The organism is Pseudomonas sp. R3.Fl (assembly GCF_023516765.1).
Taxonomy (GTDB): Bacteria; Pseudomonadota; Gammaproteobacteria; order Pseudomonadales; family Pseudomonadaceae; genus Pseudomonas; species Pseudomonas citronellolis.
This window is the reverse complement of sequence record NZ_JAMGSO010000001.1, coordinates 5,230,542-5,285,616: the sequence shown is the minus strand read 5'-3', so window position 1 is coordinate 5,285,616 and position 55,075 is coordinate 5,230,542. Positions and strand designations below refer to the sequence as shown.

50 protein-coding genes, 1 tRNA gene and 1 riboswitch are annotated in these 55,075 nt (G+C 68.6%); of the genes, 18 read left to right on the top strand and 33 right to left on the bottom strand.

The genetic code is table 11. From position 1 onward, the window contains the following. Positions 1-92: 92 nt before the first annotated feature. A complete protein-coding gene (locus tag M8R19_RS23340) occupies positions 93-1,757 on the top strand; it encodes an MFS transporter (RefSeq protein WP_074976429.1) in 1,665 nt (554 codons plus the stop codon). A gap of 157 nt (positions 1,758-1,914) precedes the next feature. Here M8R19_RS23340 and M8R19_RS23335 read toward each other — a convergent pair whose 3' ends face one another. From M8R19_RS23335 to M8R19_RS23285, 11 genes are all read right to left on the bottom strand, one after another. Further along, complete coding sequence (locus M8R19_RS23335) at positions 1,915-2,649, bottom strand: adenosylcobinamide-GDP ribazoletransferase (RefSeq protein WP_249919048.1); 735 nt, start codon at positions 2,647-2,649, stop codon at positions 1,915-1,917. Beyond that, entirely contained in the window at positions 2,646-3,251 is a 606-nt protein-coding gene (cobC, locus tag M8R19_RS23330) for an alpha-ribazole phosphatase family protein (protein ID WP_116422394.1), read from the bottom strand. The genes M8R19_RS23335 and cobC overlap by 4 nt, the downstream gene beginning before the upstream one ends. Beyond that, positions 3,248-4,303: a nicotinate-nucleotide--dimethylbenzimidazole phosphoribosyltransferase gene (cobT, locus tag M8R19_RS23325; protein ID WP_074976436.1), complete on the bottom strand. Its 1,056-nt coding sequence runs from the start codon at positions 4,301-4,303 to the stop codon at positions 3,248-3,250. Before cobT ends, cobC begins: the two co-directional genes overlap by 4 nt. Next, positions 4,300-4,821 (bottom strand): bifunctional adenosylcobinamide kinase/adenosylcobinamide-phosphate guanylyltransferase, encoded by a 522-nt coding sequence (gene cobU / locus M8R19_RS23320; protein WP_074976438.1) that lies wholly within the window; start codon positions 4,819-4,821, stop codon positions 4,300-4,302. The genes cobT and cobU overlap by 4 nt, the downstream gene beginning before the upstream one ends. 119 nt (positions 4,822-4,940) lie before the next feature. After that, complete coding sequence (locus M8R19_RS23315; protein WP_502943072.1) at positions 4,941-6,401, bottom strand: cobyric acid synthase; 1,461 nt, start codon at positions 6,399-6,401, stop codon at positions 4,941-4,943. Positions 6,402-6,409: 8 nt separating this feature from the next. Then, positions 6,410-7,396 carry a threonine-phosphate decarboxylase CobD gene (cobD, locus tag M8R19_RS23310; protein ID WP_249919047.1) on the bottom strand — a complete coding sequence of 329 codons (987 nt, stop codon included), beginning with the start codon at positions 7,394-7,396 and terminating at the stop codon, positions 6,410-6,412. After that, positions 7,389-8,411, bottom strand: coding sequence for an adenosylcobinamide-phosphate synthase CbiB (gene cbiB / locus M8R19_RS23305; protein WP_249919046.1), 1,023 nt, complete (start codon positions 8,409-8,411; stop codon positions 7,389-7,391). The genes cobD and cbiB overlap by 8 nt, the downstream gene beginning before the upstream one ends. Next, positions 8,408-9,058, bottom strand: a complete 651-nt coding sequence (gene bluB / locus M8R19_RS23300; protein ID WP_249919045.1) for a 5,6-dimethylbenzimidazole synthase — start codon at positions 9,056-9,058, stop codon at positions 8,408-8,410. The genes cbiB and bluB overlap by 4 nt, the downstream gene beginning before the upstream one ends. Further along, entirely contained in the window at positions 9,055-10,350 is a 1,296-nt protein-coding gene (locus tag M8R19_RS23295; RefSeq protein ID WP_116422400.1) for a cobyrinic acid a,c-diamide synthase CobB, read from the bottom strand. The genes bluB and M8R19_RS23295 overlap by 4 nt, the downstream gene beginning before the upstream one ends. After that, positions 10,350-10,961, bottom strand: coding sequence for a cob(I)yrinic acid a,c-diamide adenosyltransferase (gene cobO, locus M8R19_RS23290; protein ID WP_043267745.1), 612 nt, complete (start codon positions 10,959-10,961; stop codon positions 10,350-10,352). The genes M8R19_RS23295 and cobO overlap by 1 nt, the downstream gene beginning before the upstream one ends. Before the next feature lie 228 nt (positions 10,962-11,189). Then, positions 11,190-11,410, bottom strand: a riboswitch (cobalamin riboswitch). Positions 11,411-11,432: 22 nt separating this feature from the next. After that, on the bottom strand, positions 11,433-13,472 hold the full coding sequence (locus M8R19_RS23285) for an FUSC family protein (protein ID WP_249919044.1): 2,040 nt from the start codon (positions 13,470-13,472) through the stop codon (positions 11,433-11,435). Positions 13,473-13,603: 131 nt separating this feature from the next. Here M8R19_RS23285 and M8R19_RS23280 point away from each other — a divergent pair, with 131 nt between their 5' ends. Genes M8R19_RS23280 through M8R19_RS23265 form a run of 4 tightly spaced genes read left to right on the top strand, consistent with a single transcriptional unit; the run spans position 13,604 to position 17,093 of the window. Continuing rightward, positions 13,604-14,752: an MlaE family ABC transporter permease gene (locus tag M8R19_RS23280; RefSeq protein WP_249919043.1), complete on the top strand. Its 1,149-nt coding sequence runs from the start codon at positions 13,604-13,606 to the stop codon at positions 14,750-14,752. Continuing rightward, entirely contained in the window at positions 14,749-15,537 is a 789-nt protein-coding gene (locus M8R19_RS23275) for an ABC transporter ATP-binding protein (RefSeq protein ID WP_249919042.1), read from the top strand. Before M8R19_RS23280 ends, M8R19_RS23275 begins: the two co-directional genes overlap by 4 nt. Continuing rightward, positions 15,538-16,476 (top strand): MlaD family protein, encoded by a 939-nt coding sequence (locus M8R19_RS23270; RefSeq protein ID WP_249919041.1) that lies wholly within the window; start codon positions 15,538-15,540, stop codon positions 16,474-16,476. Then, complete coding sequence (locus tag M8R19_RS23265) at positions 16,473-17,093, top strand: ABC-type transport auxiliary lipoprotein family protein (RefSeq protein ID WP_116422403.1); 621 nt, start codon at positions 16,473-16,475, stop codon at positions 17,091-17,093. The genes M8R19_RS23270 and M8R19_RS23265 overlap by 4 nt, the downstream gene beginning before the upstream one ends. A 203-nt stretch (positions 17,094-17,296) precedes the next feature. On the opposite strand, the gene M8R19_RS23260 is transcribed toward M8R19_RS23265, so the two are convergent. The 9 genes from M8R19_RS23260 to hflK (M8R19_RS23220) all read right to left on the bottom strand — a co-directional run bounded on the left by M8R19_RS23260 (position 17,297) and on the right by hflK (M8R19_RS23220) (position 26,401). Then, complete coding sequence (locus tag M8R19_RS23260; RefSeq protein WP_058070218.1) at positions 17,297-18,322, bottom strand: Fic family protein; 1,026 nt, start codon at positions 18,320-18,322, stop codon at positions 17,297-17,299. A gap of 90 nt (positions 18,323-18,412) precedes the next feature. Next, entirely contained in the window at positions 18,413-19,180 is a 768-nt protein-coding gene (cobF, locus tag M8R19_RS23255) for a precorrin-6A synthase (deacetylating) (protein ID WP_116422812.1), read from the bottom strand. A 2-nt stretch (positions 19,181-19,182) separates the two neighbouring features. Then, the gene (locus M8R19_RS23250; protein WP_009618451.1) at positions 19,183-19,440 is read right to left on the bottom strand and encodes a hypothetical protein; all 258 of its coding nucleotides are present in this window, start codon (positions 19,438-19,440) and stop codon (positions 19,183-19,185) included. Positions 19,441-19,543: 103 nt separating this feature from the next. Next, positions 19,544-19,747 carry a hypothetical protein gene (locus tag M8R19_RS23245; protein ID WP_009618454.1) on the bottom strand — a complete coding sequence of 68 codons (204 nt, stop codon included), beginning with the start codon at positions 19,745-19,747 and terminating at the stop codon, positions 19,544-19,546. Positions 19,748-19,816: 69 nt separating this feature from the next. After that, entirely contained in the window at positions 19,817-21,787 is a 1,971-nt protein-coding gene (locus M8R19_RS23240) for a cation-translocating P-type ATPase (RefSeq protein WP_043267751.1), read from the bottom strand. Between the two features lie 12 nt (positions 21,788-21,799). Beyond that, positions 21,800-22,288, bottom strand: a complete 489-nt coding sequence (locus M8R19_RS23235; RefSeq protein ID WP_249919040.1) for a hypothetical protein — start codon at positions 22,286-22,288, stop codon at positions 21,800-21,802. 99 nt (positions 22,289-22,387) lie between these two features. Beyond that, on the bottom strand, positions 22,388-23,413 hold the full coding sequence (gene hflK, locus M8R19_RS23230) for a protease modulator HflK (RefSeq protein WP_249919039.1): 1,026 nt from the start codon (positions 23,411-23,413) through the stop codon (positions 22,388-22,390). Beyond that, complete coding sequence (hflC, locus tag M8R19_RS23225; RefSeq protein ID WP_249919038.1) at positions 23,406-24,431, bottom strand: protease modulator HflC; 1,026 nt, start codon at positions 24,429-24,431, stop codon at positions 23,406-23,408. The genes hflK (M8R19_RS23230) and hflC overlap by 8 nt, the downstream gene beginning before the upstream one ends. Beyond that, positions 24,428-26,401, bottom strand: a complete 1,974-nt coding sequence (gene hflK / locus M8R19_RS23220) for a protease modulator HflK (RefSeq protein ID WP_249919037.1) — start codon at positions 26,399-26,401, stop codon at positions 24,428-24,430. Before hflK (M8R19_RS23220) ends, hflC begins: the two co-directional genes overlap by 4 nt. A gap of 190 nt (positions 26,402-26,591) precedes the next feature. Between hflK (M8R19_RS23220) and M8R19_RS23215 the strand changes: the two genes are divergently transcribed. From M8R19_RS23215 to M8R19_RS23195, 5 genes are all read left to right on the top strand, one after another. Continuing rightward, positions 26,592-27,590 (top strand): D-cysteine desulfhydrase, encoded by a 999-nt coding sequence (locus tag M8R19_RS23215; protein ID WP_249919036.1) that lies wholly within the window; start codon positions 26,592-26,594, stop codon positions 27,588-27,590. Positions 27,591-27,702: 112 nt separating this feature from the next. After that, on the top strand, positions 27,703-28,506 hold the full coding sequence (gene tcyJ, locus M8R19_RS23210) for a cystine ABC transporter substrate-binding protein (protein ID WP_074976474.1): 804 nt from the start codon (positions 27,703-27,705) through the stop codon (positions 28,504-28,506). After that, positions 28,506-29,177, top strand: a complete 672-nt coding sequence (gene tcyL, locus M8R19_RS23205) for a cystine ABC transporter permease (protein ID WP_249920214.1) — start codon at positions 28,506-28,508, stop codon at positions 29,175-29,177. The genes tcyJ and tcyL overlap by 1 nt, the downstream gene beginning before the upstream one ends. Continuing rightward, on the top strand, positions 29,174-29,938 hold the full coding sequence (tcyN, locus tag M8R19_RS23200; protein WP_249919035.1) for an L-cystine ABC transporter ATP-binding protein TcyN: 765 nt from the start codon (positions 29,174-29,176) through the stop codon (positions 29,936-29,938). The genes tcyL and tcyN overlap by 4 nt, the downstream gene beginning before the upstream one ends. 129 nt (positions 29,939-30,067) lie before the next feature. Further along, a complete protein-coding gene (locus tag M8R19_RS23195; RefSeq protein WP_064582273.1) occupies positions 30,068-30,766 on the top strand; it encodes a pirin family protein in 699 nt (232 codons plus the stop codon). Between the two features lie 54 nt (positions 30,767-30,820). Here the strand turns inward: M8R19_RS23195 and M8R19_RS23190 are convergent. The 6 genes from M8R19_RS23190 to M8R19_RS23165 form a co-directional block, all read right to left on the bottom strand. Continuing rightward, positions 30,821-30,896 (bottom strand) — tRNA-Ala (locus M8R19_RS23190). Positions 30,897-30,955: 59 nt separating this feature from the next. After that, on the bottom strand, positions 30,956-31,618 hold the full coding sequence (locus tag M8R19_RS23185) for a class I SAM-dependent methyltransferase (protein WP_074976496.1): 663 nt from the start codon (positions 31,616-31,618) through the stop codon (positions 30,956-30,958). Between the two features lie 15 nt (positions 31,619-31,633). After that, positions 31,634-32,164: a C40 family peptidase gene (locus M8R19_RS23180; protein WP_249919034.1), complete on the bottom strand. Its 531-nt coding sequence runs from the start codon at positions 32,162-32,164 to the stop codon at positions 31,634-31,636. 82 nt (positions 32,165-32,246) lie between these two features. Next, positions 32,247-32,879, bottom strand: coding sequence for a C40 family peptidase (locus M8R19_RS23175; protein ID WP_089391873.1), 633 nt, complete (start codon positions 32,877-32,879; stop codon positions 32,247-32,249). Between the two features lie 65 nt (positions 32,880-32,944). Then, positions 32,945-33,709: an NAD-dependent deacylase gene (locus M8R19_RS23170; RefSeq protein ID WP_249919033.1), complete on the bottom strand. Its 765-nt coding sequence runs from the start codon at positions 33,707-33,709 to the stop codon at positions 32,945-32,947. 13 nt (positions 33,710-33,722) lie between these two features. After that, positions 33,723-35,117, bottom strand: a complete 1,395-nt coding sequence (locus M8R19_RS23165) for a sigma-54 interaction domain-containing protein (protein ID WP_249919032.1) — start codon at positions 35,115-35,117, stop codon at positions 33,723-33,725. A 177-nt stretch (positions 35,118-35,294) separates the two neighbouring features. Between M8R19_RS23165 and ddaH the strand changes: the two genes are divergently transcribed. After that, positions 35,295-36,059: a dimethylargininase gene (gene ddaH, locus M8R19_RS23160; protein WP_249919031.1), complete on the top strand. Its 765-nt coding sequence runs from the start codon at positions 35,295-35,297 to the stop codon at positions 36,057-36,059. 122 nt (positions 36,060-36,181) lie between these two features. After that, positions 36,182-37,597, top strand: coding sequence for a basic amino acid/polyamine antiporter (locus M8R19_RS23155; protein ID WP_249919030.1), 1,416 nt, complete (start codon positions 36,182-36,184; stop codon positions 37,595-37,597). On the opposite strand, the gene M8R19_RS23150 is transcribed toward M8R19_RS23155, so the two are convergent. Both M8R19_RS23150 and ttcA read right to left on the bottom strand, forming a co-directional pair. Continuing rightward, entirely contained in the window at positions 37,594-38,265 is a 672-nt protein-coding gene (locus M8R19_RS23150) for a DNA-3-methyladenine glycosylase I (RefSeq protein WP_043314198.1), read from the bottom strand. The two genes, M8R19_RS23155 and M8R19_RS23150, sit on opposite strands and share 4 nt — an antisense overlap. 13 nt (positions 38,266-38,278) lie before the next feature. Continuing rightward, entirely contained in the window at positions 38,279-39,106 is an 828-nt protein-coding gene (gene ttcA / locus M8R19_RS23145) for a tRNA 2-thiocytidine(32) synthetase TtcA (RefSeq protein WP_074976512.1), read from the bottom strand. Between the two features lie 89 nt (positions 39,107-39,195). Between ttcA and M8R19_RS23140 the strand changes: the two genes are divergently transcribed. From M8R19_RS23140 to M8R19_RS23130, 3 genes are all read left to right on the top strand, one after another. Continuing rightward, positions 39,196-39,792 carry a DNA-J related domain-containing protein gene (locus M8R19_RS23140; protein WP_043268005.1) on the top strand — a complete coding sequence of 199 codons (597 nt, stop codon included), beginning with the start codon at positions 39,196-39,198 and terminating at the stop codon, positions 39,790-39,792. A 161-nt stretch (positions 39,793-39,953) separates the two neighbouring features. After that, entirely contained in the window at positions 39,954-40,550 is a 597-nt protein-coding gene (locus tag M8R19_RS23135; protein WP_249919029.1) for a Yip1 family protein, read from the top strand. Positions 40,551-41,002: 452 nt separating this feature from the next. Beyond that, entirely contained in the window at positions 41,003-41,500 is a 498-nt protein-coding gene (locus tag M8R19_RS23130; protein ID WP_009618490.1) for a SprT family zinc-dependent metalloprotease, read from the top strand. A gap of 2 nt (positions 41,501-41,502) precedes the next feature. Here the strand turns inward: M8R19_RS23130 and M8R19_RS23125 are convergent, their stop codons facing one another. The 3 genes from M8R19_RS23125 to M8R19_RS23115 form a co-directional block, all read right to left on the bottom strand. Next, the gene (locus M8R19_RS23125) at positions 41,503-42,684 is read right to left on the bottom strand and encodes a CaiB/BaiF CoA transferase family protein (RefSeq protein ID WP_249919028.1); all 1,182 of its coding nucleotides are present in this window, start codon (positions 42,682-42,684) and stop codon (positions 41,503-41,505) included. Between the two features lie 116 nt (positions 42,685-42,800). Further along, entirely contained in the window at positions 42,801-43,940 is a 1,140-nt protein-coding gene (locus tag M8R19_RS23120; RefSeq protein WP_249919027.1) for an acyl-CoA dehydrogenase family protein, read from the bottom strand. Positions 43,941-44,258: 318 nt separating this feature from the next. Further along, on the bottom strand, positions 44,259-45,557 hold the full coding sequence (locus M8R19_RS23115; protein WP_074976520.1) for an OprD family porin: 1,299 nt from the start codon (positions 45,555-45,557) through the stop codon (positions 44,259-44,261). Between the two features lie 293 nt (positions 45,558-45,850). Here M8R19_RS23115 and M8R19_RS23110 point away from each other — a divergent pair, with 293 nt between their 5' ends. Together M8R19_RS23110 and M8R19_RS23105 are read left to right on the top strand one after the other, a co-directional pair. After that, positions 45,851-46,786 (top strand): DedA family protein/thiosulfate sulfurtransferase GlpE, encoded by a 936-nt coding sequence (locus tag M8R19_RS23110; protein WP_116422420.1) that lies wholly within the window; start codon positions 45,851-45,853, stop codon positions 46,784-46,786. Between the two features lie 334 nt (positions 46,787-47,120). After that, entirely contained in the window at positions 47,121-47,339 is a 219-nt protein-coding gene (locus M8R19_RS23105; protein WP_249919026.1) for a hypothetical protein, read from the top strand. A 300-nt stretch (positions 47,340-47,639) separates the two neighbouring features. On the opposite strand, the gene M8R19_RS23100 is transcribed toward M8R19_RS23105, so the two are convergent. Further along, positions 47,640-48,617 carry an IS110 family RNA-guided transposase gene (locus M8R19_RS23100; protein WP_249919025.1) on the bottom strand — a complete coding sequence of 326 codons (978 nt, stop codon included), beginning with the start codon at positions 48,615-48,617 and terminating at the stop codon, positions 47,640-47,642. Between the two features lie 363 nt (positions 48,618-48,980). Beyond that, positions 48,981-52,877 (bottom strand): phosphoribosylformylglycinamidine synthase, encoded by a 3,897-nt coding sequence (gene purL / locus M8R19_RS23095; RefSeq protein WP_249919024.1) that lies wholly within the window; start codon positions 52,875-52,877, stop codon positions 48,981-48,983. A gap of 315 nt (positions 52,878-53,192) precedes the next feature. Between purL and mltF the strand changes: the two genes are divergently transcribed. Further along, positions 53,193-54,662, top strand: coding sequence for a membrane-bound lytic murein transglycosylase MltF (gene mltF, locus M8R19_RS23090; RefSeq protein WP_249919023.1), 1,470 nt, complete (start codon positions 53,193-53,195; stop codon positions 54,660-54,662). The last annotated feature ends 413 nt before the right edge of the window (positions 54,663-55,075 follow it).

Here is a 55,075-nt window from a genome sequence, read left to right as displayed (position 1 = left end):
ATGGCGCCCGCGGGGCCAGCCACTACACTTGCCGGGCATGACCTGCCGGCATAGCGCCGTTGCCGCCGGCCACTGCAAGAAGGCGTTCCCCCATGCTGCAATCCGTTTCACCGAAGAACGACCTGCCGCTGAAGAACGAGGCCGATCCCCAGCGCAGCGGCGTGCTCGCCCCGTTCGGCATCGCCGCCTTCCGCATCATCTGGATCTGCAACCTGTTCGCCAACCTGGGCACCTGGGCGCAGTCGGTGGCCGCCGCCTGGGTGGTCACCGAGGCCCACGCCAGCCCGCTGATGGTGGCGATGATCCAGGTCGCCTCGGCGCTGCCGCTGGTGCTGCTGTCGATCCTCTCCGGGGTGCTGGCGGACAACCACGACAGGCGCAAGATCATGCTCGTCGGCCTGTCCATCGAACTGTCCGGCGCCGCCCTGGTGACGCTGCTGGCGTTCCTCGGCTACCTCGACCCGCTGCTGCTGATCGCTTCCATCCTCTGGCTGTCCCTGGGCAGCTCCATCACCATCCCGGCCTGGCAGGCGGCGGTGAACGAGCAGGTGCCGGCGCGCCTGGTGGGCGACGCGGTGCTGCTCAACAGCGTCAACTACAACGTCGCCCGCGCGGTCGGCCCGGCCATCGGCGGCCTGCTGCTGTCGGCCACCGGCGCGCCCTGGGTGTTCCTGTTCAACTGCCTGTGCTACGCCTCGCTGATCTGGGCCATCTGGCAATGGCGCCGCGAGGTGCCCAAGCGCACCCTGCCGCCGGAGCACATCGTCGAAGGGGTGGTGGCGGCGCTGCGCTTCACCCAGTACTCCAGCGTCACCCGCCTGGTGATGCTGCGCTCGGCGGTGTTCGGCCTGTCGGCCAGCGCGGTCTGGGCGCTGCTGCCGCTGCTGGCGCACCGCAACCCCGACGGCAACGCCTCGGTGTACGGCTACATGCTCGGCGCCCTGGGCCTGGGCGCCATCCTCGGCAGCACCCTGGTCGGCCGCCTGCGCAAGGTGATCGGCACCAGCCGGCTGATCAGCCTGGGCGGCGGCACCCTCGGCCTGGTGCTGCTGGTCCTCGGCACGGTGGACAACCTCTGGGTGCTGTTCCCGGCGCTGATCCTCGGCGGCAGCTGCTGGATAGCCGCGGTGGCCAGCTACAACTCGGCGGTGCAGATACTGGTGCCGGACTGGGTCAAGGCGCGCGCCCTGGCGCTGTACCAGACGGCCATCTACGGCGGCCTGGCGCTGGGCTCGTTCCTCTGGGGCCACTTCGCCGGCACCCTGGGCGTGCAGGGCGCGCTGCTGGCCGCCGGCTGCCTGCTGCTGGTGTCGGTGGCGCTGCTGTACAACTCGCGCCTGCCGGAGCTCAACCCCGGCAGCATCGCCCGCGCGCCCAGCACCCTGCCGGGGGAGCCGACCTTCGTCTTCGACACCCAGCGCGGCTCGGTGCTGGTGACCATCGAATACCGCATCCCGGCCGAGCGCACCCGCGACTTCGTCCGCGCGGCCAAGGCGCTGCGCCGCCTGCGCCTGCGCAACGGCGCCGAACGCTGGGCGCTGTACCGCGACATCAGCGACAAGGAGGCCTGGCAGGAGGTGTTCCTGGTGGACAACTGGATCGCCCACCTGCGCATGCTCGACCGCATGACGCTGGAGGACAAGACCATCATCGACACGGTCACCAGCCTGCATGCGGGGGATGCGCCGCCGAAGATGCGGCATGGGGTGAGCTATGAGTCGGGGAGCTACGAGGCGCCGCCGGAGACGTTGGGGTGATGGAGGATTCGAGCACGCAGGTAATTCTGCTGCCGGGGCTGAACATCGCCCCCTCTCCCCAGCCCTCTCCCTGAAGGGAGAGGGTTAGGGAGAGGGTTAGGGAGAGGGCCGGCGCCAACCCCGACACACCGGCCTGACCGACTGATTACCCTCGACCCTAAATCGCCAACCCCACCAACACCGCACACTCCACCAACTCCACCAAAGCCCCCGCCGTATCCCCGGTCGTGCCATCCAGTCGCGCCATCAGCCGGTTGCGCCACCAGAGGAACACTGCCAGCCCCACCACCAGCGCCACCAGGCCGCTCAGGCCGGTGAGCGGCATCAGCGCGGCGTTGAGCGCCAGCATCCAGGGCAGCGCGCGGCGCGGCAGGTGGTCGGCCAGGGCCTGGCCGAGGCCGCCGGGGCGGGCGTAGGGAGTGGTGAGGAACAGCAGCGGCAGGGCCACCCGCGCGAGCCAGGGCGCCAGCAGCAGGGCCCAGAAGTGGTGGGCGTCGAGCAGCGCCGCGATGGCGCAGAACTTCACCAGCAACAGCACTACCAGCACCACCACCGCCACCGGGCCGCTGCGCGGGTCCTTCATGATCGCCAGGGTGCGCTCGCGGTCGCCCAGGCCGCCCACCCAGGCGTCGGCGGTGTCGGCCAGGCCGTCCAGGTGCAGGGCGCCGCTGAAGGCCACCCATACGGCCAGCAGCAGCGCGGCGTGCAGCAGCAGGTAGGTCTCGCCGAAGAAGTAGCCCAGCGCATAGAGCCCGCCCCCCATCAGCGCCCCCACCAGCGGGTAGAACAGCGTGGCGCGGCCGAACTGCTCGGGCGTGGGCACCTCGCCCAGGCGGATCGGGATGCGGCTGAGGAACTGCAGGGCGATCAACGGCAGGAACAGGTTGCTCATCGGGGCGCGCTCACGGCGGACTCGACCGGTTGGATGTTCCAGCCGCCGGCCTGCGGCTCGATGCGCAGCGCCAGCCGTTCGCCGTGGGCGACGCTCACCTGCAGCAAGTGCTCGCGCGGCAGGCCCTGGGCGCGCGCGCCGAGCAGGCGCATCACCCCGCCATGGGTCACCAGCAGCAGGTGCTTTCCGGCATGCGTCGCGTACAGCCGCTGCAGGGCGGCGAACACCCGCGCCTCGAAGGCCGCGAGCGGTTCGCCGCCCGGCGGGGTGAAGGCGTAGGGGTCGTTCCAGAAGCGGGCTAGCGCATCGCTATCAGTCTCCATCAGCTTAGCTGCGGAAAGCCCTTCCCACTCGCCGAAATCCATCTCGCGCAGGTCCGGTTCCAGGTGCAATGGCAGGCCGCTTGCGGCCGACAGGCGCTCGGCGAAGGCGGCGCAACGGCGCAGCGGCGAGCTGACCAGGGCCTCCCAGGGCTGCTCCAGGCCCAGGCCGGCCTGCATCTGCGCCCAGCCGGCGGCGGTCAGGGCGTCGTCCAGGCGGCCGCGGAAGCCGCCGCCCAGTTCGGTTTCGCCGTGGCGCAGCAGGTCCAGGCGCAGGCTCATGCCGGGCGGTCCGACACCGCCGCCTCGGCGAAGGTGGCCATCCCGGCGTGCAGCCGGCAGGCCTGGCGCAGCAGCGGCACGGCCAGGGCGGCGCCGCTGCCCTCGCCCAGGCGCAGGCCCAGGTCCAGCAGCGGCTGCGCCTCCAGGGCCTGGAGCACGCGCTGGTGGCCGGGCTCGGCGCCGCTGTGGGCGAACAGCAGCCAGTCGCGGCACTGCGGGTTGAAGCGCACCGCGCAGAGCGCCGCGACGCTGCAGATAAAGCCGTCCACCAGGGCCACGATGCCCTTCTGCGCGCAGGCCAGGTAGGCGCCGGCCAGGGCCGCCACCTCGAAGCCGCCGAGGCGGCACAGGGCCTCGAAGGGGTCGGCACAGTGCCCGCCATGCAGGGCCAGGGCGCGTTCGATGACCTCGGCCTTGTGCGCCACGCCTCGCGCGTCCAGGCCAGTGCCGGGGCCAACCAGAGGCGCCGCGCGCTCGCCCAGCAGGCCGCAGGCCAGCGCCGCGGCGCAGGTGGTGTTGCCGATGCCCATCTCGCCGCCGATGAACAGCTCGCTGCCGGCCTGTTGCGCGCGGCGCACGGATTCGCGCCCGGCCTCCAGGGCGATCAGGCACTGCGCGGCGGTCATCGCCGGCTCGCGGGCAAAGTTCAGGGTGCCGGCGCCGACCATCAGGTGCAGCACGCCGGGCAGCGGTTCCAGGGGCACGGCGGTGCCCAGGTCGATCACTTCCAGGCGAGCGCCCAGGTCGCGGGCCAGCACGCTGATGGCCGCGCCGCCGCGCACGAAGTTGCGCAGCATCTCGCCGGTCACCGCCTGCGGGTAGGCCGAGACGCCCTCCTCCACCACGCCGTGGTCGCCGGCGAACAGGGCGATCCACAGGTGCTCCAGGCTCGGCCGCTCGCGGCCCTGCAGGCTGGCCAGGTGCACGGCCACCTCTTCCAGGCGGCCCAGGGCGCCGCGCGGCTTGGTCAGCTGGTCCTGGCGCGCGGCGGCCTTGTCGCGCGCCACGCGGTCCGTGGGTTGGCACGCTTCGCGCCACCATTGCAGGCTCATACGGGGTCTCCCTTGAGGGTCATGGGCAGGCCGGCGACGGTGAACAGCACCCGCTCGCTGGCCTCGGCCAGGGCCTGGTGCAGCCAGCCGGCCTCGTCGACGTAGCGCCGCGTCAGCTCGCCCAGGGGCACCACGCCCAGCCCGGTTTCGTTGCTGACCAGCAGGATGCGGCCCGGCAGGGCCGGCAGCGTGGCCAGCAGTTCGTTCACTTCATGTTGCAGGTGCGCGCCGTCGTCGGCGAGCAGCAGGTTGGTCAGCCACAGCGTCAGGCAGTCCACCAGCAGGCAGCGGTCCGGCGCGGCGTGCTCGGCGAGGGCCCGCGCCAGGTGCAGCGGTTCCTCCACCAGGCCCCATTCGGCGGGGCGGCGGTCGCGGTGCTGGCGGATGCGCTCGCCCATCTCGCCGTCGCCGATCTGCGCGGTGGCGAAATAGGTGACCGGCAGGCCGCTGTCCCGGGCCAGGCGCTCGGCCAGGCGGCTCTTGCCGGAACGGGCGCCGCCGAGGATGAGTTCAAGCATGGGTTTTCTCCGGGGAAGTCATGTCCTGTAGGAGCGAGCTTGCTCGCGAACCCGCCTCGCTGCGATCCCGTTCGCGAGCAAGCTCGCTCCTACGAAGAGCGGTAACTGCGGCCCTTGGCTCAAAGGCCACACAGGGATTTCAGCTTTTGGGTGTCCAGATACGCCTCCACCTGGTCCGCCAGGCGCTCAATGTCGCGCTCGCGCAGGGCGTGGTAGTCCTGCTCGACCACCTCGCCCAGGCCGGCCCAGCGCAGCAGCGCGGCGCAGGCGGCGGGGGATTCGAACAGACCGTGCAGGTAGGTGCCCATGACCTGGCCGTCGGCGCTCAGGGCGCCGTCGCAGCGGCCATCGTCCAGGCGCACCGCAGGGCTCTCCAATGCCGGCCCGCTGGTGACGCCGGCGTGGATTTCGTAGCCGCCGACCTCGGCGTCTTCCAGGGCCAGCCGGCCACGGACGTTGCGCAGTTGCTTCTCCGGTTCCAGCACGGTGTCCAGCTCCAGCCAGCCGAGGCCGGCGCTGCCGCCGGCGGCGCCTTCCAGGCCGTGGGGGTCGGACAGCGTGCGGCCGAGCATCTGCAAGCCGCCGCAGATGCCCAGCAGCTTGCCGCCATAGCGCAGGTGGCGCTCGATGGCGGCGTCCCAGCCCTGGGCGCGGAGGAAGGCCAGGTCCGCGCGCACGCTCTTGGAGCCGGGCAGGATGACCAGGTCCGCCGCCGGCATCGGCTGGCCAGGGCCGACGAAGGTCAGTTGCACCTGCGGGTGCAGGCGCAGCGGGTCGAAGTCGGTGTGGTTGCTGATGCGCGGCAGCACCGGCACCGCCACCTTGAGGCTTTCCCCGGCCTTGGCGGCCTGGCGGGTGTCGATGGCGTCCTCGGCTTCCAGGTGGAAGTCCATCAGGTAGGGCAGCACGCCCAGCACCGGGATGCCGGTGCGTTCCTCCAGCCAGTCCAGGCCCGGCTGCAGCAGGCCGATGTCGCCGCGAAAGCGGTTGATGACGAAGCCCTTCACCCGCGCCCGCTCGCTTTCCGAGAGCAGTTCCAGGGTGCCGACCAGATGGGCGAAGACGCCACCGCGGTCGATGTCGGCAATGAGGATCACTGGGCAGTCCACCGCTTCGGCGAAGCCCATGTTGGCGATGTCGTTGGCGCGCAGGTTGATCTCCGCCGGGGAGCCGGCGCCTTCCACCATCACCACCTGGTAGGCGTCGAGCAGGCGCTGGTGGGATTCCAGCACGGCCTGTTTGGCGACCCTTTTGTAATCGTGATAGGCGGCGGCGTTCATGCTGGTCACCGCGCGGCCGTGGATGATCACCTGGGCGCCCACGTCGCTGTTGGGCTTGAGCAGCACCGGGTTCATGTCGGTGTGCGGCACCAGGTGACAGGCCTGGGCCTGTACCGCCTGGGCGCGGCCGATCTCGCCGCCGTCGGCGGTCACCGCGCTGTTCAGCGCCATGTTCTGCGGCTTGAACGGCGCCACCGCCACGCCCTGGCGGCGCAGCCAGCGGCACAGCGCGGTCACCAGGGTGCTCTTGCCGGCGTCGGAGGTGGTGCCCTGCACCATTAAAGTAGTGCCTTGCACCATCAGGGTGGTCATGTCGGGCTCCATTCGCCGAGGGCCTGGCCCAGGCGCTGCCAACCGGCTTCGTCGGCGGGCAGGCCGAAGCGCAGGCTCGGCGGGCTGTCGAAAAGGCGTACGAGGATGCCGCGGCGAGCCAGGTGCTCGTGCAGTTCGCCGGCCCGAGGGTAGGCAAGCCACTGGAACAGCGCGGTGCCCTGGGTCAGCAACCGGTGCGTTTTCAGAAGCGCGGCCAGGCGTGCGCCGGCCTGCTCCAGCGCTGCGCGGCGTTCACCTTGCCGCGCATGGTCGGCCAGGGCGTGCCGGGCCACCCAGCGCGTCGGCCCGCTCACCGCCCAGGGCCCGAGCAGCTCGGCCAGGCCCCGCAGCAACGCCGGCTCGGCGAAGGCAAAGCCCAGGCGCGCGCCGGCCAGGCCGAAGAACTTGCCCAGCGAACGCAGCACCACCAGGCCCGGCTGGCCGCCGGCCAGGGGCAGCAGGCTGTGGCCGGGGGTGCAGTCCATGAAAGCCTCGTCCACCACCAGCCAGCCGCCGCGGGCCCGCAGGCGCTCGTGCCAGGCCAGCAGGCGTTCGCAGTCGAAGCGTCGGCCGGTGGGGTTGTTGGGGTTGACCAGCAGCAGCACGTCGAGCTGGTCGATCAGGCCGTCCACCTCATCGTCGGCCAGCTCCAGCAGCTCATGGCCATGCTGTTTCCAGGCCACCGCGTGTTCGGCGTAGCAAGGCGCGAGCACGCCGACCCGGCCCGGTGCGCGCAGACGCGGCAGGGCCTGGATCGCCGCCTGGCTGCCGGGCAGTGGCAGCAATGAGTCACAGCCGTAGTAATCGCGCGCGGCCTGTTCCAGGCCGTCGTCGTCTTCCGGCAGGCGCTGCCAGGCGCTGGCGGGGATGTCCGCCAGCGGCCAGGGCCAGGGCGCGATGCCGGTGGACAGGTCGAGCCAATCCTCCAGCGCGATGCCGTAGCGCCGCGCGGCTGCGCGCAGCTTCCCGCCGTGCTCAAGCATGCAGCAGCGCCCCCAGGCCGAGGATCGCCAGCAGCCACAGCAGCACGCCCTGGCGCACCAGGGCCAGGGCCCGCCAGATGTCGCGGGCGCCGGGCGCCGGGCCTTCGCCCAGCTGCGGGCGTTCGTGCAGTTCGCCGTGGTAGACGGCGTTGCCACCCAGGGCCACGCCCAACGCACCGGCGCCGGCGGCCATCACCGGGCCGGCGTTGGGGCTGTCCCATTGCGGCGCCTGGCGGCGCCAGCTGCGCAGGGCCAGGCGGGTGTTGCCGAGCAGCGCATAGGTCAGCGCGACCAGGCGCGCGGGGATGTAGTTGAGGGCGTCGTCGATCTTCGCCGCGGCCCAGCCGAAGCGTTCGAAGCGTGGGTTGCGGTAGCCCCACATGGCGTCCAGGGTGTTGCTCAGGCGATAGAGCACCACGCCCGGCGCGCCGGCCACGGCGAACCAGAACAGCGCGGCGAACACCGCGTCGCTGCCGTTCTCCAGCACCGATTCGGTGGCGGCCTTGGCCACCGCGCTGTCGTCCAGTTCGGCGGTCTCGCGGCTGACCATGTAGCCCACGCGCTTGCGCGCCTCGGGCAGGTCGCCGTCGCGCAGGGCCAGGGCCACGGGTTCAGCGTGCTCGCCCAGGCTGCGCAGGCCGATGGCGGCGTAGAGGGCGATGGCGGAGACCAGCCAGCCGAGGTGCGGGACCAGTGTTAGCAACCAGGTGATGAAGGTCAGTGGCAGCACGGCCAGGGCCCAGGCGGTGACGCCGTGGCTGCGCCAGCCTAGGCCGGGGGTGTGGTTATCGGAGGTTGGGGAGTTTGGAAGAAGAGCGCCCTCTCCCCGGCCCTCTCCCTGAAGGGAGAGGGAGTCGACGCTGCCAACCGGCAAGTCTGGCGTACGTGAACGGTTGAAGCGGCGTTCCAGGCGGTCGGCCAGGCGGCCGAAGGCCACCAGCGGGTGCCAGCGCTTCGGCTCGCCCAGCAGGCCGTCCAGGGCCACGCCGGCGACGCTCAGCAGGGCCAGGCTCATGGGTGTTCTCCCCAGTGATTTTCATAAAGCAGTTCGTTCAGCGGGCGCGGCTGGCGCCAGCCTTCCAGGGCCAGCATGGGCGCCGGGTAGAACTCCGCCACCGGGCCCAGGCAGAGCACCGCCACCGCCTCGCTGCCCGCCGGCAGGCCGAGCAGTTCGCCCAGGGCGGCGGGTTCGAACAGCGACACCCAGCCCATCCCCAGGCCTTCGGCGCGGGCCGCCAGCCAGAGGTTCTGGATGGCGCAGGCCAGCGAGGCCAGGTCCATCTGCGGCAGGGTGCGGCGGCCGAAGACGTGGGCCTCGCGGCCGTCCGCCAGGGCCGCCACCAGCAGCTCGGCGCAGTCGCGGATGCCCTCGACCTTCAGCCGCATGAATTCTTCGGAACGCTCGCCCAGGGCCTCGGCGGTCTTCACCCGCTCCGCCTCCACCAGGCCGTGGATGGCCTCGCGCAGTGCCGGGCGGGTGATGCGGATGAAGCGCCAGGGCTGCATCAGGCCGACGCTGGGGGCCTGGTGCGCCGCTTCCAGCAGCCGCGCCAGCAGCGCCGGGGCCACCTCGCCGCCGCTGAAGTGGCGCATGTCGCGGCGCTCGGCGATGGCGCGGTAGATGGCCGCGCGTTCCTCGGGGCTGTAGGCGTGCTCGTTCATGGGCGGAAGATCGCGGCGGCGGCCGCCGGGTTCGACGGCAGGTAGAAGTGGATGTAGGTCGCGGTCAGTCGGCCCAGGCGGAACACCGCCTCGGCCACCGGCTTGGCGTTCGGGCAGCTGCCGCGCAGGGCCGGTTCCAGTTGGCTGTCCAGCAGCGAATGGTGGAAGGTGTGGCCACGCAGCGGGCCTTCCGGCAGCTCCACTTCCTGCAGGGCCAGGGCCGCGAGGCGCTTCTGCAGGGTGGCGCGGCCGGGCAGCAGGCCGAGCAGCCGACCGCTGCGGCCCTCGGCATCGGTCAGGCCGTCGAGCAGGTAGAGCATGCCGCCGCACTCGGCCAGCAGCGGCTTGCCGGCGGCGTGGTGGGCGCGGATGGCCTCGGCCATGGCGCGGTTGTTCTCCAGTTGCGCCAGATGCAGCTCGGGGTAGCCGCCGGGCAGGTAGAGGCTGTCCACCTCCGGCAGGCGTTCGTCGGCGAGCGGCGAGAAGAACTTCAGCTCGGCGCCCAGTTCGCGCAGCAGGTCGAGGTTGGCCTGGTAGAGGAAGGCGAAGGCGGAATCCCGCGCCACGCCGATGCGCACACCGGCCAGGGACGCTTGCAGTTCGCGCTCGGTGGGCGCGGCGAAAGTCACCGGCGGCGGCAGGTCCACCGCGCTGCTGGCGGCCAGGGCATCGGCGGCGGCATCCAGGCGCGCGTCCAGATCGGCCAGCTCCTCGGCCTGCACCAGGCCCAGGTGGCGGCTGGGCAGTTCCAGGTCGGCGCTGCGCGGCAACGCGCCGTACCAGCGGATCCACTCCGGCAGGCTGTCGCGCAGCAGGTCGCTGTGGCGCTGGCTGCCGACGCGGTTGCCGAGCACGCCGGAGAACGGCAGGCCGGGCTGGTAGGTGGCCAGGCCCACGGCCAGGGCGCCGAAGGTCTGCGCCATGGCCTGGCCGTTGATCACCCCGAGCACCGGCACGTTGAAGGTACGCGCCAGGTCGGCCGCCGAGGGCGTGCCGTCGAACAGGCCCATCACCCCTTCGATGAGGATCAGGTCGGCCTCCCCCGCCGCTTCCCAGAGCAGCCGGCGGCTCTGCGCCTCGCCGACCATCCACAGGTCGAGCTGGTGCACGGGCGCGCCGCTGGCGCGGGCGAGGATCATCGGGTCGAGGAAGTCCGGGCCGACCTTGAACACCCGCACCCGGCGCCCCTGGCGCGCGTGCAGGCGGGCCAGGGCGGCGGTGACGGTAGTCTTGCCCTGCCCCGAGGCGGGAGCGGCGATCAGCAGCGCCGGGCACTGGCGCGCCTGGGTCATCAGAACTCCACCCCTTTCTGCGCCTTGATGCCGGCCTTGAAGGCGTGCTTGACCAGGCCCATCTCGGTGACGGTGTCGGCGGCGTCGATCATGCCCTGCTGGGCGGCGCGGCCGGTGACCACCACGTGCTGGTGCGCCGGGCGCGCGGCGATGTCCGCCAGCACGGCATCCAGTTCCAGGTAGCCGTGCTTGAGGGCGATGTTCAGCTCGTCCAGCAGCACCAGGCCGACGGCCGGGTCGGCCAGCAGCTCGCGGGCCACGTCCCAGGCCTGCCGGGCTTTCTCGATGTCGCGCTGGCGGTCCTGGGTCTCCCAGGTGAAGCCCTCGCCCATCACGTGGTAGCGCACCTGCTCGGGGAAGCGCCGGAAGAAGGCTTCCTCGCCGGTGCTCGCGGCGCCCTTGATGAACTGCACCACGCCGGCCTGCATGCCGTGGCCGAGGGCGCGGGCGAGCATGCCGAAGGCCGAGCTGCTCTTGCCCTTGCCGTTGCCGGTGAGCACCAGCAGCACGCCGCGCTCGTCCCGGGCCTGGGCGATCTTCTCGTCGATCACGTCCTTCTTGCGCTGCATGCGCGCGCGGTGGCGCTCGTCCTTTTCCGGGGATTCGCTCATCGTTGTGTCTCCTGGCCGAAGGCGGCCGTGCTCGCGATACCAAGGCACCGGGGCTGAAGGGGCGTGCGGGAGTGACGAAGGAAAGCAGCCGCGCGGCGCGGGGCCGTGGCTGGAAGGAGAATGCTCATCTGCCTGATCGCTCCACCGCTCTCACCCGCGCGGCTAGTAAACCGGGATGACGCGGGGCGATCGGAGCGCGGCCTGGGCAGCGCCCGACGGCTTCCTGCGCGTCGTCTTGCGCTACGGGCCGGTCTCCGGGCTCGCGAGTGAAGGTCACTGGACCTCTGCGGCTGCGCCTTCCCATGCCGTTGGCACAGTGGCTGTTGCGTCCGCGTGACTCGCCTACCGTTGCGGGGGCAGCGCCGGAATGACCGAATTGGCTCGGTTGCACCGGCTTCCCTGTTTCACCTCCAGCCGTGGCTGGAGGCACCTGTAGCAGGCGCGCAGCTTAGAGGCTGGCGGGGTGGCCGGTCAATCGGCGGCGGCGATGGGTCGCGCCGCCGGCGCGGGCGCGGCGGCCGGGTCCTGGCGGCACCAGCGCAGCCAGATGAACTGCAGCTGGACCAGGGTGGCGCGGGCCAGCTCGCGGCCTTCGGCGGGCAGCCGGTGGTCGTTTTCCAGGGCCTTGAACAGCGCCACGCTGACCGCGTCCAGGGCCTGCTCGCGGCCGGCGCGCGGGCCTCCGGCGAGCAGCAGGTCGTGCAGACGCAGCAGGTAGGCGTCGCGGGCCCGGCGTACGGGGCCGCGGGCAGCGGCCAGGCGCGCACGGAGGAACAGCAGCTCGTCGCCCAGGTCCAGCCCCAGCAGCCCACCGCGCCAGCGCGCGCGGCGCTCGGCCGGCAGGTTCTTGTAGAACTGCGCCAGGCGCAGCAGGCGGTCGGCGCTGCGGCCGTCGAACCACACCTCCGCCACCGGCAGCGGGCCGCGGGTGAGCCGCGCCAGGTCGGCGAGGATGGCCGCCAGCACGCGGCGGTAATGGCGCTGCCCGGGCGCCAGGCGCACCAGGTTGAACACCAGCACGGCGAAGGCCACGCCGACCACGGTGGCCAGCGCCGAGTTGAGGAAGTGGCCGAGGTCGTAGCTCATCTCGTTGCTCGGCCCGATGTTCTTCACATAGAAGATGCAGAAGGACGAGGCGATGGCGGCGATCGGCGGCCGCGTCATGCACAGCGCGGCGATGAACAGCGGCACGCCCAGCACCAGCGCCAATGCCGGGAAGCCATCGCACAACGGCAGTATCACCAGGCCCGCGACACCGGCGAAGGGCACCGACAGCACGATGCCGCGCAGGAAGTTCAGCCCGGCGCCGGCCGGGTTGTCGCGGCTGGCGAACAGGCTCAGCACCACACCGGTGATGGACACCGCGCCCAGGCCGCTGGGCCAGGCCGTGGCCAGCCAGAAGGCCGACACACAGAGGAACGCCAGGGCGCTGCGCAGCCCGTAGAGCAGGCCGCGTTCGATGTCGCGGTGCCAGACGATCACCCCCGGCGCGTTGCGCGGCGCCTCGCCGTAGACCAGCGCCTGCATGCTGCGCTGGGCCTCGCCGGCCATCTCCAGGGTGCGCGCCAGGCATTCCAGGCACAGGCGCTGCTGGGCGTTGTCCAGTTCCCGAGCGGCGACGCCAAGGCGTTCACGGCAGTCCTCGAAGGCGCGGTACTCGGCCTTATCCAGCAGAGCCATGACCTCGCACCGCCAGGGCTCCAGCGCGGCCGCCGCGGCCTGGTCCAGCAGCCGCCATTCCCGCGCCACCTTGCGCGCCGCACGCAGCAGGCCCAGCAGGTCGGCGTTCAGCACCCGCAGCGCCTGGGCCCGGCGCCGGCCGCTCTCGCCCTCGAACCAGGCGTGCTCGCGCTGCGCATCCACCGCCACGATGCGGCCCATGGCGCGGATCAGCGGGCCGCGCTCGTCGGCGCCGGTCAGTTCGGCAGCGGCCGCCTGCAGGCCGGTCTCCCAGGCGCCCTTGCCCTGCTCCGCCAGTTGCTGCTGCACGCGCCGCGGCCAGAGCACGATGCTCACCAGCGAGGCGCAAAGGATGCCCAGGCCGATCTCCGAGCAGCGCGCCACGGCCTGGTCGAACACCGTCATGGGCACGGCGCTGGAAGGCAGCGCGATGATCGCCGCGGTGTAGCCGGCGAGCACAAAACCGTAGGAAGAGAAGTTCTGCAGCAGCGAGGCGCCGGCGGTGCAGAATGCCAGCCAGGCGGCCATGGCCAGCAGGAAAGGCAGCGGCGCCTGGCCGAACAGGGCGATCAGCGCCACCGAGACCATGGCCCCGATGCAGGTGCCGAGCAGGCGGAACACGCTCTTGGCCAGCACCATGCCGCTCAGCGGCTGGCTGACCACGAACACCGTGACCAGCGCCCATTGCGGTTGCTGCAACTCAAAGCGGAACGCCAGGTAGAGCGCGAGAATGCCGGCCAGCAGCGACTTGCTGGCGAACTGCAGGTCCGTGCGGCGCGGGCGCAGCACGGCGCGAAAGAACTCGGTGAACAGCGAGAGGAAGGCAGGCATGCAGACATACCGGCAAAATAGTTGACCGAACTATTAAATAGCTTGCTAACAATGTCAAGAAACATCCTGTAACCTCCCTGAGTGGAAGGCGACGGATGGTCCCGTCACACAACTCCGCTAGACTCCGTGGGATGACCGAAACCGCTCAAGCCGGCCAGCTGCGCCTGGACACCTCCGCCTCCCCGCCCCTGCTGCAAGTCAGCGGCGACTGGACGCTCGCCCATTTCGCCGACCTGCAGCGCCAGGTCGGCGCCCTCGACGGCCAGCGCGCCCATGCCGGGGGCTTCGACTTCAGCCAACTCGGCGCCCTCGACACCGCCGGCGCCAGCCTGCTCGCCGACCTGATCGGCGCCAGCGGCCTGCAGCGCCTGGACGAGATCGCCGCCGACGTGCCCAGGGAGCGCCGCGACCTGCTGCGCGCGGTGGGCAGCTCCATCACCCAGTGCCGCCTGCACGAGAAAAAGCCGCCGCCGGGCAATGCCCTGGCCGACCTGCTGGAACGCATCGGCCGCGCCATGGAGGTCTTCTGGAAAGACCTGGTGGGCGTGCTCGGCTTCATCGGCCTGACCCTCGAAAGCCTGGCGCGCTGCGCCCTGAATCCCCGGCGCTGGCGGCCCACCTCGCTGGCCGCGCACATGGAGCAGACCGGCCTGGACGCCGTGCCCATCGTGGCCCTGCTGACCTTCATGGTCGGCGCCGTGGTGGCCTTCCTCGGCGCCACCGTGCTGAACAAGTTCGGCGCGGCCATCTACACCGTCGACCTGGTGGGCTTCTCGTTCCTCCGCGAGTTCGGCGTGCTGCTCACCGCCATCCTCCTCGCTGGGCGTACCGCCAGCGCCTTCACCGCGCAGATCGGCTCGATGAAGTCGAACCAGGAGATCGACGCCATCCGCGCCCTGGGCCTGGACCCGATGGAACTGCTGGTGCTGCCGCGGGTGCTGGCGTTGCTGCTGGTGCTGCCGCTGCTGACCTTCCTGGCGATGCTCTCGGGCATCGTCGGCGGCGGCGTGGTCTGCGCGCTGTCGCTGGACATCTCGCCGCGCATGTTCATGGTCATGCTGCAGAACGACATCGCCGTGCAGCACTTCCTGGTGGGCCTGGTGAAGGCACCGATATTCGCCTTCGTGATCGCCGTGATCGGCTGCCTGGAAGGCTTCCGCGTCAGCGGCAGCGCGCAGTCGGTCGGCGAGCACACCACCTCGGCGGTGGTCCAGTCGATCTTCGCGGTGATCCTCATCGACGCCATCGCCGCGCTGTTCTTCATGGAGATGGGCTGGTGAGCGAAGAAGCCATCATCCAGGTCCGCGACCTGTGCAACCGCTTCGGCGACCACGCGGTGCACGAGCACCTGGACCTGGACGTGCGCCGCGGCGAAATCCTCGGCGTGGTCGGCGGTTCCGGCACCGGCAAGTCGGTGCTGCTGCGCGCCATCATCGGCCTGCGCCGGCCCCAGGAAGGGCAGATCCACGTGTTCGGGCAGAACCTGCTGGAACTGCCACCGGAGCAGCGTTCCAAGATCGAAAGGCGCTTCGGCGTGCTGTTCCAGAACGGCGCGCTGTTCTCCTCGCTGACCGTCAGCGAGAACGTCTGCCTGCCGTTGATCGAGCATGCCGGGCTGTCCCGCGAGGACGCCGAGTACCTGGCCAAGGTGAAGATCTCCCTGGCCGGCCTGCCGCCGGAGGCCGGCGCCAAGTACCCCTCGGAGCTGTCCGGCGGCATGGTCAAGCGCGCCGCCCTGGCCCGCGCCCTGGCCCTGGACCCGGACATCCTGTTCCTCGACGAGCCCACCGCCGGCCTCGACCCGATCGGCGCGGCGGCCTTCGACCAGTTGATCCTGACCCTGCGCGAGGCCTTCGGCCTCACCGTGTTCCTGGTCACCCACGACCTGGACACCCTCTACACCATCTGCGACCGCGTCGCCGTGCTGTCGCAGAAGCGCGTGCTGGTGGTCGGCAGCCTCGACGAGGTGGCGGCCAACCCCGACGCCTGGGTCCAGGACTATTTCCACGGCCCGCGCGGCCGTGCCGCGCAGCAGGCGGCGGACCGCCTGCGGGAGGAGAACTGAATGGAAACCCGCGCCCACCACGTGGTCATCGGCCTGTTCACCGTGCTGGTGGCCATCGGCGGCCTGCTCTTCGGCCTGTGGCTGGCCAAGAACAGCAGCGACCAGCAGTACAACTACTACGACGTGATCTTCACCGAGGCGGTGACCGGCCTGTCCCAGGGCGGCACCGTGCAATACAGCGGGATCAAGGTCGGCGACGTGGTCAGCCTGCGGCTGGACCCGCGCGACCCGCGCAAGGTGCTGGCGCGCATCCGCGTGTTCGACCAGACGCCGATCCGCCAGGACACCCGTGCCAAGCTGGCCATCACCGGGGTCACCGGCACCGCCATCATCCAGCTCAGCAACGGCTCGCCGGAAAGCCCGCCGCTGGTGGGCAAGGACGGCCAGGTGCCGGTGATCAAGACCATCCCCTCGCCGCTGAGCAAACTGCTGGCCAACGGCGAGGACATCGCCACCAACGTCAGCAACCTGATCAACAACGTCAACCGCATGTTCTCCCAGGAAAACGTCGACCGCATCAGCCGCACCCTCGACCACATCGACCAGGCCACCGCGGTGATCGCCGAGCAGCGCGGCGACATCCGCCGCACCGTGCAGGAACTGGCCGCGGCCAGCGAACAGGCGAAGCTGACCCTGGCCAACGCCAGCCAGCTGCTGGGCAACGCCAACCAGTTGCTCGGCAGCCAGGGCAAGGATTCGCTGGTCAGCGCCCAGCAGACCCTCGCCGCGCTGCAACGCAGCAGCGAGAAGGTCGAGCGCCTGCTCGACAGCAACTACGACTCGGTCAACGGCGGCCTGAACGGCCTGGGCGAGATAGGCCCGGCGGTGCGCGAACTGCGTGCCACCCTGGAAAACCTGCAGCGGGTCACCCGGCGCCTGGAAGAGAACCCGACCAACTACCTGTTCGGCGGCAACCGCACCAAGGAGTTCCAACCATGAAGGCCCCCCTGCGCCTGCTCGGCTACAGCGCCCTCGCCGCCCTGCTCGGGGCCTGCTCGATCCTGCCCAAGGCGGAGACCCCGGACATCTACCTGCTGCCGGCGCAGCAGCAACCGCCGCACGCCACGCCGGCAGTGGACTGGTCGCTGCGGGTGCTGGCGCCCAGGGCCAGCCAGGTGCTGGACAGCAACCGCATCGCCGTGCAGCCCAGGGGCGACCTGCTCAGCGTCTACAAGGGCGCGCGCTGGGCCGACGGCGTCCCGCCGCTGCTGCGCGACCGCCTGCTCGACGCCTTCCGCGCCGACGGCCGCATCCAGGCCCTGAGCAGCGACGAAGTCAGCCTGCAGGCCGACCTGGAACTGGGCGGCGACCTGCGCGCCTTCCAGGCCGAATACCGCGACAGGGGCGTAGAAGCGGTGGTCATCCTCGAAGCCCGCCTGGTGCGCAGCGCCACCCAGCGCATCGTCGCGACGCGACGCTTCGAGGTCCGCCAGCCGTCCGCAGGGGAAAAGGTGCCGGAAGTGGTCAGCGCCTTCGGCCAGGCCACCGATCGCCTGGCCGCCGAGGTGGTGGGCTGGACGTTGCAGCAGGGGCAGGCGCAGAAGTTCGAGCGGTGATGGCGAAGCGCCTAATGGCAACACGTAGGGCGCATAACGCCTACGGCGTTATCCGCCGTTTGGCCTCGGTCCCCGGCGGCGCCAAGGCCAACCGTGGCGTTGGCTGTGGCCTCGGCGTATCGGCGTATAACCGCGAACGGTTATACGCCCTACGGAGCGCCTTTCGTAGGATGGGTTGAGCGAAGCGATACCCATCGCCACGGCTAGTCGGAAACTCGCCTGCGCCAACCCGGATCGGTCAAGCGATAACACTGCAGGGGACTGCGCGGAGAATCCGGTTGGGTCATTTCCAGCAATCCGGACACCATCGCCGGCCCCAGGTAGTTCTTCCGGAAGGTTGGCCGGTGCGACAACCCCAACCTGCGCATGATTTCCGAGGACTTGAGGGCTTCTCCCTTGTTGAAAGCCTGCAACAGCTGTTGCACGCTCTCGTTTACTTGGTCGGTAACTTGATCGCTTACTTGTTCGGTCTGCGCGACTTCGTCCATGGCTGCCAGTAATGCCCGCAACATGTAGTCAACGAAGGGCGTCGCCTGTGCAACATGATCGGCCTCGGCCAAGGCCGCGTAGTAGGCCTCCTGCTGGGCATGGATGACCGTCTCCACCGGCAAGTAAGCCAACAGCGGATTCCAGCGACTGAGTATCAAGGTCTGCCAGAGTCGTCCCATGCGCCCGTTGCCATCGGCGAACGGGTGAATGAATTCGAACTCGTAATGAAAAACACAACTCGCCAGTAGCGGGTGCCAGTCCGTATGGCCCAGCCACTCCAGCAACTGCCCCACCAGCGTCGGGACACGGTTGGCCGGCGGCGCCATGTGTAGCAATTGGTCACCCCGGTAGATGCCGACACCACCCTGTCGAAAATGCCCCGCGTCGTCGATGAGCCCTTCCATCAGGCTGGCGTGGGCTGCCAATAGATCGGGTTGAGAGGTCGGGTGCCAGGAAGGCAGGTATTCATAGGCGCGAAAGGCATTGCGCACTTCCTGGATTTCACGGGGCAATCCCAGCACCCGCTTCCCCTCCAGCACGGCAGTGACCTGCTCGACGCTGAGGGTGTTGTTTTCGATGGCCAGAGAGGCCTGGATGGTACGGATACGGTTGCCGCGCCGTAGTTGAGGCGTCAATGCCGAGTCGCCACCCACCGAAAGCCGACCGACCCGCTCGCAGATTTCACCGACCAATCGCAGCAGTGAAGCGGAAAGGGCAAGCGGTGGTTCATAGGCCTTCATGGCGATATCTGGTCCGAGTCTGCGCAGGCATCCGAAGCGATAGTGCGTACATTGGCGGCACTGCCACCCGTGGCAAACACCGAGCGCACGTTATTGGTTCTCCACCCGCCGCAACAGATAGGTATCCATGATCCAGCCATTGGCCTCGCGGGCCTTCAGGCGGGTGTCGCGGATGTGTTCGGCGACTTCGTCCAGGCGGCCGGCGATCAGCAGTTCGTCCGGGGTGCCGACGTAGGCGCCCCAGAAGATTTCCAGGTCCTGGCCGCGCAGACCGGTGTAGCTGTCCTGGGCATCGAGCATCACCACCACGTCCTGCACGCCGGCGGGCAGGCCTTCGCGGGCCAGGCGGCGGCCGGTGGTGATCTGCAGCGCGCCGCCTATGTGGTTGAGCGGGATGCGATGGCGCGCGGCCAGGGCCTGCACGCTGGTGATGCCGGGGATGACTTCGTAGTCGAAGCGCAGCCGGCCGCTGGCGAGGATGGCGTCGAGAATGCGGATGCTGCTGTCGTACAGCGCCGGGTCGCCCCAGACCAGGAAGGCGCCGCACCCGTCTTCGGCCACGTGCTCGTCGATCAGCCGCTCGAACAGCGCCTGCTTGGCCGCGTTGAGGTCCACCACGCTGCCGGCGTAGTCGGCCACGCCGCGCTCGCGCTCCGGCAGTTCGGCCTCCACCACGCGGTAATCGCTGCGCTCGACGTAGCGCTCGCAGATGTCGCGGCGCAGGTCGAGCAGCTTGGTCTTGCTGGCGCCCTTGTCGAGCAGGAAGAACACGTCGGCGCGGTTCAATGCCTTGACCGCCTGGAGGGTCAGTTGCTCGGGATCGCCGGCGCCCACGCCGATCAGCAGCAGTCGTTTCATGGTCATTTGCAGTGGTAGGGGCTTTCGCCTTCCAGTTCCTGGTCGGCGTCGATGTCACGGATGATCACCGTGGCCTTGGGATAGCTGGAGCAGAGCGCGTTGCGCACCGTGTAGATGCCGCTGCCCTGGGCCAGGAAGGACTTCTTGTTGAGCTTCTGTCCGTTGGCGTCGACGGCGTCTATCTCGTAGTGGCCGCCGAAGGTCTTGCAGCCGCCCAGCACCAGCAGGCTGGCGCCGAGCAACAGGGGAATCGCTTTCATTGCCTCTCCTTGTCTGCGACCGGCAAAGGTGCGAGCCGGTCATTCTGAGGATGTCGGGCCTGTTTCGACAAGCCCGGCGGCCATTTGCTCCCCGCCGGGGCGCTCAGCGCTTGCCCATGGAGCGGCGCGAACCGCGGGGCGCCGGCGGACGGCGTACATCCTTGTCGTGGGCCTTGCGCGGCTGGTAGCCGGCGGCGGCGTCCTTCTGCGCGGCGAGGGCGGCGCGGGTCAGTTCGGCCAGGGACAGCGGGGCCTGGGCCGGGGTGTCCGCGCTGTCGTCGCGCGGCGGCTGTTGCGAGGAAGTCATGATAGAGACCGGGTGAAAGATGCGGAAACGGCGCCCATCATACCCGATAGGCACCGTGCCCGCTGCTCCTCAGGCGCCGACCGGCTCCCCGGTGGGCCCCGCCGGGCGCGCCTGGCCGAGGCTTTCGTCGAAGCGCAGCAGGCGCCCGGCGTTGCCCAGCACCAGCAGGGTGCTGAGGTTGTGCAGCACGGCGGCGATCATCGCCCCGGCGGCGCCGAGCAGGCCGAAGGCGGCCGCCGCGACTATGGCCAGGGTCCAGCCCAGGCCGATCGCCACGTTCACCTGCAGGGTGCGCCGGCACTGGCGGCTCAGCCGCACGCAGGTGCCCAGGCGGCGCAGGTCGCTGCCGATCAGCACCACGTCGGCCGAGGCCAGGGCGATGTCGGCGCCGCCGGCGCCCATGGCCACGCCCACCACGCCGGCCTTGAGCGCCAGCGAATCGTTAATGCCGTCGCCCACCACCAGCGGGCGGAAGCCCTTGTCGATTTCCTCGCCGACACGGTGCAGCTTGTCTTCGGGCAGCGCCTGGGCGCTGACTTCGGCGATGCCCACCTCGCGCGCCACGCCTTCGGCGACGCTCTGGCGGTCACCGGTGAGCAGCAGTTGGCGGCCCAGGCCCAGCTCGCGCAGTTCGGCCATGGCCTGCGGCGCTTCCGGGCGCAGGCTGTCGGCCAGCAGCAGCCAGGCGCGGAAGCGCCCGCCCAGGGCCAGGCCGGCGATGGGGCCGTCGTGCTCGGGCACCGGCGCGGTGGCGATGCCCAGTTGGGCGAACAGTTCGGGCCGGCCGAGGGCTGCCTCGCCCTGCGGGGTGTGGGCGATGACGCCCAGGCCCTGGCGTTCGCGGATGTCTTCCAGCGGGTGGTAGGCATCGTGGGGCACCAGCGCAGCCAAGGCGCGGCTGACCGGGTGGCTGCTCGCCGCGCCCAGGCTGGCGGCCAACTGTCGCAGCGCCGCCGGGTCCTCCCCGGGCTCGCCGCGCAGGGCCTGCAGGCGCAGGCTGCCGTGGGTCAGGGTGCCGGTCTTGTCGACCACCAGCGAGGTCAGGTCGGCCAGTTCCTCGAGGAAGGCCGAACTGCGGATCAGGATGCCGTGGCGCGCCGCCACGGCGATGCCGGCGATGGCCGTGGCCGGCGCCGAGAGCACCAGGGCGCAGGGGCAGGCGGCGACCAGCACGGCGAGCATGGCCTGGGGGTCGTTGGTGACGAACCAGGTGACCGCGGCGATCAGCAGCACCAGCACCATGTAGCGCCCGGCGTAGCGTTCCAGCAGGCGGGTGATCGGCGGCTTGGCGCGCTCGGCACGCTGCATCAGGGCGATCACCTTGCCCAGAGTGGATTCCTCTCCGGTGCGCGTCACCTCGATGCGCAGCAGGCCGTCGAGGTTGATGGCGCCGCCGTAGACTTCCATCCCGGCCTGCGCCTCCAGCGGCACCGATTCGCCGGTGATGGGCGCGGTGTCCAGGCTGGCCTGGCCGTCCAGCACCCGGCCGTCGGCCGGCACGCGGTCGCCGGCACGCACTTCCACCTGGTCGCCGGCGCGCAGTTGGGCGTTGTCCACTTCCTCCACGGCGCCGTCGGCGCGGATGCGCCGGGCCTGGCTGCGGGTCAGGCGGCCGAGGGCCTCGATGGCTTCCTGGGAGCCGATCACACTGCGCTCTTCCAGCACGTGGCCGAAGATCATGATGATCGGCAGCAGCGCGGCGGTCAGCAGGTCGCCGGTGGCCCAGGCGCCGAGCATGGCCAGGGCGATCAACTGGTCGGTGATGCCGTGCAGGCTGGGGTGGCGCAGGCTGGCGGCGGCCGAGCGCAGCACCGGCACCGCCACCAGCAGCGAGGCGACGCCCAGCAGCATCTGCGCCACGCCTTCCTGCTGCGGCGCCAGCCAGCGCCAGAGCAGGCCGAGCAGCAGCAGGCCGAGGGCGAGCATGGCCAGGCTCAGTTGGCGGGCGGCGGCACGCTGCTCGTCGCGGCTGAGCATCGCTCCGGTGAGGTGGCCGTGGCTGTGGCCATGGTGGTGGCCGTGGTGGTGGTGTGCGCTCATCTATCGCTCAGGTCATTGGCTCGACGCGGTCTCGTCATCCTTGAGGAGGGTGGCCCGGGGCGGGAAGCGGGTGTCCGGGCGCTGTACGTATTCCTCGGCCTCGGCCTCGGTCAGCACCCAGATCTGGTTGACCTGGCCGCTGAGGCCGCTCTTCAGGGCGACGAACTTGTCCTTCAACTGCGGCATCAGGCCGTTGACGATGAACAGGTTGTTCTCGTTGCGGATGCGCACCGAGACCGCCACCGGGTAGCTCACGGTCTTCTGGTACAGGCCGAGGCTGACCACCTGCTTGAGCAGGTTGGGCTTGGGCCGCTTGAGGGTGATGACCGGGAAGCTGGCGCTGTCCACCACGCCCACCAGCATGCCCGAGGGCAGTTCGCGGCCGGCCTCGGCGCTGCCGGTGCCGAGCAGCAGGCCCAGGGCCAGCAGCAGCGCGCCCAGGGGGCGCCAGCGGTTGCCCCGCGACGAAGTGGAAGAGTGCCGGTAAGCGACAGCGTTCATGGAGTGTCCCGCCCTAGGTGTTTTCTCGGAATGTGGGTGTCGGGCCTGCGGCCCTCGGCGAGCCTAGCGCGTCCGTGTGACATCTGTCCGCCCATTGCTTCACGGCTGCGGCCCCTGGAGGATCAGGCGGCCGGCGTCGCGGGGGTCGACGGTGGTGACCGCGCCGGCCTTGCCGAGGATGCCGGGCACCCGCTCGCGGTACAGGCGCAGCAGCAGGCCGGGGTCCTGGCTGGCGGCCAGGCTGGTGATGGTCGCGGTGTCGGCATGGGCCTTGGCCAGGCGCTCGCCGGCCTGGGCGCGGGCCACCTGCAGGGTGCGGTCGGCGGCCTGGGTGGCCGCCTGGGTCTGCCGCGCGGCGTCGTTCTGCGCGCTGGCGACGTTCTGCTCGGCCAACTGGCTGGCGGTGAGCACGGCGTTGAAGGCGCTCACCGCCTCGCGCGGCAGCGAGGACTGCACGTCCACCCGCTCGATCTCGATGCCCAGCCCGCTGCCGGCGGCGGCCAGTGCCGCCAGGCTCTGGTTGACGCCCTGCTGCAGGTCGCCGCGCAGGCGCTCGCGGCGCTCGGCCACGGCGCTGTCGCTGCCGACCAGCTCGGGGCGGGCGACCAGGATGGTGTCCAGGTCGCGGGCCGCGCACACGCTCACGGCGTTGCGCGCCACCAGGCGGTCGAGCGCCGGCAGCACGTGCTCGCCCTGGAGCACGTAGGCGTAGGGGTCGACCACCTTGTAGAACACCCGCACGTCCAGTTGCACGACGCCGGCGTCGCCGGTCAGCAGGTAGCCGGAGCCGGCCGTGGCGTCGTTGACCAGGCTGACGTCGAGGTCGGCCTTCTGCGCCTGGGCCGAGCGCAGCAGGGTTTCCACCCGGCGCTCGATGACGCGCTCGGCCGCCGGCAGCAGCACCACCTGCTCGAAGGGCCGCGGCCAGGCCAGCAGCAGGCCGGGATTGGCGATGCGCTGCAGGGCGCCCATGCGCAGCACCACGGCGCGGCTGTCCGGGCCGATCTCGCGGACGTTGGACAGCGCCCAGCCGAGCGCCGCCAGCAGCGTCACGCCATAGAGCGCGACGAACGCCAGGCGCCCGGCCTGCAGCCAGGGGCTGCCGCCCTCGCCGCGCTCACTCATGCTGCGCACCCGGCTTGGGCGCCGGCAGTTGCGGCGGGCCGTCGACCAGCACGCGGAAGGGCGCCGCGTCGGTGCGCAGGACCAGGCGAGTGCCGGAGTTGACGATGGTGCCCAGGGTATCCAGCGAGCGCAGCAGGTTGTACAGCTCGGGCGAGCCGGCGTAGGCCTTGGCGTAGATGTCCGCCGCCTCGACGCGGGACTGCGCCTCGATGTCGGCGGTCTTGACCGTGGCGTCGGCCTGCAGGATGCGCGCATCGCGCTCGGCGGCGGAGCGGATCTCGGCGGCCTTGCGCTTGCCCTCGGCGGTGCGCTCGGTGGCGATGGTCTCGCGCTCGGCGCGCATGCGGTCGACGGTAGCGCCGAGGGTCACCGAGGGCAGCGTCAGGCGTTCGATGCCCACCTGCAGCACGCGCACGCCGTAGGTGTCGCGCAGGGTCTTGTCGATCTGCCCGCGCAGGCGCTGTTCGAAGTCGGCGATGCGCACCTTGCCGCCGTCGGTGTTCACCAGGTCGGCCAGGTCGAAGCCGCTGGCGGTGGTTTCCAGGGCCGAGCCGACGAAGGTGCGGATCTGCCGCGCCGCCTCGTCGGGCTGGTTCTGCACCGCGCGCATGAAGCGCTGCACGTCGTCCGCGTCGGGCTGCACCTGCCAGGCCACGTAGGCCTGGACGATGATGCGCAGGCCGTCTCGGGTGCCGACGTCCTGCAGGCCGCTGGAGGTGGTGCGCAGGCGCAGGTCCACCGGGATGGCCGCCTCGAACGGCACCGGCAGGCGCCAGGCCAGCCCCGGCTGCAGCAGCACGCGCACCGGGTTGCCGAAGCGGGTGACGACCGTGGCCTCGCCGGAGCGCACCTGCACCAGGCAGGCGGTGGCGGCGGCGAACAGCACCAGCAGCGCGGCCAGGCCGATGCGCCGCCAGGGCAAGGGCCCGGCGCCGCCGTGCTCATGCTCGTGATGGTGATGGCCGTGGTCGTGGTCGTGGTCGTGGTGCGCGTGGTCGTGGCTGTGCGACGAACTCAAGGGGCGAGCTCCTGTTTGGCCGGCTTGCGCGCCGGGTCGAAGGGCGCGGTGAAATAGCCGCGCAGGTCGAGGGTCGGCGCATCGCCGGCGCCCAGTCGATGGTCGATGACCAGGGCGCTGGAATTGCCCAGGCCCTGGCCCAGGCGGGCGAAATACTGTTCCAGCAGGAACGACTGGCCGGCGTCCTGCCAGGCCTTGCGCTCGGCGCCGAAACGCAGGTCAGCGGCCCGCGCCGCGGCCAGCGTCTCGCGGGCGTCGGCATTGGCCTTGTCCACCGCCTGGCTGGCGGCCAGACGGGCCTCGTTGCCCTGCTCGGCGGCCTTGCCGCGCTCGCGGGCGATCAGCGCCTGGGCGGTGATCTGCGCCGCCTGCACGCCATGGTAGGCATTCGCCGCGCCGGCCGGCGGGTGAATGGCCTCGACCACGGTGGCGAGGATTTCCACACCGCTGTGCAACTCATCGAGGTCGGCCTGCACGGCCTTGCCGATGTCCTGCGCCAGGGCCTCGCGCTCGCCGCCGAGGACGCCGTCCAGGGTGCGCGAGGCGAAATCGTGGACCAGCACGCGGCTGGCGGTGCTGCGGATCAGCGCCGGCACGTCGGCGCTGTTGTAGGTCGCCGCCAGGGCCGCGGCATCGTCCAGGCCGATGCGGTAGACGAAACGCACGTCCATGTTGACCACCTGGAAGCTCTGCTTGCCCTCGGCGGCGCTGGCGATCACCTGGGACTTCTCGCTGCGGTGGGAGGCGTCCCACAGGCGGTTGGCGCTGTCCGGCGCGGGACCATCGGCCGGGCCCGGCGGGTCGGCGACGGCGGAATCGCCGGAGGTGGCCAGTTCGTGGATCACGCCGTTCTCCACCGCGATCACCCGCCCGAACGGCCAGGGCAAGCCAACATGCAGGCCCGGCTGCAGCACCGCCTCGGGCTTGCCGAAGCGCTCGTAGACGCCGCGGCCGTCCAGGGACACCTCGTGTATGCCGCTGAGCAGCCAGCCGACCAGCGCCACCAACGCGGCCACCGGCAGGAAGGCGCGACGCATGAAGGCGAACGCCCAGACCTGGCGCAGGTCGATGCCGAAGCGCTGCTGCAGTTCGTCCTGCAGGAACTGCAGCGGCCGCGGCGGCCAGCGCAATTGCCCGGCCACCAGGCTGCGGGCGACCAGGCGCGGCTCCTCACGCTCGCGTTGCGGCAGGAAGGCGGAAAATACTGCGCGCGCCAGCAGCTCCACGGCCACCGCAGCGGGCAGCAAGCCGATCAGCACCAGCAGGCGCACCGGCCAGAGGTTGTCGGCGCTGGCGAACAGCAGGCCGGGCAGCGACAGCAGCTGCACGGCGATGACCAGCCGCAGCAGCGGCGCCAGGGCGGCGGCTTCCGGCCACTGGGCCTCGCCGCTGGCGGCGAAGTGGCGCTCCAGCACCAGCAGGCCGAAGGCGCCCAGCAACAACAGGCCGGCGCCAACATAGGCCGCCTGGCCGAGGTCGGCGCCCGGCAGCGCCAGGCTCCAGCCGGCGCGGATCACCAGCAGCGCGGCGACGCAGAGCCCCGCCAGCCAGAGCGAGCCCGGGCCGATGCGCCGCAGCAGCGAACGGATGCCACGGCCGATGCTGTCGAGGAAGCGGTCATAGGCGCTCAGCGCCTCGGGGGCTAGCGGTTCGTCCGCCGTCTCACGCCCGCCGAACCAGCGCAGCGAAGGCTCCTGTCCCAGGGCGCGCGCCCGCCAGGCGTCGACGCGCCAGGCCGACTGCGCCGCCGCGGCCAGTAGCAGCAAGGCCGCGGCGTTGTTGCACAACAGCGGCAGCCAGGGCGAGCGGGCGGCGAACAGGCCGATGAGAATCGCCAGGAGGAACAGCAGCACGGCCAGCACGCCGCTGCCCAGGGCCAGGGCGAACAGGCGCCGGGCATGCACCGCGGCCTGCTGGAAGCGCGGCAGCGCCTGCAGGTCCTCGCCCGCGGTGTCCAGGTCGACTCGCATCACAACTCCAGAGGCGGCCAGGAGGCCAGCCGGTACATCGGCGCGCAGGGAAACAAAATGTAACCTTATAACAATCGGCGTGAAATTCTCGTCGAGACGCGGCGCAAAGAAAAGCCCCGCCGGCGAATTGCCGCGCTCCCCTGCCCCGTTCTATCTTGGCGGATCGTTCAAATACCGCCGAGGTCCCCCGATGAGCAGCCTGCGCGAATCCCTCGCCCGCTTCCCCCGCCTCGACCTGGTCGGCGCCCCTACCCCACTGGACAAGCTGGAGCGCCTGTCGGCGCAGCTGGGCCGGGAACTCTTCGTCAAGCGCGACGACCTCACCCCGCTGGCCATGGGCGGCAACAAGGTGCGCAAGCTGGAGTACCTCGCCGCCGATGCCCTCGCCGCCGGCGCCGACGTGCTGGTGACCGCTGGCGCCATCCAGTCCAACCACGTGCGTCAGACCGCGGCGCTGGCCGCGCGCCTGGGCCTGGGCTGCCTGGCCCTGCTGGAAAACCCCATCGGCACCGACGACGCCAACTACCTGGGCAACGGCAACCGCCTGCTGCTGGACCTGTTCGGCACCCAGGTGGAAGCAGTCGCCAACCTCGACGACGCCGACGCCCTGCTGCAGGACGCCTGCGAGCGCCTGCGCGCCCAGGGGCGCAAGCCCTACCTGGTGCCCATCGGCGGCTCCAATGCCCTCGGCGCCCTGGGCTACGTGCGCGCCGGCCTGGAGCTGGCCGAGCAGGTGCGCGCCAGCAGCCAGCACTTCGCCGCCGTGGTGCTCGCTTCCGGCAGCGCCGGTACCCATGCCGGACTAGCCCTGGCGCTGGCCGAAGCGCTGCCGGAAACCCCGGTGATCGGCGTCACCGTCTCGCGTCCCGACGTCACCCAGCGGCCCAAGGTGGAAGGCCTGGCGCAACGCACCGCGGACCTGCTCGGCCGGCCGCTGGCAGCGCACTTCGCCGTGCACCTGTGGGACGCCTACTTCGGCCCGCGCTATGGCGAGCCCAACGCCGGCACCCTCGACGCGGTGCGCCTGCTCGCCGCGACCGAGGGCCTGCTGCTGGACCCCGTCTACACCGGCAAGGCCATGGCCGGCCTGCTCGATGGCGTGGCCCACGGCCGCTTCGCCGAAGGCCCGCTGCTGTTCCTGCACACCGGCGGCGCCCCGGCGCTGTTCGCCTACCCGTCGCAGCTGTGAATTCATTCAAGTTATATGAACAGGATATTTCATTATTTTATTGCATAACCATTGACCCCCTATAGTCGCGCAGCCTACTAACCTGCTTGAAACACCAAGAACGAGGGCAACCATGAACTTCTCCATCCTGCGACGCGGTTTCATCTTCGCCGGCCTGACCCTGGCCCTCGGCGCCAGCTTCCTCGGCCAGCAGGCCTCGGCCGACGAGGACCTGCTCAAACAGATCCAGGGCAACGGCGCGATCAAGGTCGGCCTGGAAGGCACCTACCCGCCCTTCAGCTTCGTCGACGAGAACGGCAAGCTGTCCGGCTTCGAAGTGGACTTCGCCGAGCTGCTGGCCAAGGAGCTGGGGGTGAAGGCCAAGTTCCAGCCGACCAAGTGGGATGGCATCCTCGCCGCCCTGGAGTCCAAGCGCCTGGACGTGGTGATCAACCAGGTGACCATCTCCGAGGAGCGCAAGAAGAAGTACGACTTCTCCGAGCCCTACACCGTCTCCGGCATCCAGGCCCTGGTGCGCAAGGGCGACGAAAGCAAGTACGACACGCCCGAGAAGCTCGCCGGGGTGAAGGTTGGCGTGGGCCTGGGCACCAACTACGAGCAGTGGCTGAAGCAGAACGTGCCGCAGGCCGACGTGCGCACCTACGAGGATGACCCGACCAAGTTCCAGGACCTGCGCAGCGGGCGCATCGACGTGATCCTGGTGGACCGCCTGGCCGCCTTCGACATGGTCAACAAGACCAAGGGCGCCATGGCCCTGACCGGCGCGCCCTTCGCCCGCCAGGAAGCCGGCATCGCCCTGCGCAAGGGCAACCCCGAGCTGCTCGGCGCGCTGAACAAGGCCATCGAGAAGTTCAAGGCCGATGGCTCGCTGAAAAAGCTTTCGGAGAAGTGGTTCCAGGCTGACGTCACCCAATGATCGACGAAAGCCTGCAGCTCGCTCTGGATTCCGCGCCCTTCCTGCTCAAGGGCGCGGTCTTTACCGTAGTCCTCAGCATCGGCGGGATGTTCTTCGGTCTGCTGCTGGGGTTCATCCTCGCCCTGGCGCGGCTGTATGGCCACGCGGTGTTCAGCTGGCTGGCGCGCATCTACGTGTCCTTCTTCCGCGGCACGCCGCTGCTGGTGCAGTTGTTCATGATCTACTACGGCCTGCCGCAGCTGGGCCTGGAGCTTGACCCGCTGCCGGCGGCGCTGATCGGCTTCTCGCTGAACATGGCCGCCTACGTCTGCGAGATCCTCCGCGCCGCCATCGGCTCCATCGACCGCGGCCAGTGGGAAGCGGCCTCCAGCATCGGCATGACGCGCGCCCAGACGCTGCGCCGGGTGGTGCTGCCGCAGGCCGCGCGCACCGCCCTGCCGCCGCTGGGCAACAGCTTCATCTCGCTGGTCAAGGACACCGCCCTGGCCGCCACCATCCAGGTGCCGGAACTGTTCCGCCAGGCGCAACTGATCACCGCGCGGACCTTCGAGGTGTTCACCATGTACCTCACCGCCGCGCTCATCTACTGGGTGCTCGCCAGCGTCCTGGCGCACCTGCAGAACCGCCTGGAAGAGCGGGTCAACCGCCATGACCAGGAGCACGAGGCATGATCGAGGTACGCAAGCTCACCAAGCAGTTCCGCGGCCAGGAGGTGCTCAAGGGCATCGACCTGTCGGTCTCGGCCGGCGAGGTGGTGGCGATCATCGGCCCCAGCGGCTCGGGCAAGACCACCCTGCTGCGCTGCCTGAACCTGCTGGAAATCCCCAACGGCGGGACCATCCGCGTCGGCGACATCGAGATCGACGCCTCGCGCCCGCTCAAGCCACAGCAGGGGCTGATCCGCAAGCTGCGCCAGCACGTCGGCTTCGTGTTCCAGAACTTCAACCTGTTCCCCCACCGCACCGCGCTGGAAAACGTCATCGAAGGCCCGGTGATCGTCAAGAAAGAGCCCCGCGACAGCGCCGTGCAACGCGCCCGCCAATTGCTGGCGAAGGTCGGCCTGGCCGGCAAGGAAGACGCCTATCCCAAGCGCCTCTCCGGCGGCCAGCAGCAGCGCGTGGCCATCGCCCGGGCCCTGGCCATGCAGCCGGACGTGATCCTCTTCGACGAACCCACCTCGGCGCTCGACCCGGAACTGGTCGGCGAAGTGCTGGCGACCATCCGCGGCCTGGCCCAGGAAAAGCGCACCATGGTCATCGTCACCCACGAGATGAGCTTCGCCCGCGACGTCGCCAACCGGGCGATCTTCATCGACAAGGGCGTGATCGTCGAACAGGGCGACGCCAAGACGCTGTTCGCCCAGCCCCGCGAGGAACGCACCCGGCAGTTCCTCAGCAAGTTCCTCAACCCAGACCAGGGCCGCACCGAATAAATCAAATAAGTCGATATAAAAGCTCGGATATTTGCGCTTTTATATCGACTCAATCGGGATCAACATAGCCTCTATGAACCGCGCAGGCCGGCCAACTCGCCGGCCCAGCGCCCCAAGAGGACTGATCCCATGATCGAACGCAGACCCTTCGCCCAGCTCGGCGGCGCCCACCACGGCTGGCTCAACGCCAAGCACCACTTCTCCTTCGCCGAGTACTACGACCCCGAGCGCATGAACTGGGGCAACCTGCGCGTCTGGAACGACGACGAGATCGACCCGGGCACCGGCTTCCCGCCGCACCCGCACCGCGAGATGGAAATCATCACCTACGTGCGCCAGGGTGCGATCACCCACCAGGACAGCCTGGGCAACAAGGGCCGCACCGAGGCGGGCGACGTGCAGGTGATGAGCGCCGGCAGCGGCATCGTCCACTCCGAATACAACCTGGAGCAGGACGTGACCAGGATCTTCCAGATCTGGATCCTGCCGACGCAACGCGGCGGCACGCCATCCTGGGGCGCCAAGCCCTTCCCCAAAGGCGACCGCGCCGGCCGCTTCGTGATCCTCGCCAGCGGCGATGAAAACGACGAAGACACCCTGCGCATCCGCGCCGACGGCCGCCTGGCCGCCGCCACCCTGAAAGCCGGCCAGAGCGCCGAATACGCCCTGGGCAGCGACCGCCGCGCCTACCTGGTGCCGGCGGCTGGCAAGGTGGAAGTCAACGGCGTGCTCCTGGAAGCCCGCGACGGCGCGGCCATCGCCGAGGAAGCGGTGGTGAAGGTGACGGCGCTGGAGGACAGCGAGGTGATTCTGGTGGATGTCGCCTGACGGCCAGGGCGAAACGAAAAAGGGCACGCGTTTGCGTGCCCTTTTTCATTCGTCTGGTGGACCGAAGGAGGATCGAACTCCCGACCTCCGCATTGCGAACGCGGCGCTCTCCCAGCTGAGCTATCGGCCCGAGGTAGGCAGAATCTAGCCCAGCCGGCAGCACCAGGCAATGCCCCCTTGCGCAGGCGCTCAGCGCTTGCGACACAGCCCCATGCCGTCGCCCAGCGGCAGCAGCGAATAGTCCACCCGCGCGTCGCTTTTCAGCGCCAGGTTCAATTGCTGGATGGCGCGGGTGTCAGCGCTTTGCGGGTTGGTTTCGAGTACCCGGCCACTCCACAGCACGTTGTCGAAGATCGCCAGGCCGCCCTGGCGCAGCAGGGTCAGGGCGTGTTCCAGGTAGCGTGGGTAGTTGGCCTTGTCGGCGTCGATGAAGGCGATGTCGAAGCTGCCCGCCTGGCCTTCCCTTTCCAGGCCAGCCAGGGTGTCCAGCGCGGGACCCAGGCGCAGTTCGATGCGGGTTTCGACGCCGGCTTCGCGCCAGTAGGACTGCGCCGTGGCGTTGTAGTCGCCGGGGAGGTCGCAGCAGAGGATGTGGCCGTCTTCGGGCAGCGCCTCGGCCATGCACAGGGCGCTGTAGCCAGTGAAGGTGCCCACTTCGAGGATGCGCCGGGCGCCGGTCAGCTTGACCAGCAGGGCGAGGAACTGGCCTTGTTCGGGGGCGATCTGCCAGCGCGCCATGGGCAGGGCGGCGGTTTCCTCGCGCAGGCGCGCCTTCAGCGGGGTGTCGCGCAGGGAGGTGTCGAGCAGGTATTGGTAGAGCGCGTCATCGAGGTTGAGCGTACGGGTGGTCATGGGCCCTCCTGAAGATCAGGGGTGGAGGGCGAGGCTCTGTACCGCGAGGACGCGCTTGGCTTCCAGGAAGGCCCGCTGCCAGTAGGGGCTGTCGAGGCTGTCCAGGCGTACGGTCCCGCCCGTTCTGGGCGCATGCACGAAGCGCCCCTCGCCGACATAGATACCCGCATGGCTGACGTTGCGTCCACCGTTGGTGGCGAAGAACACCAGGTCGCCGCTCTGCAGGCCCTCGCGGCCGATCGCTGGGACGCGCATGCCGATCATCTCGCGGGTGGAGCGCGGCAGTTGCAGGCCGGTGGCATCGCGGTAGACGTAGCCGATCAGGCCGCTGCAGTCGAAACCGCCATCAGGGGTATTGCCACCCCAGCGATAGGGAGTACCCACCAGGCCGATGGCGCGGATCAGCACGTCGTCCGCAGCCTGGGAATCGCCGAAGTTGTTCGAGGGCGCGTAGACCACCGGCGGCGGCGCGGGCGGTGTATGGCTAGCGCAGGCGGCCAGCAGGGAAACGAGTGCGAGGGTGATGATTCGGAGGGAGGTATGCATGTGATGGCATCCCCTGTTCAGGAATGCCATCACTTTGCACCGTCAAACGCTTAAGCGCAATACTTAAAGTAAAACTTTAAGATTAGCGCGTTACCGTCTGTTGTGCCTGGTAACCCGGCTCCAGGACGCGCTTGGCTTCCATGTAGCTCAGGCGCCAGTAGCTGTCGTCCAGGTTGTCCACCCGTACACCACCGCCACGGCGGCTGGCGGAGTGGATGAACTGGCCATCGCCAATATAGATGCCGGCGTGGCTCACACGTCCGCGACCACGGTTGTTGAAGAAGATCAGGTCGCCCGGTTGCAGGTCTTCCTTGGAGACCAGCGGGACGTCCATGGTGATCATCTCGCGCGTGGAACGCGGCAGCTTGATCCCAGCCTCTTCGCGGAACAGGTAGCCGACGAAGCCGCTGCAATCGAAACCGGTTTTCTCCGAACGGCCCCCGAAGCGATACGGCGTGCCGATCAGTTCGAATGCGCGATCCAGAATGCTGGAAACCCGCCCTGACGGGTTCCCGTTATCATTTCCTGCCCCCTCGTCTTCTACATCCGCCAGCGTTGCCTGATGGTGGTCAATCTGAGCCCAGCTGCGGGTGGCCTGCTCTACGGCGACCTGCTGTTGACCCGGCTGGGACTCTGGCGAATGGCTGGCGCAAGCGGCCAGCAGCAAGACGAAACTCATGGGCACGAGGGGTGCGAAGCGTCTAAGCATGGGCACGACCGTGTCTCATTAGTTCCATTAGCGCGCTAATTTGCCCGCTCGATCGAGCCGATGCAAGTTTTTTATCGCGAAATGTGACCTATCAGTTGCGGCAGAATGTCTAAGGCTCGTCCTGCAATTTTTACATCGACCCTCGAACTGAGGTCGGTCGGCGCCGGATTCACCTCGGCGACGAAGCCGCCGGCGGCCCGTGTGCGCAGCACCGGCTCGACGATGTAGGGGAAGCTCGCCGTGGTCCCCACCAGCAGCACGACTTCGAAGCCTTTGCGCAATTCGCCGTAGAGGCTGTCGATCGCCGCCTCCGGCAACATCTCCTCGAACAGCACCACCGGCGGCCTCAGCACACCGCCACAGACCGCGCATTGCGGTGGCAGCGGACGCTGCAGGTGTTCCTCCAGTTCATCGCTCTCGGCCCCGCAGGACTGGCAGAACAGCGGCCGCAATTCGCCGTGGATCTCGATCAGCCGTTCCATCGGCGAACCGGCGCGGCGGTGGAAGCCGTCGATGTTCTGCGTCAGCACCCAGCACTCCGGCTTGCGCCGCTGCAGTTCGGCGATGGCCTCGTGGCCGGCGTTGGGCGCTGCCGCGAGGCAGGCCCGGCCGAGTTGCGCCAGGTACTTCCAGCACAGCGCCGGGTCACGCCGCAGCATGGGCCCGGAGATGGCCGCCTCGATGGCGATGCCCTCCTCGGTCACGCCGTTGTACAGGCCGCCCAGGCCACGGTAGGTGGGCATGCCGGAATCCGCCGAGAGGCCGGCGCCGGTGATCACCAGGATGCGTTCGGCGGCCTGCACGGCTTGGACGAGCGCGGCCATTGATGAGTCCATGGGCGGGTTCCTGTCAGGCCAGCGTGTCGCCGGCGGGTGGGTACTGTACGGCGAGGCGCTGCAGGCGCCCCAGCAGCGTCGTCCGTGGGATGCGCAGGCTGGCGGCGGCCTGCGAGAGGTTGCCCCGCGCCCGGCGCAAGGCCTCTTCTATCAGCTTGCGCTCCTGTTCCGCCAGCCTCTCGCGCAGGCCCAGCGCCGGCGGCTCGTCTCCGGCCACCGCCATGTCCCGCGGCTCCTCATCGGCGAAGACCACTTCGTCGAGCACCGGTCCGCCCTGGCCATGCAACAGCAGGCTGCGGCGGATCACGTTTTCCAGCTGGCGCACGTTGCCCGGCCAGGCGCAGGCCTGCAGGCGCGCCAACGCCCGCGGCCCCAGGGCCGTCACCCGCGGGTTCAGGCTGCGCGCGTCGCGGCGCACGAAGGCCCGGGCCAGCAATTCGACGTCAGCCGGGCGTTCGCGCAGCGGCGGAATACTCAGGCAACCGACCTCCAGCCGGTAGTAGAGATCCTCGCGCAGGCGCCCCTCGGCGATCGCCTGGCGCGGCGCCTGGTTGCTCGCGGCGACCAGGCGCACGTCCGCGCGCAACGGCCGCAGGCCGCCCAGCGGCAGATAACTGCCGTCCTGGAGCACGCGCAGCAGCTTGCTCTGCAGGGCCATGGGCATGGAGTTGATCTCGTCGAGGAACAGCGTGCCGCCTTCGGCCAGGGCGAACATGCCCTTGCGGTTCTCGGCGCCGGTGAAGGCACCGCGAGTGGTGCCGAACAGGGTGCTCTCCAGCAGCGTCTCGGGGATGGCCGCGCAGTTCAGGCTGATCATCGGGCCGCTGCGCCGCGGGCTGAGGGCGTGGGCGCGGCGGGCGAAGAGTTCCTTGCCGGTGCCGGTCTCGCCATGGATCAACAGCGGCAGGTCGGTCACGGCGAAGATATCCAGACGCTGCAACTGCCGCTGCAGGCCGGGGGTGACGCTGAGTATCGGCGGGCAGTCCGGTTCGTCGTCCGTTGCGGCGCATTCCGCCACCACCTCGCCCACCTCCATCGCCCCGAGCAACTGGCCGCCGCGGCCATGCAGCGGGATCGCCCGGTGCCGGTACTGCAGCAGCTCGCCGCCGGCGCCGACATAGGCCTGCAACGTGTCGATGGACGGCCGCTCCTGGGCCAGGCAGCGTAGCAAAGTGCTCTGTTCCGCTTGCAGCCAGGGCGCGCTCTGCAGCACGTGCATGCCCAGCGCCTGCCGTGGGTCGAGGCCGTCGAGCAGGCCGCTGGCCTGGTTGTAGTAGACGAAGCGCCCCTGGGTGTCGACCACCGTGACCGGTTGCCGCAGCCCATCGAAGATCGGCGCCAGGCTGTCCACCAGCCAGCGCAATTCGTCCTTTTCCGTAGGAACCGTCGCATTCTCGACAACAACCATGGCAGCCCAGCCTTTTATATCCGTCCGGTTTTCGACAACTGTCCCAGTTTCGACGAAAGCGCGCGAGCCCGCCCCGCTGCGGGTCAACGCCAGGCCAGGAAAACCGTCTGCGGCACGCCGGCCCGCCTGGCGCACGCCTTGCAACGCGGCAAGCATCCACCTGCAAGAGGAAATGCCATGTTCAAGCACATCATCGCCCGCACCCCGGCCAGCAGCCTGGTCGACGGCCTGACCTCCAGCCACCTGGGCAAACCGGACTTCGCCAGGGCCCTGGAGCAGCACAACGCCTACATCCGCGCGCTGCAGACCTGCGACGTGGACATCACCCTGCTGCCGCCGGACGAGCGCTTCCCCGACTCGGTGTTCGTCGAGGACCCGGTGCTCTGCACCCCGCGCTGCGCCATCATCACCCGCCCCGGCGCCGAGTCGCGGCGCGGCGAGACCGCGATCATCGAGGAGACCATCCAGCGCTTCTATCCGGGCAAGGTCGAGCGCATCGAGGCGCCCGGCACAGTGGAAGCCGGCGACATCATGATGGTCGGCGAGCACTTCTACATCGGCGAATCGGCGCGGACCAACGCCGAGGGCGCCCGGCAGATGATCGCCCTCCTCGCCAAGCACGGCTTCACCGGCTCGGTGGTGCGCCTGGAGAAGGTGCTGCACCTGAAGACCGGGCTGGCCTACCTGGAACACGGCAACCTGCTGGCTGCCGGCGAGTTCATCGACAAGCCGGAGTTCCAGCACCTGAACATCGTCGAGATCCCCGAGGAGGAGGCCTACGCGGCCAACTGCATCTGGGTCAACGAACGGGTGATCATGCCCGCCGGCTACCCGCGCACGCGGCAGAAGATCGCCGACCTCGGCTACCAGGTGATCGAGGTCGACACCTCCGAGTACCGCAAGATCGACGGCGGCGTCAGCTGCATGTCCCTGCGCTTCTGAACGGCCGCTCCAGCGGCGGGCCTCCCGGCCCGTCGCGCCGGCGCGGGCCCCCTCCCCTGCGCCGGTGTCATGCGTGGCGGCAAGTGCCGCCACGCCACCGGTTGCCGTCTCGGAGGCACAAGATGTCGATTTCGGATAAAGGAAAACTCGGCCTGCCGGCGCTGACCGCCCTGGTGGTGGGCGGCATCATCGGCAGCGGTATCTTCAGCCTGCCGCAGAACATGGCCGAAGGCGCCGGCGCCGGGGCCATTCTCATCGCCTGGGGCATCACCTTCGTCGGCATGCTGACGCTGACGCGGGTCTTCCAGTGGCTGTCGACCACCTGCCCGGAACTGGACGACGGCGTCTACGGCTACGCCCGCGAGGGCTTCGGCGAGTACCTGGGCTTCAATGCCGCCTGGGGCTACTGGATTTCCGCCTGGGTCGGCAACGCCGGCTACCTCGTCGTGCTGTTCAGCGCCCTGGGTTCGTTCGGCGCGCTGGCCTTCTTCGGCGACGGCACCACCTGGCCGGCGCTGCTCGGCGAGCTGGCGGTGCTCTGGCTGATGCACGCCTTCGTCCTGCACGGGGTGCACAACGCGGCCATCACCAACGCCATCGTCACTCTGGCCAAGGTGGTGCCCATCGCCCTGTTCATCCTCTGCGTCGCCCTGGCCTTCCGCGTCGAGGTGTTCCGCCTGGACTTCTGGGGCAGCCCGGCGCTGGGCAGCATCACCCGCCAGGTGGAAACCACCATGCTGTACACCGTGTGGGTCTTCCTCGGCATCGAAAGCGCCACCGTCTATGCCAGCCACGCGCGGCGCGCGGCCGACGTCAGCCGGGCCACCCTGCTCGGCTTCGTCATCACCCTGCTGTTACTGGTCTGCGTCTCGGTGCTGTCGCTGGGGGTGGTGCCGCAGCACGAGCTGGCGCAGATGAAGAACCCGTCGATGGCCCAGGTGATGGCCGCGGCCGTGGGCCCCTGGGGGGCCACGCTGATCAACGTCGGCCTGATCGTTTCGGTGGGCGGCGCCCTGCTGGCCTGGACCATGCTGGCGGTGGAGATGCTCTACCTGGCCAGCCGCGGCGAAGGGCACACCGCGCCGGCGCTGTTCGGCAGGACCAACGACGTGGAGACGCCGGCCCCGGCGCTGTGGCTGACCAACGCGCTGATCTCGGCGCTGCTGCTGGTCGCCTTCCTCAACGCCTCCGGCTACAACGCGCTGATCCAGTTGGCCACCTCGATGGCGCTGATCCCCTACCTGCTGTGCGCCGGTTTCTGCCTCAAGCGCGTGCTGCGGCAGCCGAGCCCGGCGCTGCTGGCGATGGCGACGCTGGGCACGCTCTATGGCTTCTGGCTGCTGTATGCCGCCGGACTGAAGTACCTGCTGCTGTCGATGATTCTCTACGCCCCGGGACTGGGCTTCTTCATCCACGCCCGACGCCAGCGCGGCCTCGCGGCCTTCGGCAACGCCGGGGAGCGGGCGCTGGGCGCGCTGGTGCTGGTCCTGGCGCTGACCGCGCTGTGGATGGTCGGCAGCGGCCGCCTGGGGCTCTAGTGGTTGACGGTGTACGACAGCATCATCGAGAGCTGGCACAGCGGCCGGCCGCTCTGTTCGTGCCAGGCGTTGAAGGCGGCCTGCACGGCAGCGAGGTCCTTCTGGCTGGTGGGCGCCTTGTCGACGATTTCCTGGGCCTTGAGCGCGGCGACCACGTCATCGCTGGGGATGAAGGTGTCCTTGCCGGCCATGCGCAGGAAGCGCGGCGCCGACAGCCCGCCGAGCTGGTTGCCGCGCTTGGCCAGCAGCTTCCACAGGCCGACGATGTCGGTCACCGGCCAGTCCGCCAGCAGCTTGCCGAAGCTGCCATGCTCATGGGCGATGTCGAGGATCATCTGGGCGTTGCGCGGCACGCTCTTGAGCTTGCCCAGGTGGCGGATCAGGCGGGTGTCCTGCATCAGGTTCTCCAGGCGCTCGCCGCCCATGAGCACCACCTTCTGCGGGTCGAAGCCGAAGAACACTTCCTCGAAGGCCGGCCACTTGGCGTCCACCAGGCTGTGCTTGAGGCCGGCGCGGAAGATGCGCAGGCTGATCAGCGACAGGTAGCGGTCATCGCTCACCGCGGCCAGTTCGGCCGGGCTCTTGGGCTGCGGCAGGCGCGCTTCCAGCGCCGCCGCCGAGCCGAAGCGGTTCAGGCAGTATTCGTGCAGCCATTGGTAGTCGCGCATCGCCCTTCCTTTATTACAGGTTCATCACGTCGACGAAGCGCGGCGTGGCGTTGTCGTCGATACGCAGGCTGGCGAAGTCGAACAGGTTGCGGTCGGCCAGTTGCGAGGGCACCACGTTCTGCAAGGCGCGGAACATGATCTCGGTGCGGCCGGGGGTCTTGCGCTCCCATTCCAGCAGCATTTCCTTGACCACCTGGCGCTGCAGGTTCTCCTGCGAACCGCAGAGGTTGCAGGGGATGATCGGGAATTCCTTGAGTACCGAGTAGGCCTCGATGTCCTTCTCGTTGCAGTAGGCCAGCGGGCGTATCACCACGTTGCGCCCGTCGTCGGACAGCAGCTTGGGCGGCATGGCCTTGAGGGTGCCGCCGTAGAACATGTTGAGGAAGAAGGTCTCGAGGATGTCGTCGCGGTGGTGCCCCAGCGCCATCTTGGTCGCGCCGATCTCGTCGGCGTAGGTGTAGAGCGTGCCGCGGCGCAGGCGCGAGCACAGCGAGCAGGTGGTCTTGCCCTCGGGGATCTTCTCCTTCACCACCGAGTAGGTGTCCTTCTCGATGATGTGGTACTGCACGCCGATGGACTCCAGGTAGGCCGGCAGCACATGCTCGGGGAAGCCGGGCTGCTTCTGGTCCATGTTGACCGCGACGATCTCGAACTTGATCGGCGCGACTTTCTGCAGGTACAGCAGGACGTCGAGCAGGGTGTAGCTGTCCTTGCCGCCGGACAGGCAGACCATGACCTTGTCGCCGTCCTCGATCATGTTGAAGTCGGCGATGGCCTCGCCGACCTGGCGGCGCAGGCGTTTCTGCAGTTTGTTCTGGTTGACCGAAAGGGTGCTGGCCATGGTGCTGTGGAATCCGGGGGGAAGACGAAAAGCTGGTTATTTTACGCGCACCCCGCCTTCATCGGTAGCCTGATGCTAGGCTCATGCCCATGACTCCCGACCTCGACGCCCGCCTCGACCTCGCCGGGCAGTTGCTCGAACTGCTGCGCGAGGCCCCTGAAGGCCTTTCCGAATATCAGTTGATCCAGCAACTGAAGGCGCGGCATTCCACCCATGTCCCGCACCTGCCGCTGCTGGACAAGCTGGTGCTGTTCCGCACCCACTTCCTGGTGTTCAATGCCCTCTACCGCCTGCGCGATGAGCTTTGCGCCGAAGAGGCCGGCTTCCTGCAGATCGGCCCGTTGCAGATCCGCCTGCTGCCCTGGCAACCCGGCGCGCCGGGCCTGGTGGAGAGCGACCCGCTGCGCGACTACTACCTGGACGAAAGCAACCTGCGCGACACCACCGAGCGCGACGTGGAGAAGCTGCTGGAGAGCTTCTGGACGCGCATGCAGGGCGACGGCGAGAAGGCCGCCGCGCTGGCCCTGTTCGAACTGGAGGACGGCCCGGTGGACTACGCGCTGATCAAGCTGCGCTACCGCCAGTTGGTCAGCCAGCACCACCCGGACCGCGGCGGCAGCACCACGCGCCTGCAGTCGATCAACAAGGCGATGGAAATTCTCGAGCGCTATTACAGCCGCCCATGAAGCTCCGATTTGCTCTAACCCCAGGCAGGACGCGGCCTTCGGGGCTTTCCTATACTGCGACACAAGGTCGCACGAGTCTGACGGGCACCGGAAGGCGCTGGCCATGCGTCCCCGGCGCGGCGCTGGGAGGCGGCCTGCATAATAACGAGGAGGTTGCCGAGATGATCCATCATGTGTGGGGGCTCTTCACCCATCCCGATCAGGAATGGCAGGAAATCCGCGGCGAAGAAGAAAGCATCAGCCACATGTACCTGACCCATGTGCTGATATTGGCTGCCATCCCGGTCATCTGCGCCTACATTGGCACCACCCAGGTGGGTTGGGTGCTGGGCAGCGCAGGACCGGTCAAGTTGACACCGGCGAGCGCAATCCAGCTCACCGTGCTCACCTACGTGGCGATGCTCGCCGGCGTCGCCGTCATGGGCGCCTTCATCCACTGGATGGCGCGCACCTACGACGCCACCCCGAGCATGACCCAGTGCATCGTGTTCGCCGCCTACACGGCGACCCCGCTGTTCATCGGCGGCGTGGCCGCGCTCTACCCGCACCTGTGGCTGGGCATGGTCATCGGCACCGCGGCGATCTGCTACACGGTCTACCTGCTCTACGTCGGCATCCCGACCTTCATGAACATTCCCAGGGACGAAGGCTTCCTGTTCTCCAGCTCGGTGCTGGCGGTGGGCTTGGTGGTGCTGGTGGCGATGATCGCGCTGTCGGTGATCCTCTGGGGGAGCGGGGTGGGGCCGGAATATACCTGAACCTCGGCAAGCGAACGCAGACCGGGCCCTGGGGGCCCGGTTTTCGTTTTTTGGGGTTTGGTTTCTGGCTTGGCCACAGAGCGTTGTCGAAGTCCGCCCCTCTCCCTAACCCTCTCCCTGAAGGGAGAGGGGACCGTTCCGTGTGCTCGGATGTTTCGGTGTCAGCCGGAAGCGAAGTTACAGGTTGAAACCATGCCCATCAGCCGGTACGGACAAGCCCCCTCTCCCTTCAGGGCGGGGCGCGCAGCCGAGGGCTGGGGAGAGGGCGCTCTTGAACCTGGCACCTACGCCGCCGGCAAACTCCGTTCGCGAGCAAGCTCGCTCCTACGCAGAGCAACCTGCCAGCCTTGCCTGAAACTCCCTGCCGCTTGCCTGAACCTGCACGGCAGACGAGCGGCCTGCACAACGCCCGCGGCTCCGGCATAATCGGCAGCCGTCGGAGAAAATACTGTATGCCCGAACAGCTCAACGCCCGTGTCGAAGCCTGCTACCAGTTGGCGGAAAGCTTCTTCCAGCGCCGCTTCCCGCGTCCGGAAGTGAGCTTCCGCCTGCGCGGGCAGAAGGCCGGGGTGGCGCACCTGGACGAGAACCTGCTGCGCTTCAACCCCCAGCTCTACCGCGAGAACCGCGAGCACTTCCTCAAGCAGACCGTGGCCCACGAGGTCGCCCACCTGATCGCGCACCAGATGTTCGGCCCGCGCATCCGCCCCCATGGCGAGGAGTGGCAGTTGATCATGCGCGGCGTCTACGGCCTGCCGCCGGACCGCTGCCACACCTACGAGATCAAGCGGCGCCGCGCCACGCGCTACATCTACCGCTGCCGCTGCGACGAGAACCCCGACTTCCCCTTCTCCGCCCAGCGCCACAACCTGGTGGCCCAGGGCCGCCGCTACTACTGCCGGCGCTGCCGCACCACCCTGGTGTTCACCGGGGAAGTGGTCCGCGAGTAGCTTCAGCCCACCGCGCCCGCGGCTTTCAGCGCCGCCACCTGCTCGTCGCTATAGCCCAGTTCGGCCAGGACCTCGGCACTGTGCGCCCCCGCCGCCACGCCTATGTGCTTCGGCGCCGGCAGGCCGGCGGAGAAGCGGATCGGACAGGCCATCTGCCGCTGGCTGCGGCCATCGCCGCGGGGCACTTCGGTGACCAGGCCGCGGGCCTGGATCTGCGGGTGCTCCACCGCTTCGGATAGCGGCAGCATAGGTTCCACGCAGGCGTCCACGGCGGCGAAACGTTCGCACCAGTCGGCGAAATCGCGCCTCTCGAACTCGATGGCGATCTCGCGCTTGAGCAGCCGCTGGTCCTCGGCCTTGGGCGACAGGCCGCGGGCGGCCAGCTCCGGGCGGCCGATGGCGGTGCAGAACTGCTGCATGAACTGCGGCTCCAGGCTGCCGACGGAGAACCAGCGGCCGTCGCGGGTGCGGTAGTAGTCGTAGAAGCTGCCGCCGTTCAGCGCCTGGGCCTCCATGCCCGGCTCAACGCCGCAGGCCAGGTAGCCGGCACCGGCCATGCCGTTCAGGCTGAAGGCGCAGTCGGTCATGCTGACGTCCACCTGCTGGCCTTCGCCGGTCTGCTGGCGGTGGATGACTGCAGCGAGCAAGCCCATCACCCCGTGCAACGAGCCGCCGGCGATATCCGCCAGTTGCACGCCCAGGGGCAGCGGACCGGTGTCCTTGCGCCCGGTGTAGCTGGCAACACCGGCCAGGGCCAGGTAGTTGATGTCGTGCCCGGCGCGGTCGCGGTAGGGCCCGGTCTGGCCGTAGCCGGTGATGGAGACGTAGATCAGCTTCGGGTTGATGGCCTTGAGCGCCTCGTAGCCGACACCCAGCTTGTCCATGACGCCGGGACGGAACTGTTCCAGGACGATGTCGTACTCGCGCACCAGTTGCTTCACCACCTCCACCGCCTCGGGCCGCTTCAGGTCCAGGGCGATGCTGCGCTTGTTGCGGTTGAGGTAGGCGTGGCTGGCCGAGACGCCGTCGTCATGGGGCGGCAGCACGCGCACCAGATCCATGCGCGTGGGCGATTCCACCCGCAGCACCTGGGCGCCCATGTCGGCCAGCAGCAGCGAGGCGAAGGGCCCCGGCAGCAGGGTGGAGAAGTCGAGGACTTTCAGCGAGGCGAGCGGGCCTTTCATGGGGAACTCCTGGATGTGGTTTTCTGGATCCCCGCGTTCGCGGGGAAGACGCTGTCCGTGAACGGGCCTTCCCCGTCATTCCCGCGAACGCGCAGAGCCAGTGAAGCAGCCGCGCCTCAGAGCTTCATGCCGCGGCTGATGATCTCCTTCATGATCTCCGAGGTGCCGGCGAAGATGCGCTGGATGCGCGCGTTGGCGTACATCCGGCAGATCGGGTATTCCCACATGTAACCCCAGCCGCCGTGCAGTTGCACGCCCTCGTCGACCACCTTGCCGAGCAGTTCGGTGGTGAACAGCTTGGCCTCGGCGGCCACCTCGGGGCTGAGCTTCTTCTGGTTGTGGTCCATCACGCAACGGTCGGTGAACACCTGGGCCACGTCCACCTGGGTGCGCATCTCGGCGAGCTTGAAGCGGGTGTTCTGGAAGTGCGCGATGGGCCGGTCGAAGGCCTTGCGCTCCTTCACGTAGTCGAGGGTGGCCTGCAGCGCCGCCTCGGCCCCGGCCACCGCGCCGCAGGCGTTGGTCAAGCGTTCCTGGGCGAGCATGTTCATCAGGTAGTAGAAGCCGCCCTTGGCGTCGCCCAGCAGGTTTTCCTTGGGTACCTCCACGTCGTTGAAGAACAGTTCGGCGGTGTCCTGGCTCTTCATGCCGAGCTTCTTCAGGTTGCGCCCGCGCTCGAAGCCGGGCATGCCGCGCTCGACCAGGAACAGGCCCATGGCGTGCTTGTTGTTCGGGTCGGTCTTGGCCGCGACTATCACCAGGTCGGCCAGCAGGCCGTTGGAGATGAACACCTTGGAGCCGTTGAGGACGTAGTGGTCGCCCTTGTCCACGGCGGTGGTGCGCATGCCGGCCAGGTCGGAGCCGGCCGAAGGCTCGGTCATGGCCACGGCGAGGATGGTCTCGCCGCGGATGATCCCGGGCAGGAAGCGCGCCTTCTGCTCGGGGCTGCCGTACTCGGCGATGTAGGGCCCGCACAGCGCCGAGTGCAGCGGGATCATGAAGCCCGGCTCGTTGATGCGCGCCAGCTCCTCGCACATGATCTGCTCGTAGCGGAAGTCCTTCAGCCCGGCGCCGCCGTATTCCTCGTCGGCCCAGGGCAGCAGGAAGCCCAGCTCGCCGGCCTTCAGCCAGACGCTGCGGTCGACCACCCCGGCCTCTTCCCAGGCCTCCTGGTGCGGCACCACTTCCTTGGCGAGGAAGGCGGCGAAGGCGTCGCGGAACAGGTTGTGCTCGGTCTCGAAATGTATGCGCTGCATGCTGGCGAACCCTGGTCGGTGGAAGTGCCGGCAGGTTAGGTGCCAGCCCCGCCACGCCTCAATGACGGCAGCGCTCAGCCTGGATTGACGCTTTCGTCCACGGAGGAAACCACGCGGATGTTTCCCTGTAGGAGCGAGCTTGCTCGCGAACAGATTCCGCAGCGGGGGCGTTCGCGAGCAAGCTCGCTCCTACGAAAAGCCGCGTTCGCCTGCAACGTAGGAGCAAACTCCGTCCGCGATGGGCGGTTCGCAGACGAAAAAAAGCCCCGCCAGGTGGCGGGGCTCAAACCATAGGAGTGACGTCTTACTTCAGCGCCATTACCACAGCGGCATGGTGTAGCTGAGGATCAGGCGGTTCTCGTCGGCCTTGTTGGACGAGGCGCTGTTGCGGGCGAAGTCGCTGCGGGTGGTCGCGTTGCGCCACTTGACGCCGAAGCCCTTGAGCGCGCCTTCCTGGACGACGTAGGCGATGTCGGTGTCGCGTTCCCATTCCTTGCCGTCGTCGCCGCTGGCGTTCAGCAGGTCGACGTTGTCGCCCTTCACGTAGCGGGTCATGAAGGTCAGGCCGGGGATGCCGAGGCCGGCGAAGTTGTAGTCGTAGCGGGCCTGCCAGGACTTCTCGTCCTTGTTGGCGAAGTCCAGGATCTGGATGTAGTTCACCAGGTAGGGGTCGGTGCCGTTAATGTAGGCGAAGCCGGTGTCGCCGCTCATCTTCTGGTAGCCGACGCCGAAGGCGTGGTAGCCCAGGTTGTAGGTGACCATGGCGTTGAACGCCTTGTTGTCGACGTTGCTGCCGCCGTCGTCGGTGGACTTGGCCCAGCGGACATCGGACTTCAGCGACTGGCCTTCGGCGATCGGCAGGGTCCAGCCGAGGGTCAGGTAGTGCTGCTTGTAGAAGTCGTCCAGCTGGCCGTAGTGGTAGCCGGTGCTGAAGTTCTTGGTCCAGTTGTAGGTGGCGCCGGCGTAGTCGAACTCGTTGGTGGTGTTGCCGCTGCGCACGGTGATGTTCTTCTTGCCGCCGGTGGTGACGGTCATTTCCTCGTAGTTGGAGGAGTCACGGCGGTTGGTCTGGTTCAGGCGGCCGGCGTCGAAGTTCAGGCCGTCGAGCTGGGTGGAGTTGACCGCGCTACCCACGAAGAGCTGCGGCAGCAGGCGGCTGTCGTTGGTCACCACGACCGGCAGCTTGGGCGTCAGGGTGCCCATCTTCAGGGTGTTCTTCTCGTAGCGCAGCTTGAGGGTGGCGCCGCCCTTGCTGAAGTCGTCCGGCGCGTCGCCGTCGGCGGTCTTCGGCAGCAGGCCGGTGCCGGTGCGGTCGGCGCTGGAGTCCAGCTTCAGGCCCAGCGCGGCGATACCGTCGACGCCCACGCCGATGGTGCCGTCGGTGTAGCCCGACTCGAATTTCAGGATGAAGCCCTGGCCCCACTCTTCCTGCTTGCTCTGCTGCGCCTGGGTGGAGCTGCGGAAATCGCGGTTGAAGTAGAAGTTGCGCAGTTCAACGTTGGCCTTGCTGTCCGAAATGAAGTCGGCGTGAGCGACTGCGGGTACGACAATGCTGGCGCCGAGCACGGCCTGCGCCAGGCCGCCCATGGCAAAACCGGCGTAGTTCTTACGGATCATCAGGATTCCCCTTATGGTGTTTTAAGCGTTGAACACGCTGAGCGCCTGGCATGCAGGGCGCGGCCCCCATGGTCTCGCGCAGCCGTTTGGCGGCTCTTCTGTGTTGCGGGGAATCTTGGCGGGGGGTTATTTCAGATCGACTGCATAGATATAAACTTTTTGTTACAGCTGAACTTTTCCGAAAAATTCGACTACGCGGTCATGGGCTGAAAGCAGCGGCTGTCAGCGGGGACTGACGCACCGGACGAGCGGCAGTATGCTGTCGCCTCCCCCTCCTCCGCTGCGCCCATTCCATGCAAGAACTGCAACCGCTGATCGAACGCTACGGCCCCGCCCTGCTCTTCCTCAATGTGCTGCTGGAGCAACTGGGCCTGCCGATTCCGGCCTACCCGGCGCTGATCGTCGCCGGCGCCCTCGCGCTGCAGGGGCACGGGGTGTCCCTGGGCGAGGCGCTGGCGGTGGCCACCCTGGCCTGCCTGATCGCCGACACCGCCTGGTACTTCGCCGGCCGCCGCTACGGCGGCTTCCTGCTGCGCACCATCTGCAGGGTGTCGCTGTCGCGCGACAGCTGCATCCGCCAGAGCCAGAGCCTGTATCTGCGCATCGGCCCGCGCGCGCTGCTGATCAGCAAATTCCTGCCCGGCGCCGGCGCGCTGTCCACCAGCCTGGCCGGCATGACCGGCACGCCGCTGCGCCGCTTCCTCGGCTACGACTTCGCCGGCTCGGCGCTGTGGGTGGGCTCGGCGCTAATGCTGGGCGCCATCTTCAGCGACACCGTCGACAGCCTGCTCGGCTGGCTGCACGACTACGCCACCCGCGGCCTGCTGTTGTTATTGGCGGCCTTCGCGCTGTTCATCGCCTGGCGCCTGTGGCAGCGCTACAGCCTGCTGCGACGCACCGCGCGGATTCCCAGGATCAGCGTCGAGGAACTGCGCGAACGCCTGGACCAGGGCGACACCCCGCTGATCCTCGACGTGCGCGCCGAGGCCGGCGAGGACGGCATCCCCGGCGCCATCCCGATGACCCTGGACACCCCGCTGGACGGGCTCGCCGACAGCCTCGGCCAGGCCGACGTGGTCATCTATTGCGCCTGCCCCAACGAACTCTCCGCGGCCATGCTCGCCGAGCGCCTGCGCAAGCACGGCTACCCGCGCGCCTGGGCGCTGTCCGGCGGGCTGGAGGCATGGCAGGCGAGCCAGGGCCAAGCTGGCGCCGATGGGCTTTCGTAGGATGGGTTGAGCGAAGCGATACCCATCACCACAGCTATCACGGGCAGACATGGCTCCTACAAAAAGCGCGGCGCCCATCGATTGACGTTGCGCCGACCAGCCCTTACCGTTGCCCAGCCGCTCAATCGAGCGGTGCGGGATTGGCGTCCCGGTATCAGAACAGACGCGAGCCTCAGGGCGAGCGTCGGCATGGTCGTACCTGTGTCATGGGCAGGCCGTGCAGGGCATCTTCGGATGCGCCGGATGTTCTGACCGGTACGCCAACCTGTACGGTCTGCCCTCCCTGATTGGCGTCAGGCGGGCAGTTCAAGGCACTTCTCGTCAGGACACAACCATGCATCCATTACGTATTTCCAAAGAAGCAACTTCCCTCGACCTCTTCGACGCCGCCCAGGCCCGTCACTCCGCCGCCTGCGACGCTCTGCGCCTGCTGGCTGGCGCACCGGACCTGGGCTGCCCGGACGAGGGCACCCTCGCCGGCGCCCTGGGCAGCCTCGAACTGTTGCTGCGCGATGCCGCCCGGCTCTACGAGGCGGCTCGGGAACGGGCCTGAACGCCGGGGCGCCTTGCGTAGGATGGGTTGAGCTTGCGATACCCATCGGGCCAGGGTGATGGGTATCGCTTCGCTCAACCCATCCTACGGTGTGCTACCTGCGCCATTCCCATGTAGAGCGGACCTTGCCCGCGATAGCCGGAACCTCCGGCGCGGATCGCGGATGAGATCCGCTCCTACGCTGCCCCACCCGCGCCATTCCCATTGTAGGAGCGCGCCCTGCGCGCGAATCGCGGGCAGGGCCCGCTCCTACAGGTTACCGGGAGGCACGGTATTTCTCCCCCGTAGATACCGTGTCACCTAGCCTCGAGCAAGGGCCAGTTCCACATTGTATGGCTGGCCCGACTTGAGGACGCCATAGGCGATCTGCAGCAGCTTGCGCATGGCAGCACAGATGATCTGTTTACCCGCTTTGCCTTTCTCCTCGAGCCATAAACGCAGTGCCCGTATCGCCTGGTTATGGCTCATGGCACAGATGGCTGGCATGAACAGGCCTGCCCGCAAGAGGCGTGAGCCGATCTTTGAGATCCTCACCTGGCCCTTGTGTTGGCCGGATTCCCTGAGCCTCGGATTGAGTCCTGCAAAAGCCACGACCGCCCGGGCACTCTCGAAGCGGCTGATTGATCCAAGTTCGGCCAGCAACAGGGCTGCAGTTTTGTCGCTGATACCCTCGATACTCGTCAGCAGATCGCGCTTGCCCCGCAAGTCAGGATCGTCGTCGATATGTTGGCGAATCGCTTCCAGCGTCTGTTCAATCTGCTGTTCCAGATGGGCCGAGACCGACAGGATCGACTCTTTCACCACGTCGCTCTTGGCGGTTTCCAGGCGGTTGATTTCCATCTGGAACCGCTCCTTGAGCTCTTCGTAGCGCCGTACCAGCGCACGGAGTTGCCGCACGCTCACCGGGTCCGGCTGCCAGAGCTGGAGATCCTCGGCATGCCGAGCGCCGTAGAGGGCGATCAACTTGGCGTCGACCTTGTCGGTCTTGACCCGTTGCAACTGGCTTTGCGCATAGCTGGCAATACGTGCCGGATTCATCACGCAGACACGATATCCCCGGGCCAACAGATAATCGCCCAGAGCTTCGTGATAGATGTTGGTGGCTTCCATCACCACCCACGCCCCTGGCTCGGCATGTTTTTGCAACCACTGGTCAAAGACGCTGAAGCCCGACTGATCGTTGCTCAGATTGCCTTTGGTGCGGTATTTGCCATTGCTCTGCAGAACCGCAATGTCGAAAGTTTTCTTGGCGATATCCACGCCAACTACGATGGCCATAACTCCTGCTACCTCTTACAGCTTTACATCATCAGCACTCCACTCCATCCAACCTTGCCTATACGAGCTACCACCGGGGTGGGGCTCCAGATACCGTTCGGACTCACGAGTGGATTGGGAAGGCAGGAGACTATCTACAGTGCAGGCTCGTAGCCTAGGAGCGGACACGTCTTCCTGGTCTTCCTTCCGGTGATCAGCCGGAGACTACCCGCCGTTATGGCGGGTCGTCGACATACAAGGAGCGGACCTTGTCCGCGATTCGCGCGCAGGGCGTGCTCCTACAGGAGGTCGGGTTCGCGAGCCCGCAACGAAAAAGGGGAAGGCCGAAGCCTTCCCCTTTTTCCTGCTGCGTCAGATACGGCCTCAGCCCACCCAGACGCGGGCATTGCGGAACATGCGCATCCAGCCGCCGTCTTCCTGCCACTCGTCCGGGCGCCAGGAGTTCTGCACGGCGCGGAACACCCGCTCCGGGTGCGGCATCATGATGGTCACGCGGCCGTCGCGGCTGGTCAGGCCGGTAATCCCGCGCGGCGAGCCGTTGGGGTTGGCCGGGTAGGTCTCGGTGACCTTGCCGTGGTTGTCGACGAAACGCAGCGCCACGCAGCCGGACAGGTCCGACTCCAGCAGGGCTTCCTCGCTCTCGAACTCCGCATGGCCTTCGCCGTGGGCGATGGCGATGGGCAGGCGCGAACCGGCCATGCCCTGCAGGAAGATCGACTGCGATTCCTGCACCTGGACCATGGCCACGCGCGCCTCGAACTGCTCGGAACGGTTGCGCACGAAGTGCGGCCAGAACTCGGTGCCGGGGATCAGCTCGTGCAGGTTGGACATCATCTGGCAACCGTTGCACACGCCCAGGGCGAAGCTGTCCTTGCGCTCGAAGAAGGCCTGGAAGCCGTCGCGGGCACGGGCGTTGAACAGGATCGACTTGGCCCAGCCCTCGCCGGCGCCGAGCACGTCGCCGTAGGAGAAGCCGCCGCAGGCCACCAGGCCCTTGAAGTCTTCCAGGCTGACACGGCCGGCGAGGATGTCGCTCATGTGCACGTCCACCGCGGCGAAGCCGGCGCGGTCGAAGGCCGCGGCCATTTCCACCTGGCCGTTGACGCCCTGCTCGCGGAGGATCGCCACCTGCGGGCGCACGCCTTTCTTGATGTAGGGCGCGGCGATGTCGTCGTTGACGTCGAAGCTGAGCTTGGCGGACAGGCCGGGGTTGTCCTCGGCCAGCAGGCCGTCGAATTCCTGGTCGGCGCACTCGGCGTTGTCGCGCAGGCGCTGGATCTGGTAGCTGGTTTCGCTCCAGATGCGCTGCAGCAGGCGGCGCTCGGCGCTGTAGACCGGCTCGCCGTTGAAGCTCAGCTCGACCTCGTCGCCATTGACCGGCTGGCCGATCACCGCCACGCAGTCGCCCAGGCCGGCGGCGCTGAACTGCGCCAGCACTTCCGGGGTGGCGGCTTCGCGGACCTGGATGACCGCGCCCAGTTCCTCGCTGAACAGCGCGGCGCCGAGTTCCTCGCGGCTGGAAGCCAGGTCGTCGAGGCGCAGGTTCAGGCCGCAGTGGCCGGCGAAGGCCATTTCCAGGGCGGCGGCCAGCAGGCCACCGTCGGAACGGTCGTGGTAGGCCAGCAGGTGGCCGTCGGCGTTGAGGCCCTGGATCACCGCGAAGAAGGCCTTGAGGTCCTCGGCGTCGTCGACGTCCGGGGCTTGCTGGCCGATCTTGCCGTAGGTCTGCGCCAGGATCGAGCCGCCCAGGCGGTTCTTGCCGCGACCCAGGTCGATCAGGATCAGGTCGGTCTCGCCCTTGTCCAGGCGCAGTTGCGGGGTGAGGGTCTTGCGCACGTCGCCGACCGGGGCGAAGCCGGAGATGATCAGCGACATGGGCGCGGTGACGCTCTTCTCCACGCCCTCATCCTGCCAGCGGGTCTTCATGGACATGGAGTCCTTGCCCACCGGGATGGTGATGCCCAGCGCCGGGCACAGTTCCATGCCCACCGCCTTGACGGTGTCGTACAGGCGCGCGTCCTCGCCCGGGTGGCCGGCGGCGGCCATCCAGTTGGCCGACAGCTTGATGTCGGAGATCGCGCCGATGCTGGCGGCAGCCAGGTTGGTGATGGTCTCGCCGATGGCCATGCGGCCCGAAGCCGGGGCGTCGAGCAGGGCCAGCGGGGTGCGCTCGCCCATGGCCATGGCTTCGCCGGTGTACACGTCGAAGCTGGTGGCGGTGACGGCGCAGTCGGCCACCGGCACCTGCCAGGGGCCGACGAACTGGTCGCGGGCCACCAGGCCGGTGATGGTGCGGTCGCCGATGGTGATCAGGAAGCTCTTGCTGGCCACGGCCGGGTGGCGCAGCACGCGCTCGGTAGCCTCGCCCAGGTCCAGGGCGGCGGCGCTGAAGTCATCGCCGATCTCGGCTTCGCGGGCGACCGAACGGTGCATGCGCGGCGGCTTGCCGAGCAGCACGTCGAGCGGCATGTCCACCGGTTTGTTGCCGAAGTGGCTGTCGGCGACGGTCAGGTGTTTCTCCTCGGTGGCCTCGCCGACCACGGCGAACGGGCAGCGCTCGCGCTCGCAGATGGCCTTGAAGGTCTCGAAGTCGGCGGCGTCCACCGACATCACGTAGCGTTCCTGGGACTCGTTGCACCAGATTTCCAGCGGGCTCATGCCCGGCTCGTCGTTGGGCACCGCACGCAGTTCGAAGCGGCCGCCGCGGCCGCCGTCGTTGATCAGCTCCGGCAGGGCGTTGGAGATGCCGCCGGCGCCGACGTCGTGGATGAACTTGATCGGGTTGTTCGCGCCCAGCTGCCAGCAGCGGTCGATGACCTCCTGGCAGCGGCGTTCCATTTCCGGGTTCTCGCGCTGTACCGAGGCGAAGTCCAGGTCGGCGGCGGAAGCGCCGGTGGCCATGGAGGAAGCGGCGCCGCCGCCCAGGCCGATGAGCATGGCCGGGCCGCCGAGCACGATGAGCTTGGCGCCGACGCTGATCTCGCCCTTCTGCACGTGGTCTTCACGGATGTTGCCGAGGCCGCCGGCGATCATGATCGGCTTGTGGTAGCCGCGCACTTCCTCGCCGCGCGGGGTGGCCACGGCCTGCTCGAAGGTGCGGAAGTAGCCGGTCAGGTTGGGCCGGCCGAACTCGTTGTTGAACGCGGCGCCGCCCAGCGGGCCCTCGATCATGATGTCCAGCGCGGTGACGATGCGCTCGGGCTTGCCGTAGGGCACTTCCCAGGGCTGCTCGAAACCGGGGATGTTCAGGTTGGAGACGGTGAAGCCGACCAGGCCTGCCTTGGGCTTGGCGCCGCGGCCGGTGGCGCCCTCGTCACGGATTTCGCCGCCGGAGCCGGTGGAGGCGCCGGGGAACGGGGCGATGGCGGTCGGGTGGTTGTGCGTCTCGACCTTCATCAGGATGTGCACCGGCTCTTCGCTGGCGCCGTACTGGCGGGTCTCGGGGTTCGGGTAGAAGCGCCCGGCGACCGAGCCCACCATCACTGCGGCGTTGTCCTTGTACGCGGACAGCACGCCTTCGCGGTGCATTTCATAGGTGTTCTTGATCATGCCGAACAGGCTCTTGTCCTGGGCCTGGCCATCGATGTCCCAACTGGCGTTGAAAATCTTGTGGCGGCAGTGCTCGGAGTTGGCCTGGGCGAACATCATCAGCTCGACGTCGTGCGGGTTGCGGCCCAGCTCGACGAAGCTCTTCACCAGGTAGTCGATCTCGTCCTCGGCCAGGGCCAGGCCCAGCTCCAGGTTGGCCTTCTCCAGCGCGGCGCGGCCGCCGCCGAGGATGTCGACCACGGTCAGCGGCTTGGGCTGGGCGTGGCTGAACAGGCCGGCGGCCTCTTCCATCTGGTTCAGCACCAGTTGCGTCATGCGGTCGTGCAGGCGCGCGGCGACTTGCGCGGCGTCGGCCTCGGACAGCTCGCCGGCGACGTAGTAGGCGATGCCGCGCTCGATGCGCTCGAGCTTCGCCAGGCCGCAGTTGTGGGCGATGTCGGTGGCCTTGCTGGACCACGGTGAGATGGTGCCGAAGCGCGGCACCACCAGGAACAGCCGGCCCTTGGGCTCCTGCACCGGCACGCTCGGGCCGTACTTCAGCAGCCGTCCGAGCACCTGTTCCTCATCGGCGGTCAGCACGCCACTGACCTCGGCGAAATGCGCAAACTCGGCGTACAGCCCGGTGACAGCGGGTACCTGCCGGGTGAGCAGGTCGAGCAGTTTGCCGTGGCGGAAGGCGGAAAGGGCGGGAGTGCCGCGCAGGATCAGCATTGTCGGAACAGCCTCTGGAGACAGGGGAATTCGCAGGGCCGGGAGGGCCGGCCCGCAGAGGCCGTGCATTCTACCGTAAAGCATGCTCCGGCGGCACCTGCAGCTCGGCCGACGGCAAGGGCTTTCTGCCATTGGGCGGGGGAGCGGCGCCATTCATCTTCGAACGCTTTCGAACAGGCTCGCCGCACGCCCACTCCAGGCGCGCCCCGGGGCCCCTGACCGGCGTCTGGCACGGCCTCTGAAACGAAGCCGCTAGCAGAGATACCCCGAGCTGTCCAGATATTGGGCTCCGCGACCTTGGCGTATACTGCGCCGATGTTTGCCCTGAACCCGTCACGCGTGCGCTCCGCCGTATGGATCCTGGCGACCTGTATCTTTCTGCTGCTCTCCGGCTGTAGCGAGGCGAAAGCCCCCACAGCCCTGGAGCGGGTACAGAAGGACGGAGTGCTGCGGGTGATAACCCGCAACAGCCCGGCCACCTACTTCCAGGATCGCAACGGCGAGACCGGCTTCGAATACGAGCTGGCCAAGCGCTTCGCCGATCACCTGGGGGTGAAGCTGCAGATGGAGACCGCCGACAACCTCGACGACCTCTACAGCAAGCTCGGCCAATCCGGCGGCCCCGACCTGGCCGCCGCCGGCCTCACCCCCGGCGGCGAGCGGGAGATCTCCGTACGCTTCTCGCACTCCTACCTGGACGTCACCCCCCAGGTGGTCTACCGCAATGGCGACCCGCGCCCCACCCGCCCGGACGACCTGGTCGGCAAGCGCATCGTGGTGCTCAAGGGCAGCAGCCACGCCACGCAGCTGGCCGAGCTGAAGAAGAAGTATCCGAAGCTGGAGTACAAGGAATCCGACGCCGACGAGATGGTCGACCTGCTGCGCATGGTGGACGTCGGCGACATCGACCTGACGCTGATCGACTCCAACGAACTGGCGATGAACCAGGTCTACTTCCCCAACGTGCGCGTGGCCTTCGACCTGGGCGACGCCCGCGGCCTGGCCTGGGCCCTGCCCGGCGGGACGGACGACAGCCTGTATGCCGAGGTCAACAAGTTCCTCGACAAGGTCAAGCAGGACGGCACCCTGCAGCACCTGAAGGACCGCTACTACGGCCACGTCGACGTGCTCGGCTACGTCGGCGCCTACACCTTCGCCCAGCACCTGCAGCAGCGCCTGCCGCGCTACGAAACGCACTTCAAGCAGATCGCCCAGACGCTGAAGATGGACTGGCGCCTGCTCGCCGCCATCGGCTACCAGGAATCCATGTGGCAGCCCGACGCCACCTCCAAGACCGGCGTGCGCGGCCTGATGATGCTGACCAACCGCACCGCCCAGGCCATGGGCGTGTCCAACCGCCTCGACGCCAAGCAGAGCATCCAGGGCGGCGGCAAGTACTTCGACCAGATCCGCGACGAGCTGCCGGACAGCATCAAGGAGCCGGACCGCAGCTGGTTCGCCCTGGCCTCCTACAACATCGGCAGCGCCCACCTCGACGACGCCCGCAAGCTGGCCCAGCAGGAAGGCCTGAACCCGGACAAGTGGCTGGACGTGAAGAAGATGCTGCCGCGCCTGTCGCAGAAGCAGTGGTTCCGCAAGACCCGCTACGGCTACGCCCGCGGCGGCGAGACCGTGCATTTCGTGCAGAACGTGCGGCGCTACTACGACATCCTCACCTGGGTGACCCAGCCGCAGCTCGAAGGCGGCCAACTGGCCGAAAGCGGCCTGCACCTGCCCGGGGTGAACAAGGCCCGGCCCAGCGAAGAGACCGACGAGAAGCTCTGAACAGGGTGGCCCGTCGGGGGGCATGAGACTGACACGCGTCTACGGGGAATGCCGTGCCGCCTGGCGATTCGTAGGAGCGGACTCCGTCCGCGGATTGTGTGTTCCTGGGGTCGTAGGTGCTTTTTTGCGAATGGGGTTTGCTGGTGGCGTAGGTGTTGGGGGTAAGAGCGCCCTCTCCCCAGCCCTCTCCCTGAAGGGAGAGGGGGCTGTCCTGAGTCGCCGGGAACTCCAGAGTTATCCTGATACTCCGCCCCCACCCCGTCATTCCCGCGAACGCGGGAACCCAGTGACTGCAAGGTTCGCGAGCAAGCTCGCTCCTACGAAGAGCAAAAGCGCTTTGGCTTTGGGACTTCCAGAGAAACGTCCGAGCGCACCGGAACGCCCCTTCAGAAGGCCGAGCGAAGCCCCCGCTC

What these genes read in the sequence shown, in the direction of transcription:
- M8R19_RS23340 (WP_074976429.1), top strand. Translation starts at nt 93, where the DNA reads ATGCTGCAATCCGTTTCACCGAAGAACGACCTGCCGCTGAAGAACGAG.
- M8R19_RS23335 (WP_249919048.1), bottom strand. Translation starts at nt 2,649, where the DNA reads ATGAGCAACCTGTTCCTGCCGTTGATCGCCCTGCAGTTCCTCAGCCGC.
- cobC (WP_116422394.1), bottom strand. Translation starts at nt 3,251, where the DNA reads ATGAGCCTGCGCCTGGACCTGCTGCGCCACGGCGAAACCGAACTGGGC.
- cobT (WP_074976436.1), bottom strand. Translation starts at nt 4,303, where the DNA reads ATGAGCCTGCAATGGTGGCGCGAAGCGTGCCAACCCACGGACCGCGTG.
- cobU (WP_074976438.1), bottom strand. Translation starts at nt 4,821, where the DNA reads ATGCTTGAACTCATCCTCGGCGGCGCCCGTTCCGGCAAGAGCCGCCTG.
- M8R19_RS23315 (WP_502943072.1), bottom strand. Translation starts at nt 6,401, where the DNA reads ATGGTGCAAGGCACTACTTTAATGGTGCAGGGCACCACCTCCGACGCC.
- cobD (WP_249919047.1), bottom strand. Translation starts at nt 7,396, where the DNA reads ATGCTTGAGCACGGCGGGAAGCTGCGCGCAGCCGCGCGGCGCTACGGC.
- cbiB (WP_249919046.1), bottom strand. Translation starts at nt 8,411, where the DNA reads ATGAGCCTGGCCCTGCTGAGCGTCGCCGGCGTGGCCCTGGACGGCCTG.
- bluB (WP_249919045.1), bottom strand. Translation starts at nt 9,058, where the DNA reads ATGAACGAGCACGCCTACAGCCCCGAGGAACGCGCGGCCATCTACCGC.
- M8R19_RS23295 (WP_116422400.1), bottom strand. Translation starts at nt 10,350, where the DNA reads ATGACCCAGGCGCGCCAGTGCCCGGCGCTGCTGATCGCCGCTCCCGCC.
- cobO (WP_043267745.1), bottom strand. Translation starts at nt 10,961, where the DNA reads ATGAGCGAATCCCCGGAAAAGGACGAGCGCCACCGCGCGCGCATGCAG.
- M8R19_RS23285 (WP_249919044.1), bottom strand. Translation starts at nt 13,472, where the DNA reads ATGCCTGCCTTCCTCTCGCTGTTCACCGAGTTCTTTCGCGCCGTGCTG.
- M8R19_RS23280 (WP_249919043.1), top strand. Translation starts at nt 13,604, where the DNA reads ATGACCGAAACCGCTCAAGCCGGCCAGCTGCGCCTGGACACCTCCGCC.
- M8R19_RS23270 (WP_249919041.1), top strand. Translation starts at nt 15,538, where the DNA reads ATGGAAACCCGCGCCCACCACGTGGTCATCGGCCTGTTCACCGTGCTG.
- M8R19_RS23265 (WP_116422403.1), top strand. Translation starts at nt 16,473, where the DNA reads ATGAAGGCCCCCCTGCGCCTGCTCGGCTACAGCGCCCTCGCCGCCCTG.
- M8R19_RS23260 (WP_058070218.1), bottom strand. Translation starts at nt 18,322, where the DNA reads ATGAAGGCCTATGAACCACCGCTTGCCCTTTCCGCTTCACTGCTGCGA.
- cobF (WP_116422812.1), bottom strand. Translation starts at nt 19,180, where the DNA reads ATGAAACGACTGCTGCTGATCGGCGTGGGCGCCGGCGATCCCGAGCAA.
- M8R19_RS23250 (WP_009618451.1), bottom strand. Translation starts at nt 19,440, where the DNA reads ATGAAAGCGATTCCCCTGTTGCTCGGCGCCAGCCTGCTGGTGCTGGGC.
- M8R19_RS23245 (WP_009618454.1), bottom strand. Translation starts at nt 19,747, where the DNA reads ATGACTTCCTCGCAACAGCCGCCGCGCGACGACAGCGCGGACACCCCG.
- M8R19_RS23240 (WP_043267751.1), bottom strand. Translation starts at nt 21,787, where the DNA reads ATGAGCGCACACCACCACCACGGCCACCACCATGGCCACAGCCACGGC.
- M8R19_RS23235 (WP_249919040.1), bottom strand. Translation starts at nt 22,288, where the DNA reads ATGAACGCTGTCGCTTACCGGCACTCTTCCACTTCGTCGCGGGGCAAC.
- hflK (WP_249919039.1), bottom strand. Translation starts at nt 23,413, where the DNA reads ATGAGTGAGCGCGGCGAGGGCGGCAGCCCCTGGCTGCAGGCCGGGCGC.
- hflK (WP_249919037.1), bottom strand. Translation starts at nt 26,401, where the DNA reads ATGCGAGTCGACCTGGACACCGCGGGCGAGGACCTGCAGGCGCTGCCG.
- M8R19_RS23215 (WP_249919036.1), top strand. Translation starts at nt 26,592, where the DNA reads ATGAGCAGCCTGCGCGAATCCCTCGCCCGCTTCCCCCGCCTCGACCTG.
- tcyJ (WP_074976474.1), top strand. Translation starts at nt 27,703, where the DNA reads ATGAACTTCTCCATCCTGCGACGCGGTTTCATCTTCGCCGGCCTGACC.
- tcyN (WP_249919035.1), top strand. Translation starts at nt 29,174, where the DNA reads ATGATCGAGGTACGCAAGCTCACCAAGCAGTTCCGCGGCCAGGAGGTG.
- M8R19_RS23195 (WP_064582273.1), top strand. Translation starts at nt 30,068, where the DNA reads ATGATCGAACGCAGACCCTTCGCCCAGCTCGGCGGCGCCCACCACGGC.
- M8R19_RS23185 (WP_074976496.1), bottom strand. Translation starts at nt 31,618, where the DNA reads ATGACCACCCGTACGCTCAACCTCGATGACGCGCTCTACCAATACCTG.
- M8R19_RS23180 (WP_249919034.1), bottom strand. Translation starts at nt 32,164, where the DNA reads ATGCATACCTCCCTCCGAATCATCACCCTCGCACTCGTTTCCCTGCTG.
- M8R19_RS23170 (WP_249919033.1), bottom strand. Translation starts at nt 33,709, where the DNA reads ATGGACTCATCAATGGCCGCGCTCGTCCAAGCCGTGCAGGCCGCCGAA.
- M8R19_RS23165 (WP_249919032.1), bottom strand. Translation starts at nt 35,117, where the DNA reads ATGGTTGTTGTCGAGAATGCGACGGTTCCTACGGAAAAGGACGAATTG.
- ddaH (WP_249919031.1), top strand. Translation starts at nt 35,295, where the DNA reads ATGTTCAAGCACATCATCGCCCGCACCCCGGCCAGCAGCCTGGTCGAC.
- M8R19_RS23155 (WP_249919030.1), top strand. Translation starts at nt 36,182, where the DNA reads ATGTCGATTTCGGATAAAGGAAAACTCGGCCTGCCGGCGCTGACCGCC.
- M8R19_RS23150 (WP_043314198.1), bottom strand. Translation starts at nt 38,265, where the DNA reads ATGCGCGACTACCAATGGCTGCACGAATACTGCCTGAACCGCTTCGGC.
- ttcA (WP_074976512.1), bottom strand. Translation starts at nt 39,106, where the DNA reads ATGGCCAGCACCCTTTCGGTCAACCAGAACAAACTGCAGAAACGCCTG.
- M8R19_RS23140 (WP_043268005.1), top strand. Translation starts at nt 39,196, where the DNA reads ATGACTCCCGACCTCGACGCCCGCCTCGACCTCGCCGGGCAGTTGCTC.
- M8R19_RS23135 (WP_249919029.1), top strand. Translation starts at nt 39,954, where the DNA reads ATGATCCATCATGTGTGGGGGCTCTTCACCCATCCCGATCAGGAATGG.
- M8R19_RS23130 (WP_009618490.1), top strand. Translation starts at nt 41,003, where the DNA reads ATGCCCGAACAGCTCAACGCCCGTGTCGAAGCCTGCTACCAGTTGGCG.
- M8R19_RS23125 (WP_249919028.1), bottom strand. Translation starts at nt 42,684, where the DNA reads ATGAAAGGCCCGCTCGCCTCGCTGAAAGTCCTCGACTTCTCCACCCTG.
- M8R19_RS23120 (WP_249919027.1), bottom strand. Translation starts at nt 43,940, where the DNA reads ATGCAGCGCATACATTTCGAGACCGAGCACAACCTGTTCCGCGACGCC.
- M8R19_RS23115 (WP_074976520.1), bottom strand. Translation starts at nt 45,557, where the DNA reads ATGATCCGTAAGAACTACGCCGGTTTTGCCATGGGCGGCCTGGCGCAG.
- M8R19_RS23110 (WP_116422420.1), top strand. Translation starts at nt 45,851, where the DNA reads ATGCAAGAACTGCAACCGCTGATCGAACGCTACGGCCCCGCCCTGCTC.
- M8R19_RS23105 (WP_249919026.1), top strand. Translation starts at nt 47,121, where the DNA reads ATGCATCCATTACGTATTTCCAAAGAAGCAACTTCCCTCGACCTCTTC.
- M8R19_RS23100 (WP_249919025.1), bottom strand. Translation starts at nt 48,617, where the DNA reads ATGGCCATCGTAGTTGGCGTGGATATCGCCAAGAAAACTTTCGACATT.
- purL (WP_249919024.1), bottom strand. Translation starts at nt 52,877, where the DNA reads ATGCTGATCCTGCGCGGCACTCCCGCCCTTTCCGCCTTCCGCCACGGC.
- mltF (WP_249919023.1), top strand. Translation starts at nt 53,193, where the DNA reads ATGTTTGCCCTGAACCCGTCACGCGTGCGCTCCGCCGTATGGATCCTG.